Origin of the sequence: Flavobacterium suzhouense, from assembly GCF_042684765.1 — a bacterium.
Lineage (GTDB): Bacteria > Bacteroidota > Bacteroidia > Flavobacteriales > Flavobacteriaceae > Flavobacterium > Flavobacterium suzhouense.
Genome location: NZ_JBHUMD010000006.1, coordinates 1 through 57,671 on the forward strand (window position 1 = coordinate 1; position 57,671 = coordinate 57,671).

The window sequence follows — 57,671 nt, forward strand, 5'->3', positions numbered from 1 at the left end:
CCAAACTCTGCGGCTGCCTGCGTGCTGTGGTAGGTGATCGTAAGACCGCTCTGGCCGTTTAATATCTCTACTCCTGCCGGGGTAAGATCAAAATAAGCATAACCGTCAAAGTTGTCCGCACACTCCTCTAATGGGGTGGCCGGGGAAACTGTTGGGGCACTGTTTATCGTTACTACAAAGTCTGACTCATCTGAACATACCGTAGTAGCATCTCCAGTTACGGCATAGATGTATATCGTCTGGCTTGTCGTAATAAAATCACCCGCATTTAACTGTGTACCTGTTCCTCCTGCACCAGTGTAGTAGTTACCTGTTGTCAGCGCTGTTAGTTCGTAAGCATCACATGCCTGAAGGTCTGCTCTGTCTTCTACTACCGGAGTAGGGTAAATTGTTACGTAGAAGCTACCCTCTGTAAAACAATTATTCGGAGTAGTTGCAGATTCTGCATATACATAAACGGTTTGTGAATTTGTTAGAATTGATGCTTGCGCTAATTGTGTCCCTAAACCTCCTGATTGAGTATAATAATTCCCTACGGAAAGATTAGGAAGAATATAACCTACATCACTACAAGCAAATCCATCTGCAGGCACAACAACCTGAGGTATAGGAGTTACTATTAAATCAAAAGAAGTCACATTAAAACAATCTGCATTATCTACATTAGTAACGCGGGCATATATGGTTGTATCTCCAGAGCTAAAAGCAGTAGGATCAGCGATTGAACTATCCTCAATATCTGCACCACCTGAAGTAGTATGATAAGTTACATTAAAATCAGCAGGATCCTGCCCGTCTAAAATTTGAGCATCATTACTCGTTAAGTCGAAAATTTCAACACTATCATTCCCTGAATCACACACTTGCATATCAGCAGGCTGAGTAACTTCAGGTTGCGCACCAGCTTTAACAACATATTGAAAAAATGTTAAACAATCTGTATCAAAATTTTGAATCCTACCATAAATAGTTTTTTCTTCACCTGCATTTACTTGAAAATTTTGTAGTTGAGCAGTAGTATATGCTCCATATCCTTCCTCCTGTAAAAACTGGCTTTCAAACACACTTAATTCATACAAATTTGGATCTAAACCATTAAGAACATCATCATTAACATCATTTAAATTTATAGTGAAAGGAGCTTCACCACATAAAGTTATATCTTGAACATTCAAAGGAAGATCTTCACCTATATTAACATCAATTTGATCAGTTACAACAACATTAGTACCATCACACATTAAATAACTTGCTCTTGCGGTATAAGTTGTTAAATTATCAGGACAAACATTAATAGTTGGACCTGTACCTATAGCTGTTCCCGATGCAGTGGGACCTTCAAACCAATCGATTGTTACTACACTTGGTCCACTCGGTTTGAAACGCCAACCTTCATTACTTGCGGACCAAGTACCTACATTTCTGGTAGGAGGGAAATAAGCAACTGTACCTGTACTATTCTGAACACCAACTACACCATACCCTCCATTCCATTGCATACAAGGAGTTCTTTGACCTATATATACCTCTATAACATTTGTAGTTTCATATAAAACCATCTGACTAATTTGAGGAGGAAGGTTATTATTACAACTAAATTGATTCAGATTGTATAAATTTAATATAAACATCCTATTAGGAGCAGTTCCCGAAATTCTATAGTTCATAGCCATATCATTAGGCGTACCAGTAGCAAGAGGATTAGTATCCTGAAAAACACCAAAAATAGAATTTAAAAAAGGAGCATTCTGACCACCAGGGTTTACTGGAATCTGAGTACCATTCATTACCCAAGTACTTGGCGTAGCAGGTGAATATAAACCTCCTGGAGTTACGCCTTGAGCGATACTAAATGTAACGACGCCGTTAGTACTTAAAAGTAAATTCTCATATACATTACCAAAAAAACAGAACTTAAATGTTGGAGTTCCTGGTTGTGTAAGGTTAATAATATTAGACCAATAATCATCTTGATTAGCCTGTAAAGGCACGGAACCAGAAATACTATTCGAAAAACTTGCCGGTGGATTGTAGGGAATTGGTATGACATCATAAGAGGTTGTACCACCTGTATCGAAGTAAAGTGTTGAAAGCTCTGTACATTCTCCCGGATTACAAATAGGAATACCAGAAACAGCCGTTACATAAGGAACCGCAGGCCCCTGTTGAGGAAACATGCTTAACCCCAAAAGGCTAAAGATTAGTAATAATAGGTACTTTTTATTCATTAGGCTAATTTTAGAAACGCGAAAATTACACAAATTTGATTCAAAAAAAACAAAAAAGTTTTATTTTTTTAGTATAACAGCCAAACCGACTCTTACCCTACCTTACTGATAAAAAAAAGTTATATTTTTTTATTTTTTTGGATTTTTAAAAAACCGACTTCAATTAATTCCTACAGTTCTTATTTTTAGTATCTTTTCCTTTATTTATTGAAACAATAGAAATTATCCAAATAATTTAAAATCAACTTTTATAGTTATCTTTGCACACTGAAACTATCATATCCCTATTATAAACATAGAATTAATGACTCACAACGAAGATTTTAAAGACGAAATTGGAGATAACCATATTGCAACAAATGCACAAACCCCTTTAAGAGACAATGCTTTTGAACTTAGTGATGATGAAAAAATCGCATCTATAAAAGCTGATGTTGAAAACATACTTCACACCCTAGGCATGGACCTTACGGATGACAGCATCAAAGGAACACCTAATCGTGTTGCTAAAATGTTTGTAAAAGAAATATTCGGAGGACTGAATCCTGCAAAAAAACCTGGTTCATCAACATTTGAAAATAAATACAAGTATGGAGAAATGCTTGTTGAAAAGAATATTACGGTTTATTCAACCTGCGAGCACCACCTCTTACCCATAGTAGGCCGAGCGCATGTAGCATACATTTCCAACGGGACCGTTGTTGGACTTTCAAAAATGAATAGAATTGTCGATTATTTTGCAAAAAGACCACAAGTTCAGGAAAGGCTAACAATTCAAATTGTACAGGAATTAAAAAGAGTACTTAATACCGAGGATGTTGCTTGTGTAATTGACGCAAAACACCTTTGTGTAAATTCTCGTGGAATAAGAGATATTGAAAGCAGTACGGTAACATCTGAATTTGGCGGTAAGTTCAAAGATGAAAATGTGAGACGAGAATTTTTAGATTACATTAAACTGGACACACAGTTTTAATATCTTTAAAAACAAAACCAATTAGGCAAAACTAAAACTATGCAGTTATATCTAAATCAAAAATTAAAATTATACAATTCACTAAGTGGTGAAAAAGAAACATTTACTCCTCTTCACGAAGGATCAGTAGGGATGTATGTATGTGGCCCCACCGTTTACAGCAATGTTCACTTAGGGAATTGTAGAACCTTTATATCATTTGATTTGGTTTTCAGATATCTAAAACACTTGGGATACAAGGTAAGATACGTCCGAAACATAACTGATGTTGGCCATATTGAAGACGATGCTGATGAAGGAGAGGATAAAATCGCAAAAAAAGCACGCCTTGAAAAGTTAGAACCAATGGAAATTGTACAGCAATACTCTGTTGATTTCCACCAAATATTAGAACTCTTCAACAATCAGCCACCAAGCATTGAGCCTACTGCTACAGGACATATTATAGAGCAAATAGAAACCATTAAACAAATTTTAGCTAATGGCTACGCTTATGTATCCAACGGATCAGTTTATTTCGATGTGGTAAAATTTAATGAAACCCATGATTATGGTAAATTAAGTGGCCGAAATCTTGAAGACATGATTTCCAACACTCGAGATTTGAGTGGCCAAGATGAAAAAAGAAATCCTCAGGACTTTGCTCTTTGGAAAAAAGCCGAACCGCAACATATTATGCGATGGCCTTCTCCTTGGGGAGATGGTTTTCCTGGCTGGCATTTAGAATGTACAGCAATGAGCACTAAGTACCTGGGTAATCATTTTGACATACACGGAGGAGGCATGGATCTTAAATTTCCTCATCACGAATGTGAAATTGCTCAAAATGAAGCTTGCACGGGACAATCGCCTGTAAATTATTGGATGCATGCTAATATGCTTACTCTTAACGGTAAAAAAATGTCAAAATCTACTGGAAATAATATTCTTCCTAGAGAAATATTTTCTGGAAATAATGACAAGCTAAGTAAGCCATTCAGCCCTTCTGTTACAAGATTTTTTATGTTACAGGCACATTACAGAAGTGTACTTGATTTTTCAAACGATGCGATTATTGCTGCCGAAAAAGGTTTTAACCGATTAATGGATGCACTAGATAACCTAAAGCAGATTAAACATTCATCAGCTTCAAGTATCGATATTGTTTCATGGAAACAATCTTGCTATGATGCAATGAATGATGATTTCAACAGCCCAATACTTATAGCCCAGTTATTCGAAGCTGTTAAATACATCAATCTTCTAAAGGAAGAAAAGGAAACCATTAATTCACAAGATATTGAATTATTATCTAAAACTTTGAATGCTTTTGTTTTCGACGTCTTGGGGCTTAAAAATGAAGTTGCTGAAGAAACAGGAAATGATAAGCTTGAAGGTGTCGTAAATATGCTCATTACAATGAGAAATGAAGCCAGAGCAAATAAAGACTTTGCTTTGTCAGATCAAATAAGAAACAGGCTTACCGAATTAGGCATTGAACTTAAAGACACTAAAGAAGGTACAACTTTTTCTGTAAACTAATTGCTTTGAAACTAAAAAGCTTACTCACAGCACCTTTTATAGCGCTGGTACGCTTTTATCAGATCGCTATATCTCCGGTACTCCCTGCGGCATGCAGGTACTCTCCGACTTGCTCACAATACACAATTGAAGCATTGCAATTGCATGGTCTTATTAAAGGGAGCTGGCTAAGCATTAAACGAATTTTAAGTTGTAATCCCTGGGGAGGATCAGGTTATGACCCCGTGCCTGAAAAAAAATGCCGCCACAAACATTAATTAACCTATTTACATTTGTAAGACCTACACATTTGTTTAAATTTACGCCAACTAATACAGACAATACATGATACACAGCTTAAGCATTGTATGGAACCAGCCTGAAGGATTTAGCTTAGGCCCAATAACGCTTCGTTATTACAGCCTTGGTTTCGTAATAGCCTTTGGACTAGGATGGTTCTTAATGAAAAAAATATATGACCGTGAAGGTGAATCTGCAGAAAAACTGGACAAGCTCTTCATATACACCTTAATCGCAACACTTTTAGGAGCAAGACTTGGACATGTCTTTTTTTATGACTGGGATTATTTTAGCCAGCATCCTGCAGAAATACTTTTACCATTCAGATTCAGTCCCGAGTTTGAATTTACCGGATTTGCAGGACTTGCAAGCCACGGAGCTGCCATAGCCATCATCCTTGCCATGTATTGGTACAGCAAAAAAATTATTCACCGTCCTCTGTTATGGATGTTAGACAGAGTTGTAATCCCTGTAACCAGCGGTGGAATTTTCGTTAGACTTGGAAACTTCTTCAACAGCGAAATATTAGGCAAACCAACCTCTGCTGACCTGCCAACAGCCATAAGATTTATCAGAGGAGAAGAAACGCTTGGTAAAAATGAAATTATTGCCAAAACAAAAATGTTGGATTATAACGCCGCATATGATGCAGTCGAACGCAACCCTAAGTTTGCAGACATATTAGCTACGATACCCTACAGACATCCGGCACAACTATATGAAGCATTTGGTTATATTTTTGTGTTTGCTATAGTTTATTTCATGTACTGGAAGACAGACGCACGCAAAAAGCACGGTCTTATCTTTGGAGTTTTCCTTATTTTATTATGGACAGTACGCTTCCTTGTAGAGTATGTAAAAGAAAGCCAGGGAGGTTTTGAAAGCGTTCTTCCCGGAGGTCTTCTAACAGGTCAGTGGTTGAGCATACCTTTCATAATTGCAGGAATCTATCTGGTATTTACTGCAAAAAACAGACAAGAAACTTTATAAATAGATACCGCCTTAGGGCGGTTTTTTTATGCTTTTTCGAAGCCCTTTTCGAACAACAAATATGGATAATCCTTGTATAAGTGTTATCTCAGTAAAACCAACCATTTTAGTCTTAAAACAAATAAGCCACGCAGTGCGTGGCTTATTTGTTTTTCTGAATATATTATAATATTAATCTGTCAGCTTAAAATTATAGACTATAGTTCCAACCTGTGTTTCGGGAGCAGAATCACTACTATCAAACTTAGTATCGAAAGCAGCTGATTTTGCCTGCTCAAAAAGACATTGCGCCGCATTAGTCGTTCCCCTGCCCCTTTCAGCCTTAATAACCTTACCGGCTCTGTTTACAGTAATCTGAACAACCACAGTACCTTCTTCATTACATCTGTATTGTGGCTTTGGAGTATTTAAATTTTTACGTCCTGAAAGTCTGTAGTTCCCCACACCTGTTCCACGACCTGCACCGCTTCCTCCTCCACTTCCGCTTCCTGAGCCCGGTCCGGTTCCTGTTCCGTTACCGGAACCATTTCCACCACCGGTACCTCCTCCGCTACCGCCATCACCGTAGTAACTACCTGAGTTTTTATCTCCTCCGAGCTTACCCTTGTTTCCGGCAACACCATCGTCTCCATCTCCCCCTTTATTGTTACCATTAAGGATGTTCGCAAGTGCATCAGAAGTAGTTTTAGAAGGATGTGGTGGCGCTTTAACCGAAACCGGTTTCGTCTCTACCTTTTTAGGATCCTTTTTCTCCACAGGCTTTGTTTTCACTACCGCCGGAGCATCGTCAAGATCACTGGCTACGACTTCTTCTTCATCAGCCTGAACGGGAGTGGGAGCCTGTTTTACCCTCTCTGTAACTTCAAGGACTTCACTTCTAAAGTCAGCACCTGAACCTACATCACTATCACCAAAGTTAACAGTAACACCTCCTCCTCCACCACCACCTTCAAGCTCGGCGAGGTCGATAAGGTCGTCTTTCTGCGTATATTTAAATAGGAATAAAAAAAGAGCCGCCAGCACAAATATTACCGTAGTAATCGCCAGTGATTTCTTTTCCTCTCCTGTCATTGTAAAAGCCATTATACCTCTTTATTTTGTTGTAGCAATAGAAAATTTCAGTTTGTTCTTCTGCCCAATCTGTAATATATCTACCATATCCTGAACCTGAAGATCCTTAGGAAGTCTCACAATAACAACGTTATCCCCACTTCCCGCTATCCTTGACATTAGCGTAGACTCAAGCTCTTCAAAAGGCACCTGTTGCTTATCTATAAAATACTGCTTGTCAGCATTTACAGAAATAGTAATATGTGCTTTATCTGTTGTTTTGTTAGAATCTGCTTTAGGTAACATTAAATCGATAACATTCGGGTTTGCCAAAGTAGATATAATCAGGAAGAACAACAGTAGAAAGAACATGATATCACTGAGCGCAGAAGCTGCGATCTCAGCATGAAAACGTTTATTTCTCCTTACTCTCATTATTTACCTGTTGTAATTACATTAACAAACTGAATAACCTGTTTTTGAACTTTCAGTGCAAATCCATCGATAAGTATATTAAAAAAGTGGTATCCTGAATAAGCGACAACACCCACAATAAGCCCTAAACCAGAACTGATCATTTTTTCATAAAGACCTCCTGATATACTTCCAATACTAATATTCTCAGTAATAGAAATCGTATAGAAAATTTTGATTACACCGGAAATAGTTCCAATGAAACCCAAAATAGGTGCAATACCGGAAACAAGACCTAACCAGCCTAGTTTCTTTTCCATAAGTCCAATTTCAACATTGGTCGTCTTTTCCATCATACCTTCAATTTCACTCAAAGGCCTTCCCACCAGGGCAATCCCACTTTCAAGGATATTTCCATAAGCAGTACCTGCTTTACTGGCAGTAATTTGTGCCGCTTCAATCTTGCCCGAATTAAGCTGAAAACGAACATCATTTATAAGTCCGGCATCTTCCTTACTATGTTTACTGATATATAATGCTCTTTCAATAATAACGTAAAGTGTAAAGAACAATAAAGCCAGAATTGGCCATACCATCACCCCACCTTTCATTAACATCGAAAAGAAATTGATTGATTGATCCTGAGTAGCTGCAGCAGCCGCATCAACAGGAGCATCTTTTGCCACAGCCAGAGTGTCCTGAAGTAAGAAAATTAGATTTGTCATGTTCTGATAAAGGTTTTCTTTGAAAAGGTAATTTGCCTAAAGGCAATAGTATTTATTTATAAATGATAACGAATATATGCTTTTTTACGTATGCACAAAAGCAAAATAAAAAAAACCTGTCCATTTTCACAGACAGGTTTTAGTATAATTTAACAAAGAATATTAAGCCTCTTCGTTATGTTGTTTCACAATCAGGTCTTTATCTTTCTTCGGCATTGAATCAACAAGTACCGGAGTTGCGATAAATAGTGAAGAATATGTACCTACTACGATACCGATAAGCATCGCGAAGATGAAACCTCTTATAGAATCACCTCCAAAGATGAACATGATACCTAATACAAGAACCATTGTTAATGATGTATTGATCGTTCTTGACATAGTAGTATTAACAGAAGCATTTACGATATCTTTAAAGCTACCTTTTTCTTTACCTGTAAGGTATTCCCTTACCCTGTCAAATACAATTACCGTATCATTCATCGAGTAACCGATAACCGTAAGGATAGCAGCGATAAAGTGCTGATCCATTTCCATATGGAAAGGCATGAATTTGTAGCAAAGCGAGTAGATACCCAATACGAAGATAACGTCGTGAGCAACTGCTGCGATAGCACCAAGTGAATACTGCCATTTTCTGAAACTTACCATTAGGTAAATAAATACGATAGCCATAGCACCAAGAACTGCCCATACAGAGTTAGCCTTGATATCGTCAGCAACTACACCACTTACTTTAGAAGCAGAAAGAATACCAACTTGTTTACCCTCATAAGTATTTACGAATTGCTCGTAAGTAATATTAGAATAGTTTTTCTTAAGAGACTCAAAAAGCATTTTGTTTACTTCTGTATCAGCCTCTACTGTATTTTCTTCAACTTTATATTTAGTTGTAATTCTTAGCTGAGAATTATTACCAAATACCTTAACATCAACTCCTTGGTGGAATACATTATCAAGATCAGCTTTAATATCATCTGCAACTACCGGCTTCTCAAACTTCACCTGGAATGTTCTACCTCCAACGAAGTCGATACCCTGATCAAGTCCATTTACATAGAAAGACACACAGCTTACAATCACAACAATTGAAGAGAAGATATAAGTAAACTTCTTAGCTCCAAGGAAATCAAAATGGAAGTTAGTAAACCAGTTTTTAGAAAGACCGGTTACAAATGTAAGTTCACCACCTTTTCTGATACTCCAGTCAAGGAATAATCTTGTAATGAAAAGCGATGTAAATAGTGAAGTGAATATACCTAAAAGTAGTGTTGTAGCGAAACCTTTAACCGGACCTGTACCAAAAATCAATAGCACAAGACCTGTAAGTACGTGCGTTACGTTCGCATCTGTGATAGATGACATAGCACCTCTCCAGCTATAAGAGATCTTAACTGCCTCATCAAGCGATTTACCGTGACGTAGCTCCTCTTTTGCTCGCTCGTATATAATGATGTTAGCATCCACCGCAGTACCAATTGTTAGTACGATACCAGCGATACCAGGTAATGTAAGTACAGCACCTAAGCTTGCAAGCATACCAAATAAGAACAATACGTTTACAACAAGTGCAGCATTAGCAAACCAACCTGCTTTACCATAATAAACAACCATCCAAAGAGATACAAGTAATAAACCTGCAATAGACGAGATAATACCATTATCAATAGCTTCCTGACCAAGTGACGGACCTACAACTTCAGACTGAACGATATCAGCAGAAGCAGGAAGTTTACCAGCTCTAAGGATATTAGCTAAGTCTTTTGTTTCAGTTACGTCAAATGCACCTGAAATTTGAGAATTACCACCTGCAATTGGACCTGAAGTTACACCTGGAGCAGAATAAACAACATTATCAAGAACGATAGCAATAAAACCTTGTTCTCTGTATGCTTTACCTGTCATTTCTTCCCAAACCTGAGCACCACGGTTGTTCATCTGCATTTCTACAGACGGTTTACCCATTTGGTCAAATGCTGCATTAGCACCTGTAATTACGTTACCTGCAAGATCAGGAATACCTTCTCTGTTTGTTTTAAGACAGTAAAGTTCAAGAACACCTTTTGATTTTCTAACATCTTCTTTACCCCATGCAAAACGTGCATAACGCTGGTCAGCAGAAAGAAGTCCACGGATATCTGCTCTTTTTAACCAAGAGTTGATCTTAGCAGTATCTTTCACAGAAGCGATACCGATTATCGGACCACCCTGACCCGGTGTAAGTTTTTCGAATAGTGGGTTAGCACCTTTAACAGGAGCAGCCGCTGAATCTTTTGCTTTATTTGTAAGAAGTGTATCTGTTGGAGAAGCAGTAGCTGTTTCAGCAACTTTCACATCTTTTTCAGTTTTCTTAAGCACTTCATTAGCACCCATAAGGAAGCCCTGAAGATCGTTTACTTTGTAAGCTTCCCAGAACTCAAGCTGAGCAGTACTCTGTAATAGTTTTTTAACACGGTCAATATCTTTAGCACCCGGTAATTCTACCATGATACGTCCTGATTCACCAAGTTTTTGAATGTTTGGCTGAACAACACCAAATTTGTCGATACGCTCAGTTAATACACCGAAAGCACTGTCAATAGACTCGCTTACTTTTTTTCTGATAACAGCCTTAACCTGATCATCAGTCATTTTTGTATTAACAGCCTCACCCATTATTCTGTTAGTGAATAATTCCGGCGAAGCAAGTTTTACAGTACCATTAGACTCTTTATCAAACGCAACGAAGAAAGCGTCAAGATAGTCCTGGTTACCTTGTCTGTTTTTCTTAGCCTCATCAAGAGCTTTGTTGAAAACAGGGTTTTTAGAATTGTTAGCAAGACCTTTAACGATATCTTTTACTGATATCTCAAGCATTACGTTAATTCCACCTTCAAGGTCAAGACCTTTGTTGATTTGTTTGTTTCTTACTTCATCGTATGTATAACCAAGATACACTACTGAATCTTTCATCGATTCAAGATAAGCAACTTCCTTGTCAGAGTCGCCATTGGCATGAGCCTTAGCATCTTTCTCAATTCCATTTGAAACAAATGTAAAGGAAAGCTGATAAATACATACTAACGCAAATACGATTGCGAAAAACTTAATGAGTCCCTTATTCTGCATTATTTGTTAAAATTAATTATGTCCAATTTTTTTAAAACGAGCAAATATATAATTTCAGATAAGATTAACCAATTTATTTACTAATTATATCGCAAAAAAAAGACTACCAATGGTAGTCTCCTTATTTTATTGACGTTTACATTACACAAGTACCGATTTCAAATCAGCATTCATGCTCCTGACAGCGTCTGCACTCTTCGCAAACAATGCTTTTTCAGTATCATTAAGCTTAATATCAACAATTTTTTCAATACCGTTTTTTCCTATAATACACGGAACACCTATACAAATATCGCTCTGCCCATACTCCCCTTCAAGATATACCGAGCACGCAATAATCTTCTTCTGATCATTAAGAATACTATCCACAAGATAAGCCACCGAAGCACCCGGGGCATACCACGCAGAAGTACCCAAAAGCCCTGTTAAAGTAGCTCCACCAACCATCGTATCTGCTGCAACTTTTTCAAGCTGCTCCTGTGAAAGAAAATCAGATACCGGACTTCCATTATATGAAGCAAGCCTGGTAAGCGGAATCATAGTCGTATCGCCGTGCCCTCCAATAACCATACCCTGAACATCATTAGACGGCCTATCCAGTGCTTTAGACAAATAATACTTAAAGCGTGAGCTATCCAACGCTCCACCCATACCAATAATCCTGTTTTTAGGAATACCCGTAGCCTTAAGCGTAAGATAAGTCATTGTATCCATAGGATTTGAAACCACTACTATAATCGCATTAGGCGAATGCTGTAAAACATTCTCAGCAACAGTTTTAACTATACCGGCATTGATACCGATAAGCTCTTCTCTGGTCATACCCGGTTTTCTGGGTATCCCCGATGTAATTACCACCACATCGCTATTAGCCGTTTTTGAATAATCATTTGTACTTCCGGAAACGCGTGTATTAAATCCTGTAGTTGTGGCACACTGCATTATATCCATAGCCTTACCTTCAGCAAAGCCTTCTTTAATATCAAGCAAAACCACTTCGCTGGCAATACCCCTGTAAGAGATAACATCTGCACAGGTAGCGCCTACATTGCCGGCGCCTACTATTGTAACTTTCATAAATTAATGTTTAATTAGGTTAGTTTGTATTGTTTGTAAATCGGTTAAAGAACTTGTTCAAAACACATATCATCAAAAAATTGACAACATCTGTCTTTGATTTACCAATTTACTAAAATATTCCTCCCAAAGCATGTTATCTTTAATTTATTTTTAAAATAATCCAATTCATAAAAAAAGGACATTCATTCGAATGTCCTTTTTAGCGTGTTTGTTTGTATAGAAAAGCCGTTATGCATCAATTTTAGCATAAGCAGCATTCTTTTCAATAAATTCTCTCCTTGGCGGAACCTCATCCCCCATAAGCATTGAGAAGATCCTATCAGCTTCAGCTAGGCTGTCAATGCTAACCTGACGAAGCGTACGGTGCTCCGGATCCAGCGTAGTTTCCCAAAGCTGCTCAGCATTCATCTCTCCAAGACCTTTGTAACGCTGTACAGAAGACCCACCACCCATTCGTTCCGTTATCTGATCGCGTTGGGTATCATTCCATGCATATTCTTTCTTCGTACCTTTTTTAACCATGTATAGAGGCGGTGTAGCAATATATACGTGACCATTCTCTATAAGCTCTTTCATAAAGCGGAAGAAGAATGTAAGGATAAGCGTAGAAATGTGCGAACCGTCAACATCGGCATCACACATGATAACCACTTTATGATAACGAAGTTTTTCAAGGTTAAGCGCCTTACTGTCTTCAGGTGTACCAATAGTCACACCAAGAGCTGTAAATATATTACGAATCTCTTCGTTTTCGAACACTTTATGATGCATTGCCTTCTCCACATTAAGAATCTTACCCCTTAACGGAAGAATAGCCTGAAAAGCCCTGTCGCGTCCTTGTTTCGCAGTACCACCTGCCGAGTCACCCTCAACAAGGAATACTTCACATTTTGCAGGATCCTGCTCAGAACAGTCAGACAATTTACCCGGAAGTCCGCCACCACCCATTACAGTCTTACGCTGTACCATCTCACGTGCTTTTTTAGCCGCATGACGTGCCTGAGCCGCAAGAATAACTTTTTGTACGATTGTACGGGCATCGTTAGGATTTTCCTCAAGGTAATTCTCAAGCATTTCACTTACCGCCTGGCTTACCGGCGCCACAACCTCACGGTTACCAAGCTTAGTCTTAGTCTGACCTTCAAACTGAGGTTCTGCCACTTTTACCGAGATAATAGCTGTAAGTCCTTCACGGAAGTCATCACCCGATATCTCAAACTTCAATTTTTCAAGAAGTCCTGAGTTATCAGCATATTTTTTAAGAGTATTTGTAAGACCTCTTCGGAAACCCGAAAGGTGCGTACCACCCTCATGTGTATTAATGTTGTTTACATAAGAGAAAATATTCTCAGAGTAGCTTGTATTGTAGATAAGCGCAACCTCAACAGGAATTTCTCCCTTATCGGTCTCCATGCTTATTACATGAGCAATTATCGGCTCACGGTTACCATCAAGGAATTTAACGAACTCCTTAAGACCTTCCTGCGAATGGAATGTCTCACTAAGGAATTCACCTTTATCATCTTTTTCCCTTTTATCAGTAAGCGTAATTGAAATACCCTTATTAAGATACGAAAGCTCACGCATACGTGCTGCAAGCGTATCATAAGAATACTCGGTAGTTTGGGTAAAAATAGTAGAATCCGGCTTAAAAGTTACAGTCGTACCTCTTTTCTCCGTCTCCCCAATTTGTTTTACAGGATAGATTGCTTTTCCTCTTTCATATTCCTGCTCATACACTTTACCTTCCCTGAAAACAGTAGCCCTCAGGTGATCAGAAAGTGCATTCACACACGATACACCCACACCGTGAAGACCTCCGGAAACCTTATAAGAATCCTTATCGAACTTACCACCGGCACCAATTTTGGTCATTACAACCTCAAGTGCAGAAACACCTTCTTTTTTATGTATATCTACAGGAATACCACGACCGTTATCTTCAACGGTTATGGAATTATCTTCATTAATAGCAACAATAATAGTATCACAATGTCCGGCAAGAGCCTCATCAATTGAGTTATCTACAACCTCGTAAACAAGGTGGTGTAAACCTCTGGTACCCACATCACCTATATACATGGAAGGACGCATCCTTACGTGCTCCATCCCCTCAAGGGCCTGAATACTGTCAGCCGAATAATTGTTTTTCTTTATTTCCTCACTCATAAAACTATCTGTTAACGAAATTTTAAGTTTAACGAACAAATATATAAAAACAGGAGGGATAAAGCTATCAAAACCCCTCTTTTAGGAGGTAAGTTATCAACAATTTATTAAAATCAACAGCCACTTGGCAAATAGCCAGCAAAGTGTTAAAAACAATGCATAAAAAATGCCCCATTAAGGGGCATTTTCTACAAACAAACAAACTAAAAATTCAAATATAAACTACTAAATTATATTTCTATCTTAACCTGTGCTATACAGGTATCAGCCTGAACGTGCGCTGCATTGGCACGTCCGCTTGGGTCGGTATTTTCCTGCCACTTTGGTATCCATTTACGTACCGTCTGGGCTGCACTTACCTGTGGGAAATGCTTATGGAAAATGGTCCTGTAAAAATAGGCCTCCTTAGTTGCAGGAGTGTTGTACGGAAAACGTTCCTCTGCCGCTTCAAGCTCCGCATCGGTTACCTGCTCGGAACAGTATTCAATCAGCGTATCAATCCAACTATAGCCCACTCCATCACTGAATTGCTCTTTCTGTCTCCACAATACCTCGTTTGGCAAATAAGGCGTCTTAGGTGTATCAAATGCTTTTCTGAGAATATATTTCTCTACGCCATCGTAAGTCTTAGGCTGTTTTTCTTCGGGTTTAATTTTTATCGCTAATTCAAGGAATGCCTTATCTAAGAAAGGAACACGAGCCTCTAGGCCATATGCCATAGTCGACTTATCCGCCCTCAGCAAATCAGCTGTAAACAGCTTCTGTACCCTTTCAATGGTTTCCTTCTGGAAATCGGCAGCTGATGGCGCATTTCTGAAATAAAGGTAACCTCCAAAAATCTCATCCGCTCCTTCTCCCGAAAGCACAACCTTAATTCCTTTATCGGTTATTGCCTTACTTAAAAAATACATGGGTGTACTCGCCCTGATTGAAGTCACATCGTATGTTTCAAGATGCCATATCAGCTTATCGAGTATTTCAATACCCTGCTCTATAGTAAAATGCACCTCGTGGTGTTCTGTACCTAAAAACTCAGCCACAAGACGTGCAGCAACAGCATCGGGAGCATCAGAACTAAGTCCGATTGAAAACGAATGCAGCTTTTGTCCCGAATCTTTCATTAAACGTGCAGCTATAGAAGATGTTAGCGACGAATCCAGTCCTCCGGATAATAATACCCCAATTGGCACATCGCTCATCAACCTTTTCTCTACGGCCTGAGTCAGTGTTTTCCTTATAGCAAAATAATCAACCTCATCAGTAGCCTTTGCAGCATCTTCCCATTCCGGCCTATAATATTTTACAAATCCGGTTTTGGCAGTATAATAATGTCCCGGCGGGAAAGTTGAAAAGTTTTTACACTGGTCCGCAATAGCTTTCATTTCGGAAGAAAAATACATTCTTCCCCTTTCATCAAGACCATAATACAGTGGCTTTACACCAAGTGGATCACGCCCCGCTATATAATCGTCTCCATTAATAACAACGAAAGCAAAAATGCCATCAAGCATATCGCAAAATTCATAACCATATTCCTCGTAGAGGTGTACTATGACTTCCGAATCTGAGGTAGTCCTGAATTCATGATGGCTTAATACAGTATCGCGCAGCTTCTGATGGTTATATATCTCACCATTGTGCACCATCCAGGCTTTTGATGTTCCCTGTATAGGTTGCTTACCTGTAGCAAGATCGATAATGGATAAACGCTCATGACTTAGTACATGGCCATTTTCTGTTACATGAAGATCACTCTCATCCGGACCGCGATGCGACATTCTCTTTGAAAGCTGTTTCACTAATTGCTCGTCTTTTCCTTTACCGATAATTGCTAAAATTCCACACATAAGCTCTACTGTTTTATAATTTTTACTGAAAGCCCTGTTTTAGTTCTTACCAGCAAGACAAAATTGAACTTTTAGTTTAAATTATAAAACACAAAACACAATACAACTTACATATTTAAACTTAAAACATATTTAATACATAAATATATTAGCAAGTAAAGAGTTTTGTTCAGAAAGAAGTTACAAATCATAAAAAAACCGATGCTTTGACATCGGTTTTTTTACTATTGAATTTCTTCTATCAAATATTTTGTTCCGCTTATCTCAAATTCAAATCCTTTTTCCATCCCTATAAGTTTTGCACCTAATGGAGATTGAGGAGATAACGCAATTATATTAACACCCTCAATAGTAATCTTTGGTAATGCCGCACTAACAAAGAGATACATTGCATTAGCTTTTACAAGACTGCCAACTGCTACTTTCGTAGTTTTGGCATCAGGATTTATCTTATCCAGTATTCCTTTCTGAGCAATGAATTCACCCAGCTTGTGATTAAGCTTTTCCTGTTCCAGATGCATCATAGATAAAGCTGTTTCATGCTTATCCCCCGCCGAACCTTTTGCATCATTAGCGGCATCAGAAGTAAGTTCGGCTATCATATCACGAAAAGCATCAATACGGTCTTCCGTTTGTTGTTTATAGTAGTTAAGTACTTTATGTTTAAGAGTTGTCAATTTGATTAAGGATTAAATGAATGAAAGATTTAAAAATTGAGAACACCCAATCTTTAAATCTTTCAATTTTAAGTTTTTATATGATTTTTAGAAGTCAAATTTATAAGATGCCCCTCCAAGAACCTGGAATCCCTGTACCGGATAGTTTACCCATCTTTGGTAATCCTGATTAGCAATGTTATTAAGCTTTATAAAACCTGTAAGGCGTTCACTGTATTTGTACCCCACATGCGCGTTAAGGTCAAAATAGCTTTTCAGTGTTACCACTTCTGTATCATAATCCATTCCCGTATCAGCGAAAGTATTGCCCGGCAATACAAGATCTTTCCTGTCTCCTACAAAAAACAGATTAAGCCCTGCATACCATTTCGCTGTGATATCAACATCAAGGGTTGAACCCACTTTAATTTGTGGAAGGTTCCAGGCTTCAGCCTGTGTATCCATAGAGTAGCTACTAAACGTACCATTAATTCCAAAGTTTACACTTTTAGAGAAATCAGCTTTAAGCTCTCCAAAAAAGCTAATCGTTTGTACCTGGTCATATACTACACTGAATGAGTTCCCGTATTGAAATCCCTGAAGATCAGCTCCCGGACCCGGAAGCACACCCGGGTTGAAATTTAAAAACAATGATTTATCATCTTCATTCATATAAGAACCACGTATGTTATATGAAACCGCATTCGCCAGCTTACCTTTCAATCCAACATAGATATCATATTGCTGGTTTGTTGGCGTAACTATCTGCATTGGTGAGATAAACGGATTCAGGCTCACAAAATCGGCATAAGAATTTTGTTTAAGAGCTCCTTCAGCACCGGCATATGCTACCATAAGATCTCCTACAACTTTATATGATACTTTTGCCTGCGGATAGATATAGAACTTATTTTCTTTATCATCGGCAATCTTACCCATACTATAGAATATTCCGGCACCCAACTGAGCTGAAAAATCATCTTTTTGATATATGATACTTGGCTGTATACCTAAATTAAAATGTGAGTAATCAATTGGGAATTCCGTATCATCAGCAAGCGTACCTCCTACATAGTCGGCAACGAAATCAACTTTAATCTTTTCATCCATCACATCAATATCGAGTGAAGGCTTAACAAAGAAACGATTCTCAGCCGATCCATATGCATCCCAAAAACGCTTGTATTGCATTGATGCATCCCTGAAGAAACTATCTTCAGCAGCTATCCTTCCACCTATATAAAACGAATTATAGGTTTGCTTTGGGTCAATCCCGTTGATATTTAAATCCAAATCATTAAAATTGACATAGTCAGTAGGCAATCCATACCAGTTATACACCTGGTTCTGAAAACCTAAGTCGGTATTCCAGCTAAAATCCTTCTGACGGTTACCATACGTCAGATCCAGTGATGTATTATAATATTTATCATCAACCTTTACCTCTTCTATACCGCCCTGTGAAGACAAATGGCGAAGCATCCCTCCCACATACTCATTACGATTTAGATTTTCAGTAACAAAAAGTTCAGCGTTAATAGTTCCGTAATTACCTACACCTAATGTAGCATAGTTACTGTAGAGTTTCTCTTTCTGAGGCCTGTCTACACCTGCCGCCTTACCTTTAGATGGCGTGAACGTAGAAGCTACCGGAAATGAAAATATATTATACTCAATAGTTTCTTTTTGAGTATTATCCTCATCTTCAATTATAGGTGTTTCCTTTACTTTAAAAGCATCTGATATGGTTGGTGTATATGGCTTAACCACATTCACCACCTCTGTACCTATATTTTCGTCTTTCTTTTGTGCGTATGCCCCGGTTACCGAGACAAATGCTGCTATTATGGCTATATATTGAAATCTGATCTTCATGGCTATAAATTAATTTTGGATAGATGAATTACGTTTAGCTTCTTCGGCTTTAATGACATCAAGTTCTTTTTGCGCTTCTGCCACCACATCGGCATAGGAAGCAAAATTCTTGATAACGCTTTCCAGTATGTATGTTGCCTGGAAGCTATCCTTAAGTCCGTAGAAGTTTTTAGCCATTACAACAAGGCCTTTGGCACCAAAATATTTGTAGCCTGAATAATCTTTAGAAAGCTTTTGCACGGCAGTGTTTGAAGCTTCATATTTTCCGTCTTTGTTTTTAAAGTAAGAATCGTAGTATAATGCTTCGGCAGCAAGCTCTCCTTTAGCTATTGTTTGCAGCTTAGCATAAGCTTCTCTTGCTTTCGGCTCGTTATTAGTTTTTATAGCCGAACGTGCCACTATGATCTGAGCATCGCTCTTAACCCGGTCTTCAGTTTTGTTATTAGCCAATACTTTATCGGCATATACAACTGCATTAGCATAATCCTGCTGATCATAACAACACTTCATCAGATTAGACTGGGCAAAGGTTACGTTCTGAGGAAAATCTGCCTCCGTTTCAAGTCGCTTAAGTACAGGAACCGCTTTAGCACAATCATTCTTCTTCAGATGAATCTGCGACAACCTTGCCAGTGCCTGTTCTGTAAATTCGCTTCTTGACTTAGAGATTACAAATTCATAGTGCGGAATTGAATTCGTTTCAAGACCATCAGCATAATAGGATTGTGCCAAATAGAAGTTAGCTTTAAGGGCAGAAATTCCGTTAGGGAACTTAGCGACATAGCTACTCAGGGTAGAGATCGCTTGTTTAGTATTATTTTGCAAATATTGTTTCTCAGCCGCTTCAAAAGCAGTATTATCCAAATCGGCATCACTCACATCAACAAAGCCAAGCGTTTTAACCCAGGCAGCATATTCGTCAGTACGGCCATTGTCTACATAAATGTTACGCGCTGTTGATACCGCCTCCATAGCCTCAGGCGTATTTGGAAACTCGGCAACTACTTTTTTGAATTTAACCAATGCCTGTTCATCTTTCTCTGCATTATAATAAATAAGCGCCTGACGCATAATCGCTTTCGCAGTATAAGAGCTACCTTTGTATTCGTTTATAAGCCTGTCATAAGCTGCAATTGCTTTTTCGGTCTGTTTTTCTGTAACATAAGTATTTCCTATTTCATACAATGCATCATCTGCATATTTTGATTTAGGGTATGTCGACACGAATTTAGTCAGGTCTTCAATTTTCTTCTCATTCCTTGCTACGAATCCATAACTTATTCCCTTCTGGAAGAAAGCATAATCAGCATCAATACCCTTCATCTCGATGGCTTTGTTATAAGCCTCCATTGCCGGCCAGTATTTAGCCGTTACGAAGTTACTGTCACCTAAACGCAGATACGCATCATTAAGTCTTACAGCATCACCTTTGGCTGCAGCAGAAGAAACATACTCCTGAAAATACTTAGCAGCATTCTCATACTCTTTCAGTTTGAAATAGGTATAAGCAAGGTTGTAACTATAGTTTTTATACTCCGGCGTATTTTTAGCCTTGACACTTCCACCAAATTGCTTGTAGCTTATCAATGCTTCATTAAAACCATCAAGAACATACTCTGTTTCAGCTTTCCAGTAGGTTGCACGGGCAGTAATCTTAGCGTCACGCGGCTCGGCTATCGATTTTTTAAACATTGCCATTGCCTCCTGGTAATTACCATCAGTAAACAGCTCAAGTCCACGATAGAAAGTCACTTTCTGATAAGCGGGCTTGTTAACTGCCGATTTATCCTTTTCAAGTAAAGCAAGTGCCTCCTTGTAGTTTTTAGACGTAATATACGAGTTGATAAGCAGCGTCTGCACCTCCTGTTTAAATGGTGTGGCCGGATATTTTTGCAGGAATGAGCCCAATACTTCAGGTACGCTCTGGTAAGGGTTACCAATCTCATAGCTTAACTTAGCATAATTAAGATATGCATCCTCCTGAATCTTCACGTCATACTCCATTTCAGAAGCATTTTTAAAAGCATTCAGAGCCTGTTGTTTCTTTCCTGTTTTCAGGTAGCTCTCTCCTAAGTGATAATATGCATTTTGGGCCACAAAGTCATTACCTTCAATTATCTTATTGAACTGGGTAATGGCATTTTCATAATCACCTTGTTTATAATAAGCATATCCTAACTGGTAGAAATCGGTATTATTCCACTTGCCTTTTTTGCCGTGGTATTCTTTAAGGTAAGGTATCGCCTTGTCATATTTACCAAGGTTAAAATAACTCTCCCCTATTATCTTGTTAAGTTCAGACTTTTCATTGGCATCCGACTTTGGTAACTGTGGCACACCTAAATCAATCGCTTTTTGGAAGTTACCCAGCTTAAAGTTCATATCCGCCTGGAAATAGGACATCTTTTCTTTGTACTTGTCCTTATCCTCTACCTGCTCAAAAAGCTGATTCGCTTTTTTGTAGTCATCACTTTCGTATGACATAAAACCAAGGTAATACTTAGCCTGAGAACCGTATTCTTTAGAGTTAATAACCTTATTCAGGTATTTATCAGCCTGTTTCTTATCTCCGGCACTAAAATAACTGTAACCTTTTTGGAAGTTATACCTGTCCCTGTCCGTAACACTCATGTTGCTTTCATCCACCTTGTCATACCATTCCAGTGCCTGAGGGTATTTACCCTGGCTGAAATAGTAACCGGCAACCTCAACGTAAGCCTGATTTTGCTTTGTGCTTGTTGGATAATCTTCTACAAAGTTTTCCATTAGCTCATCGGCATTCATCTGATCAAGCCTGATAGCGCAATTAGCAATATAATAAGCACAGTCGGCTTGTACCTCCATTTCCCTGTTCTCAGTTTTTGTTTTTTCGAAAAGAATCTGAGCCGCCTGATACTGCTTGTCATTATAAAGTGTTACAGCCCTGTCAAAATCCCTGAGTTCGTTAGTATAAATTGATGATTGCTGTGCCGAAAGGCTTAAACCCCAAAAGGGTAAAGTATATAGGAATAGCCTGTTTGGTTTATGCATGTGTGTTATGTTTTTTAGGTAAGCCAAATATATCAATTCTTATTTATTTTAACGGATGATATTTTAGTTTTAGTATACAGTCATACTCCTTAAAAAAGACCTCAACAGCATTAAACCTGCTTATTATGAGTATGAATAGCCTGTAATTTTAACCCAACTTTAACCCTTTTTGGCCTCACCCCTAACCCCTCTCCAAGAGAGAGGGAAACTCATTCCGTAAAAGTCAGTGAAAAACTGTATCCACTATCTTTCCTTCTGAAATAAAATTTTGAATAGCCACGTTATCTTATTACTTTTACCAAAACAAACATCAATAACTATGTCTCAGCCCGTATTGTCTTTACAGGACGTTACCATTTACCAAGATAACAATGCCGTTTTAACAGATATAAACCTTGAAGTAAACCATGGCGAATTTCTGTATATAATAGGCAAAACAGGATCAGGAAAAAGTAGCCTTATGAAAACGCTATATGCCGATCTTAAGCTAAAAGATGGTGAAGGATCTTTTGTAGATTATGATTTGAAGACACTTCGCGAAAGGGATATTCCTTACCTGAGAAGGAAGATTGGTGTGGTTTTTCAGGATTTTAAACTGCTACCGGATAGAACTGTTTATGAAAACCTTTTATTCGTGCTGAAAGCAACAGGCTGGAGCGAAAAACAGGAAATGGATGTAAAAATCAACGAGGTTCTTGATAAAGTAGGATTAAAAGCTGCAGCTCACAAAATGCCGCACCAAATATCAGGAGGTGAACAGCAAAGGATCGCTGTAGCACGTGCGCTCTTAAATGACCCTGAAGTTATTCTTGCCGATGAGCCTACCGGAAATCTTGACCCTCAAACCAGTGTGGAAGTAATGCAACTGCTTCGTGAGATCAACCAGAATGGTAAAACTATCATTATGGCTACGCATGATTATGCACTATTGATGAAGTTTCCAAGCAAAACCCTTAAATGCGAAGGCGGAACTTTATTTGAAGTGGTACAAAGGACGGTTTAATTTAGATATATAAAAAGGCACCCAAATAGTGTCTAAACTTTTGGGTGCACTCTACAATGGGAGCCTTTTATTTTTTAATATAAAGAAACTATTCTTTAATCAGTTTTTTCATTTCCATTTCACCATCTTCGGTTGTAACCGTTATAACATAAAGGCCTTTACTATAGCTACTGATATTAAGCTCGTAAGAGTTTGCTTTTATATCTCTCTGAAATAAAGTCAGTCCATTCGTCGATGTAACGCTTATGTTTTGAATAACCTTACCTGAAGTTACTGTTACATTCTCTGTAGCAGGGTTAGGATACAAGGCAAATAGATAGTTATCAGGCTCCATATCTGTTGAAGATACCTCAAAACTCTCTTCTTCTCCGGAAGAAGATCTTAGACCAACAAATTCATTAGAACAGCCTTCAATATACGCTCTGAATACTGAACCATTAGCACTTGAAAAACCATGCTTTAAAACAACATCATAATCTGCATGATAAATACCAATGGCTCCATTGTTTATTTTATTTGAAGCTGTGATGGTATTTGATGCCTGGCGATTATCCTGAGCAGGTGCGAGAACATCAAACACAGTAGATGTTAGTATCAAATCTGAAGGACAGGTTTCCTGCCAATGTACCCATTGGGGCAAACCAAAATTATTTGTAGCACTTAAGCCAATATTAACAGAGTCCAGCTGAAAATCAGGAGAACTATAATTATCGGGTGTATTTATTACTGACATTGTGTTACCTCCAAATTTTGTCATATATATTTTTCCATTTCTAGCGCGTTGCAAGGCACCTGTCATATTAGGCCCACTAATTGATTGTATAGAATAATAATTTGAATTTATATTCATAGCCAACAATTCGCAAGTCGAAGTCTGGTTTGGAAAGGGACTTGTGAAATAAATATTTTGACTATTGGGAGAGAATTCCAGTCCATAAACACGTCTATTATCTATCTTTTGTAAAGGATTTAAAGAAACTTCTCCTGTTGAATTATTAAAAGTACCTGTAACTAAAGCTCCATAAGCATATGTATCAGTATCACTTGAGCGAACCTTGCTTTCATAACCTATAACTATACGTTGATTATTAGGACTTATTTTCACATTACCAATTCCAGGTGAACCGAAACCATTTCCTCTATCAACTAAATCAACGGGTGCAACGGTATAGCTATCAGGCATTGCTCCAACACCGATACCGAATTCGGAAACTTTATAAGAATATACATATCCCTCTATTTGCGTTACTACCCAATAATCTTTTCCATTTTTATGAGTTGTTGAAGTCAGTTTCTCAGATTTATTTCCGTAAGTATTATCGATATACACACCATTATGGTTTTTCATTTTGTTATTTAACGAAACAACCTGTCCTAGTCCATTAGTCATATCTACTATGGAATAATAAAGCCCTTTTTCATTACCAGAATCTCCGTCAATAGTGAATATATAATATTTTTTTTCATAACCCGGCATAGGAACAATAATTGCTCCTTGAGAATTTGATGAATACCCATTTAATGTATTGATACCATTTGGCATTTTTTGGTGATTTTTATTCCAAACCGACATTCCGTCTGTATAAAACAATAAATTCCCGTTTTCATCTGACACAGAGGCTCCCCCTTCATTTATATTCATCGCACTACCAGTGAGATATGAAGGAGATGTTGTTGAAAAATTTACCCAAGCATTTGCACCAAAAAGCCAATTAGCATTTTGCAAATCCTGCCCAAAGCCACTAAAGCCTATGAGCAGAAACACCATATATAAATATACGTTTTTCATAATTTTTAAAATTTAGATTAAACATATAATTATTGTTTAGCGGCTAAAGCTTTTACTGCGGCTTTTAGTTCATCAATTTCTTTTTGCTGCTGCTCTAATTGTGATTTCTGAGCTTCGATCTGTTTGTTTTGCTGGATAGCATACAATGTAAGCTCCTCTATTTTTTCCTGTTGTATGTTAGCCATCTGCCCAAGTTCTATACCATTTTCTTTCACTTCTTTTGCAGATGGAACATTTGGCAGATGGCCATTATCTGCAATATATTTTTCAACATCCTTCAGCGCAGGTAGTTTGTAACTATCAGCAAAAACATAATCTGCCCAACCGTTCGCAAGATGAACCCTTACTTCTTCTGTAAGAATACCTCCCTTTACAAATAGTTTATATGTTCCAACAGGTATAGTCCCAGCATTCGCAGGAAAACTATTCATTCCTCCTATGCCCACTTTACCAGTAGAAAAATCTCCGTAAATAAGTGGGGCAGCTGTAGATGAATTAGCCAGATAAAGTTTATTACTACCTAATTCATCCTTTCCTGCTTCATAGCCTATAAATATATTTCCAGACCCAACATTACTAAACCCAGCACGGTCTCCTAGCATAACGTTCATACTACCGGTAGTATTAGTAAATCCAGAATTTAAGCCCATATATATGTTTCCTGCTCCTTGTACGTTAGAATATCCGGCATTTCTACCTACAAATGTATTCTCTGCACCTGTGTCATTCATATACCCCGAGTGAGAGCCTAAAAAAACATTCATATTTCCTGTTGTATTATTTCTACCGCTGCTGTAGCCATAAAATGTATTATAATCTGATGAATTTTTATATCCTGAATAAAAACCTACAAATGTATTGGCGCCATTGGAAGTATTTAAATAACCCGCATTATAGCCTACAAAGACATTATTATTTCCACCTGTATTAGAGTATCCTGAATTTACGCCAAAAAAAACATTATTTAATCCTGTATTATTGTAACCCGACTGATAACCATAAAAACTATTATAGCTACCTGTACTTAAATATCCCGATCTGTACCCTGAAAAAGTATTCTGATATCCATTAATATTAGTATAGCCTGATTGATAACCATAAAAACTATTTGAATTTGTTTTACAATTATATCCCGCCTGATACCCTGTAAACGTACAGTTGCTGCTACTAATATTACTAAAACCAGCTTGGTATCCTAAAAACACATTATATTCTCCATTTGTATTACTATATCCTGACTGTGCTCCTAAGAACATGTTTTTGTCAGCATTGTAGTTATTAAGACCAGACTGGAAACCTAAAAAAGTATTATTAGAACCGTTATAATTCGCTTTACCAGCCTGAAATCCAACAAACGAATTATTTGATGGAATCCCAATCACTGCGCCTGCAGGATTGGGAGTTTCAGAACTAGACATACCTGCCTGATATCCAACATGAACATTAGGACCTTCCATTTGACCTGTTTCCAAACCAACAGTAGTTTTAAAATTTGTTGTAGTGCCAGTTGGTGTTTGTGCATTGATTTGGGAGACAGCAAATAACAGCATCCCGGAAATAAAAAATTTTGCTTTCATAATTAATTAATTGATTTAAAATTGAAATAAAAATAGAAATCTATTTAACATTTTTTAACAATTAATTAATAATATTTTGTTAAAGTTTAAGTCAGAAAATAAATACAAATAATTAGATTCTTACTAATCATCTACAAACTAATTAACACATCTAACAAATGAATAAAATGAGTTTAATTACTTTCAATATCATTACCTTTGTATAAACCTTTTTTATGCTTTCTATTCTCATCCCAACATACAATTACAATGTTAATGCGCTTGTAAAGGATTTGCATGATATGGCTGTACTTGAAAACATAGCCTTTGAGATAATTGTTCTGGATGATGCCTCTGCAAATGTTTTTTCTTCTGAAACCACATTAGAAAATGTAACCTACCTCAGGAATGAGAAAAACCTCGGGCGCACTCTTACCCGAAAAAAACTTGCAGAGACAGCCGTATATGAAAACATCTTATTTCTGGATGCCGATGTAATACCTGTAAGTAATGATTTTATCGCTAAGCACGTTTTAGAAATGAAAAAAGATTTTCAGGTTGTTCTGGGAGGGTATGCCTACGAAAAAACTAAACCTGAAAGAAAAAACATCTTACGCTACAAATATGGGAAAGAAAGGGAAGAAAGGTCTGCTTCCATTCGCAATCTTAATCCTTATGGTTTTATATTTTCCGGAAACATACTTATTAAAAAACGTATTTTCCTGGAAAACAACTATTCCGACGCTCTAAATTTGTATGGCATGGATATATTCTTTGCCTATAAATTGTACACCAACAATGTAAAGGTTAATCATATTGATAACCCTATCTACCACTTAGGGCTTGAAGCCAATGAAGTTTTCTTTAAAAAGTGTCTTGAATCTGTTATAAGCAGAAAACAATTTCTTGAGAATGAAGAGGGAATAGAAAAGGTTAATGGTTTACTGAGGCATTACAAAAAACTAAAAAAATACAGGCTAACAGGTTTAGTGAGCATAGGCTTTAAAATAACAGGACCTTTTCTGAAAAAAATGATCTTTAAAAAAGACCCTAGTCTTTTTTGCCTTGATATCTACCGGCTTGGTTATATTTGTGCTATCAAATAATCGCTATGCCATTTTTCTCTGTAGTCATACCTCTTTACAACAAGCAAAATTATATCACTGCTACACTGCAAAGTGTACTATCGCAAACTTTTACCGATTTTGAAGTTGTAATAATCAATGATGTTTCTACTGATGAAAGCCTTAAAGTTGCAACAACTGTTAAGGACAGCAGAATCCGTATTATAAACCATGAAAAGAATAGTGGCCTTTCTGCCTCACGTAATACCGGCATTAAAAATGCACATGCCGAATATGTTGCCTTTCTTGATGCCGACGATATATGGAAACCCGATTTTTTAAAAGAAATACACAATCTGATAGTAAATTATCCTGAAGCAGATTTATTTGCTACAAAATATGAAGAAATCTACCCTTCTAATATTGCCGTTATTCCATCCTTTTCAATCGGGTCCGGCATAATAGATAATTTTTTTCTTCGCAATTTAAATAAGACTATTTATTGCCCTTCAGGTTTATGCGTCAAAAAAAGTACTTTTGACACAATAGGCTTATATGATGAAAAAATTAGCATGGGGGAAGATGTAGATTTCAACATCAGAGCCCATCTGAAGTATCGTATGGCATATTGCAATAAACCATTGATAGAATATACCATGTATTCAGAAAATCAAATCATGCACTCATCCCTTTCCGGAAAAACCATAGTAGATCATGATTATTACGAAAAAGCTAATCCCGGAAACAAAGAACTAAAACAATACCTCGATTTCCATAGATATACTATGGCCAAAAGGTATAAACTTGCCGGCGACATGGCCAACTATAAAAAAATGGTTAAAGCCATTCATCTGGATAATCTTAATTACAAGCAACAGATTTTATTATATGCACCTGTATTTGCTCTCAAACTAATAAAAATGATAAAATCGAAATTAATAAAGAAAGGTATAAATCCTACTACTTATTAGATTTCACATAAGATAAAAATTCACGGTAATTCCTTATATAGTCATCTTCATCATAAACGCCGGATGCAATTACCATACATACTGCTCCTGATGAAAAATTATTTAATTCTCTCCAGATATTATTATTAATAAGGAGTCCCTTATCCGGCTTATTTAAAGTTATAGTAGTTTCTTCCTTGCCGTCTTTAAGAGTTACATCAAAACTACCCGACAATGGGACTAATAACTGCTGCAGATTTTTATGGGCGTGACCACCCCTTTTTGCAGAACTTGGCACATCATATAAATAATACACTCGTTTGATATCAAAAGGTATAACATCTTTTTCTATAACGCCAATATTACCTTGTGCATTTACTATTTTAGGTATCTCAACCAGTTGTATTTCCATGGAGTTTATTTCTCTTCAATTTTAAGGAATTCAAGCCAATTATGTCCTATACTTTCAATAGAAAATTTATAAATACTGGCTAATGCATTTTTTCTACATGAAATGTACAATTCTTCATCTTCCACCATAGTATTCATCCCTTTACGTAATTCATCAAAATCCTGATTTTTGATTAAAAGCCCATTAACTCTATGCTGTATAATTTCGGAAGGTCCAGTCACACAATCAAAAGAAATTACCGGTGTACCACAGGCAAGTGATTCAATAAGCACCATAGGCAATCCTTCATTCCTACTACTTAGTATAAAAAAAAGCGCGTGCTTCATAAACACAAAAGGATTTGACTTAAATCCGGGAAAAATAATCATATCATCCAGCTTCATTTCATTTACCTGCTCAACATAACTACTTTTTAATTTCCCTTCACCTAAAATAACCAGTTTTATTCCTTTAGCCGGCAGATCAGAAAGAGCATAAGTATTTATAAGCTTATCAAATTGTTTAGTAGGGTTAATCATGCCTCCTGCAGCCAGAACATACTTATATTCAGGTGCGCTATCATCATCCATCTTTAATCTTATCCGATCAATTATTACCGGATTATAAATACATTCCAGATTATCCGATAATCCAAGACCAGCCACTTTTTGCTTGATCTTGTCAGATACCGTTACTATACCATAAGCCTTTCTAAAAAGCAGTTTCGCAAAGATATTGTTTTCAGGGATGTAATATTTTAAAATTGAACTATGAACTGTGAATATAATCTTCTTGTTATCATAAATCAGTTCATTAGTAATCAATTCCTGAAGATAATGATTCTTAAATCTGAAGTCAATCACATAATCAAAATCATGTTTTGCTAAATAATTTTTAAGCCTTAAAAGACGGTCTATTTTATTAATTACACCTCTCTTTTTATATAAACCCAGATTCAGCAACTCGCCGGAGTATGAATATGTAATTTTATCCTGAACAATAACAACATGAATTTCAATACCTTTAGAAAAGAAGTAATTTGAAAGATCGGCCATAACACGTTCTGCACCTCCAACTGATAATGAATCTCCTACAAGGCAGATTTTTTTTTTCGACATTTGCTGCATGAACTATATTTGTTACTTTCGTCAAATATAAATAATTCTTATGAAAATATTGCTTTTAGGGGAATACAGCAGGTTCCATAATTCCCTCAAAGAGGGATTAGTCAAATTGGGCCATGAAGTTACTTTAGTAAGCGACAATGACTTCAAAAATTATCCTGCCGATATTTTCCTTTATTCAACTATTTTCAAAGACAATTATATTCTGAATAAAATCCGTCAGGGTATTTTCAGTATTTCAAAACTGGACATTGCTCACCTGGAAATAGCATTCCGTTTTTATCGGAAACGAAAGCAATTTAAAGGTTTTGATGTTGTACAGCTTATAAACGAATATCCCCTGCCCAGCACATTGTATCTTGAAGCTAAGATTCTGAAATACATTTTCAAAAATAATAAAAAGACGTTTCTGTCATCCTCGGGAGATGATTATATCTGTGTAAACTATATGCTTGAAGGGAAGTTCAGGTATTCGGTACTAACTCCATGTGAGACCTACCCGGATGCCAGGCACTGTCAATACACTTTATTTTATGCAACAAAATCATTTAAAAAACTACATGACTTTGTCTTTCAGAATATTCAGGCCGTAATAGCCGGTGATATGGACTATTCAATACCTTTAGAGGGCCATCCTAAATTTGCAGGACTTATTCCCTATCCGATAAACACCGAAAAACTTCAGGTAATTGATGTGCCTTCACCCGTAACATCGAAAATTGTAATTTTTCATGGAATCAACAATGTAAACTACTACAAAAAAGGCAATTATCTTTTTGAAAAAGCACTGGAGGTCATTTCAGAAAAGTACAAAGACAGAGTAGAAATAATCACGACCCGATCTGTACCTTATAGCACATATGTAACATTATACAATAAGTGCCATATCCTGCTCGATCAGGCGTTTTCATACGATCAGGGATATAATGCACTCGAAGCCATGGCACAGGGTAAAGTAGTATTTACCGGTGCTGAAAAAGAATTCATGCAACATTATAACCTAACCGAAAGGGTAGCTATTAATGCATTGCCTGACGTAAATGCTCTTGTAAATGATCTATCCTATCTTATTGAAAACCCTGAGGAGATTATTGCCATAGGCAAACGGGCAAGAGCTTTTATTGAAAAGGAACACGAGCACATTAAGGTAGCTCAAAAGTATTTAGAGCAATGGAATTCATGATTTTTAAATCAATTCCTTCCTGAAGTATACCGCTAATACAATCCAATAGATAAAGTATGTAAATGCATGCCCCATCACGGCTCCTTTTGCTCCATACACTGCCATTAAAAAAATACTAGATGATAGTAAGATTACTGAAGAAACAACTTCTGTTATTACAAATGCTTTCGTAAGCTTTTTAGCAAAGAACTGATATCCTAATATTAATGAACCCACTTTAAAAAAATCACCCAGGAGTTGCCAGAAGAACAGTTCTGTCATGGGTAGAAATTCTTCCTTAAAAATAAAGAGCACAACAAATTCCCTTAAAAAATAGAGTACCGATAAACCGATAGCAAACAATGGCAGTATGCTTTTGTAGTAACTGCTAAAAACCTGTTTAGTTTCACTAATATCGGTAGCAACAGATAATTTCGGCAAGAAATAAACTGTTAGCATGGTATTGGCAAACATCATGTAAAAACCAGACAATCTGTTCATTGCCGACCACTGCCCTGCAGTTTCAAAACTAAAATTATCAATAAGTTTGTTGTTGATAGAGATAATAACTATCGGTAACAAAATTGCCGAAAACAAACTCATAAAACTATACGACAACAAACCTTTTAAAATTGTCCTATCAAAATATTTGAAGCTTAAAAAAGGAAATCCGTTAAAACGCTGCCATATAGTATAAAATGTAAAAATAAAATAAACCGCCTGAAACAGGATAAGTCCTAACAATGCGCCATCTGTCTGAAACTTCCACATCAAAAAGATAGAAAGTATTACGCCAATTATGTTACCACTGATATTTAGACGTATAACTTTCTTATAATCGCCAAAACCATTTAATATGGCTAGAAATATGAGGCTTCCTGCATACCAGGGTAAAGAGAAGGCCAACACCTTAAATACCCACGCATATTGATCCGAATTTCTAAAAATCCACTCGCTGCAATAACCCGAAAATACAAGTAAAAGAGCTGTAAAAAGCAAAACTATTCCAAAAATGCTCAGAAAAACAGTGGATAGTACCGAATAAAGTTTCTTTTCATCTTTTTCATTTTCGGCAACATATTTAATAATACCATTTTGCATTCCCAACGTGGCAAATGACTCTACTGGAGTCAAGAACTTACGCATATTCTCAACTACAGCAAGCCCGGCAGCACCCACATAGGCCGCAATTGCTTTTGCGACAAATAAACCTCCAAGAATGCGCACTACAACGCTAACTGCATTTAGCGATGAGACTTTTACAATGGGCTTTTTTAATATTTCAGAAAGATTTTTCAAATAATAGCTATTACATAAGAGCTGAATCCAGTAAACTGAAGTTAGCAGTTTCTACCTCATAAAAATCCTGAACAGTTGTACGCGCCCCAAATCCTTCTTTCCAGAACATTAGTCCGCTATTAAGTTTTCTCCCCTGCTCCTCATTCGATATACCAAAATCAAAAAAACGCTTTTCAGCAAAAACATCATTAATAAGGTGATCATATAAAAAGTCAAGAGCCCCGGAGTCGTTATACTCACTAATGCCCGAAATATACTGCATGTGCGCAACTGTATCGGTTACAAAAACAGTAGTTCCTGCCACAACCTCATCATTGTGATATACATTAAATTGTTTGATATTATGAGGAAACTTTTGCTGAAGCAGCTTTATTTCCTTTGCAGTATGAACCGGTTCAGCATCATGTTTCTTTTTTAGATTAGGAATAAGTACTTTATCCCAAAAACTTTCGAAATCAGTTTCTTCTTTAATACTATATCCGTTCTTCTTACCCTTATTAACCGTACGCTTCCTTAACTTGGAAAACGGCAACCTTTGTTGCATATCAATTACAGCAAGGCTATCCCTACGTATAAGACTGGCTTTTGCCAGAAAAAGGACATAACTTAATTCGTCAGAAGGATATTTATGATAGATAGAAGGCGTTAACTTAATAAGAAGCTTCTCAAAGCCGTTCTGGTTTAAAAACTCAAGTATAGTCTTAAATGACATGATTACCTCAGAAAGTTTGAGTTTTTCAGAAAAGACTAATCCTCCATAGGTCAATCCGCCATGAGAATAAACAGTATTATTTTTTTTATTAGCTGGGAGCACTGCAATAAGTTCATTTTCATCAAAGACAAGCAGCGAAAAATCTTCAAACCTATCGCAATGATATTCCATAAAATCTCGATGGAATAGAAATGTTCCATTCTTTGACTTAGAAATAAAGTCATACCATAGATTTAAATAAAACTTTTCATATACCGTGACCTTATATTCAGCCATATAGTTCCTAATTTACAAAACAAAGATAATTAATTGATTACTTTACGTTATTTCAGTGTAAGGATATATTGATTTAATAGTTCAGAACATTTTTTTGCTCCCTGAACGTTGAGATGATCTACATCATAAAAATCATCATTATTAAACACTTTACTGCGAAAAAGATCAATATAATCTATATTATTTTCAAGGGCAATCATTTCACAGGTATTGACAATTTTTTGTCTTTTTTGAGGAATTACATTATCCGCATAGTAACTTGTAACAGGCATATTAACTAACAGAACCTTTATACCCTTCTTTTTACACTTTATTATAATATCATTAATCCTTGTCAGGTTTTTGTCAAAAGAAAGGGAACCGTCTTCATGTTGCTTCATTTTAACTACTGCAGCAGGAGGATTATTATACTCAGAAAGAACTCCATAATTAGCAGCAAACCCTAATGAATCAGTTTGTGCAATCGATCCTCGATTAAAAAAAGTTTTTATCGATACTTTATTGATAGTCGGCGGAGGCACTAAAGCTAAACTATATTTCTTTAAATCAAAACAAGAAATTTCAGGTATGTTTAATCCCATCTGAGCTTCATAAAAATATTTTCGCCATTGCATCTCCGGGTTGTTATCAGAGTGACTTAAGGTAGTATATTCGATAGCCAATATAACATATTTCAGTTTCTGAAAATGACCCAAATGTTTATCTAACAAGAGCTTATCAAAACATAATGTCTGGCTCACATTCGAAAGATTAAAAGTATTATATGTAAAAAAAACAGGATTTAACCCAAAAAAAGGATGTGAGTTTCCTAAAATCAAGACTTCACAATCATTATATCTTTTCATTACATTTTCATTTTTCATAGTATAGTTATTAGGAACTAGCCTGTATAAAGCTTCATTCATGCCCCACACAATACCTATAACTATTAAAAAAAAGCTACATTTTAGAAAAAACCTTTTCATTTTAAAATTTGAAATATATAAATGAATCTGACTCACCTGAAAAATAAAACACACATAACATCATAAATAAATAGATGCAATAACGAATCACCTTATATTTTATAAACGAAATATCAAGAATATGTTTTCTGTTTCTTTGAAGATATTCTATTCCTAAAAATAAAAACAGGCATAATAACATACCACGAGACATATCTGGCTTTACAAATAAAGATGTATTAAAAATACGTTTTAGGTAATGTATTGCATCACTAACCGATGAAGATTTAAAAAACACCCTTGCCAGTGTGAGATAAACAAACGTAAAACAGAATGCCATAAAACTTTTTATGTTTCCAAACAACATGGACCCATCCGTCTGTTTTTCTTTAGCAACCCATTTCTTGTAATAAATGTAACATATGTATAAAAATGCATGAGAAAAACCATAAATCACAAATGTCCACTTTGCTCCATGCCATATACCACTCACTACAAAAACGATTATGAGATTACGTATCTGTATAAAGTTGCCTTTTCTACTTCCTCCCAAAGGGAAATAAATATAATCTCTTAACCATGATGAAAAAGACATATGCCATCTCCTCCAAAACTCAGCTATGTTTTTAGCCAGATAAGGATACCTAAAGTTATCTTTTAATCTAATACCTAACAAAGCCGCACAACCAATTGCCATATGAGAATATCCTGAAAAATCACCATAAATCTGAAAGCTATATAATATCGTCGCTGCAAATAAAGAGCTTCCCGTTTGAATTTCATAAGAATCATATATTCGGGCTACAATGGGAGCACAATTGTCTGCTATTACCATTTTCTCAAACAACCCAAGCAATATCATTCTCATTCCATTAACCGCTAAAGGATAATCAAACAGCCTCTTTTTTTGTATTTGGGGCATAAGATGATTTTTACGCTCAATGGGGCCGGATATAAGTTGAGGAAAGAAAGCTACAAAAAGTAAAAAGGAATGTATATCATCTGACGCTTCAGTTTGACCACGATAGACATCAGTAATGTAACTTATGCACTGAAATGTGTAGAAACTAATCCCTACAGGTAAAAGAACCGTATAAAGGGAAAGCTCAAAATTGTAACCAAAAAAACTATATGTTCCTTTAAAGCTATCTATAAAAAAATTAAAATATTTAAACCAGCCTAATACCAATAAGTTTACTATTATTCCCGAAACAAGAACCAGTTTCTTTTTAGATGGAATTACATTTTTTATGCCTTTCCCCAAATAAAAGTTAAACAATGTAACCCCAAGAAGTAATAAAACAAACCTCCAATCCCAGCAGGCATAAAAAAAATAGCTTGCCGCTAAGAGAAATGAATTTTGAAGTTTTACTGTTTTACTGAATAATAACCAATAACCAATAAATAGTAAAGGGAAAAAAATCGCAAAGTCCAGAGAGTTAAATAGCATATTTAATAGCCAGAATATCTACTTTATTATAAGGGTTATCTTAATTATGAATTAGTATATGCTGTAAAAATAAACATTTATTTGGCAAATGCCTTTTCGACCTTTAGTAAACGTTAATTTTCAAAAATGTTGTTTTAGCTTAAAAAATTGAGAGTTAGCAAATAATTGTTATTTTTAAAAAAAATTAACGCTGTGAAAATAAGACTACTATTATTTTTTACATTTTTCGCTATAACTTCAGGATTCAGCCAGGTTGATATAACTCTTTATGAGCAATTCAACGGGAGGTATGACTTTACCTTTGTAGGAAACACACTTAACACTGCAGAGAATAATTTAACGGCAGTTGGAGACTGCTCAATAAATACATCCTCATCTGCGATTCTTAATCTGCAGCCGGATGACATAATTACGGCGGCTTATTTATACTGGGCCGGCTCAGGATCAGGTGATTTTGATATTAAATTAAACGGTACCGATTTTACCGCTGAACGCATATTTCCGCTGACGGCAATAACACTTGATGAGATACCACGACCCTATTTTGGTGCTTTTGCTGATGTAACAACCTTAGTTCAAACAACCGGAAACGGAACCTATACCTTATCTGAACTTGACCTTACACAGGTAGTAATCGACAATTTATATTGCGGAAATAAAACCAACTTTGGAGGCTGGGCCATTATTGTTGTTTACGAAAATGCTGTACTACCCTTAAACCAGCTTAATGTTTATGATGGGATGCAGTATGTCCCTAATTCCATTTCAATTACGCTTCCAAGCCTAAACGTAATTGATAATAACAATGCAAAAATAGGCTTTCTGGCATGGGAAGGTGATGCTAACCTTGCTATTAGCGAAACCCTTACTATTAACAATTCTGTTCTTAGTAATACTCTTAACCCTGCAACCAATGCCTTTAATAGCACTAACAGTGTTACTGGCTCATCTGACCTGTACAACATGGATCTTGATATTTATAACATTGAAGATTATATTGCTCCCGGAGATGAAACTGCTGAAATAGAATTATCATCAGGTCGTGACTTTGTAATGGTCAACGCTATTGTTACCAAACTAAACAGTGAATTACCTGACGCAACAGTGACCATAGATGATGAATTTAAAGACTGTGCTGCACAAACCTTACAGGTAACCTATACCGTTCATAACGATAACAGTACTGCTCCGCTGCCCGCCGGAACCATGGTAGCTGTTTACCTTAATGGCAACCTTATAACAACATTTGCTACTCAAAATGAATTACCTATTAACGGTAGCGAAAGCGGCACATTATTATTGCCACTTCCTACCGGCTTAACGGGCGAAGTTCAAATCATCTTTATTGTAGATGATAACGGAACCGGAGTGGGTAGTGTTACTGAAATAAACGAACAGAATAATTCGTACATACACACCACAACACTTTGGGCATTAGAACCCATAAATCCTGCAGATATAACCGTTTGCGAAACTGCCAGTAATACTAATGTGGGTATTTTTGATTTCTCGGGATACGAAGAGTCACTTAAAACAGACCCAGCGCAAACTGTTGCATTTTATCACACTCAAATTGGCGCTCAGTCTCAGGACACCAATGATGAGATAAACAATAGCGACAGCTATCTTTCTACTCAAAACCCTGAAACCATATATGTAAGGCTTGATGATCCGAATGGATGTTCTACCATAGCCTCGTTTGATCTAATTGCCATTGACTGTACATTCCCCGATGCAACAGTGGTGATTGATACTATTGTTACATCATGTGATTCAAAAGAACTACAGGTAACCTATACCGTAAACAATTTTAACAGTTCTGATATATTACCGGTAAATACGCCAATAGCTATTTACGCCAACGGAATATTGATCACAACAACAGTAACAGCCTCGGATATAGCTATAGATGGTAGCCTTACGGCAACGATAACCATAACCATCCCTGCTTCAATTCCTCAAAACTTCAATCTTACTTTTGTAGTTGATGATACCGGCAACGGAACAGGTATTGTCATTGAAACCGATGAGACCAATAATGGTTTTACACTGCCGTTTACGCTTTGGGTATCTCCTGTGCTGACACAGCCTCAGGATATAGAAGGCTGTGAAACGTTTAACGGTTCAGGCATTGGAGAATTTGATTTCTCAGCATACGCCGAGTCGCTTAAAAACAACCCTACAGATGTGGTTACCTTCCATTTGTCACAAGCTGATGCCGACAACAATACTAATGCAATTAATCCTCTTAATTATAATACTGTAACCAACACAGAAATTTATGTTAGGCTTACAGATGCTAATGGTTGTTATGATACCGCATCCTTTACGCTTATCATTATTGATTGTTATTTCCCTGATGCAACGGTGGTTATAGACGATGTATACAAACAATGCAATTCGCGTGTACTGCATATCCATTACACAGTAGCCAACTTTAACGGAACTGACGTACTACCGGCAAATACACCTGTAGCTATTTATGCCAACAGTCAGCTACTTACTATTGTAAATACCATTAACACGTTGGAAATTGGTGAAAGTGAACCCGGTTTTATAGAAGTAACAGTACCTTTAGGAATACCTTTGGACTTTGAATTAAAACTTACTGCCGACGATACCGGAAATGGTGTAGGCATTGTAATTGAAACGGACGAAACCAATAATGAATTTGCACAACCTGAAAACCTGCCGCTTTCTCCGGTACTGATACAGCCTGATGATATAGAAGTATGCGATACAGGTTTTGGAAATGCAACATTTGATTTTTCAGGTTATGCCGAATCACTGAAAAACTATCCAAATGAGGAAGTAACTTTCTATCTTTCTCAGCCTAATGCCGATCAGGATTTTGACCGTATATACAATACTTCAGATTATAAAACTGAAGAAAACCCAACACGCATATATGTACGCCTTTTTAATGGTACATGTCACACAACAGCTTCTTTCCTGCTGAAAACCAAAAAATGCAAACCTATTACACACAATTACCTGACACCTAATGGAGATGGGCTTAACGACACCTTTTTTGTCGAAGGCTTGCGCAACGTATTCCTGAACTTTAAGATGAGCATATATAACCGTTGGGGAACATTGATCTGGACAGGAAACCACAATACAGCCGATTGGGATGGTATAGCTGATGTTTCAAAAATTGGCTCAGAAGGCACCGAAGTACCTGTAGGCACCTACTATTTCGTACTGGAACTAAATGACCCCGATTTCCCTGAACCGATAGTTGACTGGGTATATGTAACGAAATAGATTGTTGCTTTGGATTTCTTTAAACTATGGAAATAAAAGACCTGAACATTCCTGAAATAGCGAAACTTTTTGATTACACTCAAAATGAAGACACGAAATCGTGCCTTAATAAAATGCTCTTTACACCCCTCTCCTCTTTACAAGATGCTATAGAGCGACAGGATATCCTTAAAGGTTTTATAGCCAATATTAGTCTTTTTGAAAACTATTCCTATTCACGAATAGATTTTAGGGAGACAGATTACTTTATAGAAAAATTTAGCGATGAATATTACCTGCCAAAAAATATAAAACTTAAGCTAAATCTTTACAAAACAATTTATCACGAATATCGTAGCAAATTTGTTCAGGTTGTGCTATTACTTAATCGACTTCATTCCTATGTAAAGAGCCTGCCGACGAAAGCATTCCCTGAAAACTATAAAAAGGAACTGCTTTCAATGGATGATTATCTCAGTAGCTACAGACTTAATTATTATGAGAACCTGATCCGTGAAAATAAACTAAGGATAAAACACATTATTGAATTCTTTGGATTAATTGCTGAAAAGAAAAGTAAAAAACTCGAAATAGCTTTTAAAGATGCTTACACTAGGTTTGAAACCTATATTTCTATCGCCAAGGGTATAAAAGCACATCAATTCTTTTTTCCGGAAATAGGGCATGCAAACCTTTCTGTTAACGATTTTTATCATCCGCTTTTAAAGTTACCTGTAAAGAATTCGCTGGAAACAAACTGTAATATTATATTACTTACAGGACCTAATATGTCCGGAAAATCTACATTACTGAAAGCTTTAGGTATATGTGTATACCTTGCTAATATTGGCTTAGCCATCCCTGCTTCTACAGCAAAAATTCCGTTTTATAACAATATTGATATTTTTATAAATCTTAATGATGATTTGCAGAGTGGTTACAGCCACTTTATGAATGAGATACAAAATCTTAAAAAAGTAATTACAAAAGCAGGAAGTGGCAAACCTGGGTTTACTGTTTTTGATGAATTATTCCGAGGTACAAATATAGATGATGCTTTGGAGATAAGCCGTTCCACACTAAAAGGCATGCTCAATTTCCCTAACTCCTTGTTCTTTGTTTCAAGCCATTTGCACCAGCTTACCCAAATAGAAGAAATAGCAGCAGGTAAAATATGCTGTATGCACCTTGATTGTAACCTGAAGAATGAAACACCTGAATTTACCTATCAGCTTAAAGGAGGAAGCAGTGACATAAAAATAGGTCGTATTCTTTTCGAGAAAGAGAACATGAAAGAATTACTAAAGCTGTTATAAAAGCTTATTTTCTATCTAAAGCCGGTAATGACCACTTATAGTTTACAGCCATTAGTCTTATTGCGATAATAACAGCGGAAACTACAGGATAAAGCACGTCTTCAGGTACATTTAACTTACGTAACAGGAAGAAAACACAGCCTCCTATAATACATATAGTAGCATAAATTTCTTTTCTAAAGATAACGGGTATCTCATTGCATAATATATCACGGATAACACCTCCAAAACAGGCTGTCATTGTACCAAGGGCAATGCAAATTACAGGATGGAGGCCACTTGCAATACCTTTTTCAAGACCGATAAGCGTAAACACCCCAAGCCCAATGGTATCGAAAAGGAAAAGAGAAACCCTTAACTTGTCAAGTTTCTTTCTGAAAATAAGTGTTACCACAAAACCTGCTATGATTACATACACAGAATCCAGATTACGCATCCAGCCTACGGGTGTATGACCAATTAGCACATCGCGAAGTGTACCCCCTCCTACGGCAGTTACAAATGCAATAACAAATACCCCAAACGGATCCATTTTTTTATTAATAGCAGTAAGGGCTCCAGATATGGCAAAGGCCATGGTTCCCAATATATCAAGAAGGTCAAACATTACATGTTTCGGGTATAGTAGTTATAATCGTGAAGTACTGTATCTACAAATGCCATAGCATTCTGAGAAACTGATTTTATGCCTGTAACTTTTTCTATCTTATCCTGTAATTTGTCTATCATTACAAAATCGGCATTCTTCACACTGGCTTCATACGTTTCTTTAATGATCCTGACATCATTATCAGTAAGTTTGATAACCAAAGGATAAACAGGAACATAATTATCCCTTACCTCTTTAAGTATTGTATGATTAATATTAATGCTGTTTTTAAGGGTAATTACAGCAGTTCCGGCAGCCATATCGCCAAGCCTCTGATTTTTATTGTTCACGATCATGCTGATAAGCCCGATAAAACTAAACGGAGGAGTTACTTCTACTATCCTCAAAATCCATCGGATAAGATAATCTCCAAAACCAGCCTGATAACCATCTATTTTAATAACCTTAATCTTCATTATCCTCTTTCCTATCGTCTGTCCTTCCATGAGAGCTTCCTGCCAGAGTGCATAAAACAGTACGGGCAACGATATCAATCCATGAACGGCACGCTCAGACCACGGATCGTTGGGTATCAGATCACCCAATCCAACAAGTTCTACCAAAACATAATATATAAGAACATAATAAGCTATAATAACAAGTAAATCAATTATATATGCCAGCATACGTTCTCCAACCGAAGCCGTATTAAAATTAATATTAACATTTTGCGTAGTAGTTATGGATAATTCTGACATATTTTATATTTTAGCTTTGTATGAGAGAAGTTGCATTTATAAAACAAAATAAAGAAAAATGGCTTGAATTTGAACAGGCTATTTTTGGTAAAGCTAAAAAAAATCCTGATGAATTAGCAAGCCTTTACATACATCTTATTAACGACCTATCGTTTGCACAAACCTATTATCCTAAAAGTAAAACGGTTGTATACCTTAACCATCTTGCTTCTATAACCTACCAAAAGATATACAAGACCAAACGCGAAGAAACCAATCGTATCGTTCGCTTCTTTAAGACCGAAGTACCTCTTATTGTTTACCAAAACAGGCGTTATATGCTTTATGCTTTTGCCCTGTTCTTCGTTTTTACATTTATTGGTGTGATTTCAGCATCTAAGGACGAAACATTTACAAGACTGATCGTTGGAGATGCTTATGTAAACATGACGCTTGAAAACATAGAGAAAGGCAATCCGGTAGCTGTGTATAAAAGCGGCAGCAACTGGGGAAGTGCCATCGGTATTACGCTTAATAATCTAAGGGTTGGAGCGACTTCTTTTGTTTTGGGAGTTTTTGGAGGTGTGGGTACGGTTTATATCCTTTTTAAGAATTCCGTAATGCTGGGCTCTTTTCAATACTTTTTTTACGAGCATGGTGTGCTTTGGAAAAGTGTAAGAGGTATCTGGATACATGGTTGTATGGAAATATTTGCCATAGTTGTAGAAGCCGGTGCCGGACTGATGTTTGGCGCATCATTGTTATTCCCCAAAACCTTTTCACGAATGGCCTCACTTAAAAACGGTTTTAAGAACGGCCTTAAAGTATGGTTTAGTACTATACCGTTTACTATTGCCGCAGGATTGCTCGAGGGGTTTGTTACCCGATACTCACCCGATATGCCTTTGTGGCTTAACCTGCTTATCATATTGGGCACACTTGCTGCCATATCCTATTATTATCTTGTATATCCATTTATTCTAAACCATAAAATCAAAAAATATGTTCCAACTGTATAAAGTCAGGAATTTTAATGCAATCATAAACGATACTTTTACCTTTTTTAAAGTTGCCGGTAAAAATTACTTCAGGAATTATTTCATCATAAACGGTCCGCTAATACTAATACTTATAGTAATTGGCTTCGTTTTCTTTAAAATATTCTTTGAGAACATCTTTTCAGGTGTAATCTCAACGGGTTCAACTGCGGCTGCAGACAACTTATTTTCAGATAATTTCGGATTGATGGTTACCCTTGGTATACTTACAGGAGTACTGGGACTTATAGCTGCTATTATCAACTACAGCTACCCGGTAATTTACCTGATGCTGATGGAGAAAAACGAAAAACCTGATACCAGAGAAATTATAAATGCCCTTAAAAAACGAATAGGTAAGGCTATAATTTTTGGGCTGCTCTCACTGGTTACATTTTTGCCTTTACTGGCACTGATATGCATCGTATCTTTTTTCCTTGCGATAATAATCATTGGCTTCCCGGTAGCCGTTATACTTATTGCAGCATTTACTTGCTGGATGTATCAGTCCTTCTACGAATACATAAGTACCGATAATAGCTTTTTCGGTTCTATGGAAGCAGGACACACTTCGGTTACACGAAGCTTTTGGGCTACTTCAGGCAGCACAGCTATTTTTTATATCATACTTTATGTAGTACAAATGATATTAGGATTTGCCGGTATGATCATAAATATGCTGTTTGGACTTGTAAGTGCCGGTCCTGATCTGGAAAATGCTGACCCAAATAATCTAATGGCTGCCATGAGTGTTACTATGATCGTTGCTTTTGTGATCCAGACCATTGCAAGCTTCGTGATGGGTAATTTTATATTCATAAACCAGGGTATGATCTACTACAGCTCAAAAGAGCAGGAAGACAATAAAACGCTTTATAATGATATTGACCTTATAGGACGTGAAGCTGAATAAATACATATTATATTTCCTTTTTACTACTGCGGTAGCCTTTGCACAGGATATTCAGAATGATTCGGTAGCCACCGAAATCACTGAAGAATTCATTGAAGATGAAACTGTTGCCGACACTACCGCTGCAGAGTATATTCCTGTAGAGCATACTTATGTAAACAGGTCATTTTCGCCTGGATTTGACGAAAAGTATAAAGCCGAATCTGAGTTTGATTACGAAGTGAAAATAAGGACTAAAACACTGTGGGACCGTTTTTGGCAAGCCATAGGTAATTTCCTTGATCGTCTCTTCTCTTCCGGCAATAACGCTACAGGAACTTCTGCTTTTGAAATTTTCATGCGAATTCTGGCTTTTCTTCTTATAGGCTTTGTGATATACATGATTGTGCGAGCCATACTGAATAAAGAAGGGATGTGGATTTTTGGACGTTCAGCCAAAAAAATCGAAAGCAGTGATGTTACTATAGAAAACATCCATGAACTTGATTTTAGCAAACTAACAGAAGAAACCAAAAAAGAAGGCAATTACCGACTTGCCCTGCGCTACTATTACCTCTGGGTCCTTAAAAAAATGTCCAGCAGGGAAATCATAGACTGGCACTGGGATAAAACTAACAGTGATTACCTGTATGAAATTAAAGACAATACATTAAGAAAAGATTTTGAGTATCTGTCTTACCTATATGACTATAGCTGGTATGGAGAATTCCAAATTGACAGCGATGCTTTTCACAAAGCTGAAAAAGCATTCCTGAAAACATTAAACACGATCTAGGATGAGCAGGAAATTGATAATATACTTTGTATTGGTGTCCCTGGTAATAGGACTGCTCATTTATGTGGATGCATCAAGGCCAAAACCTATAAACTGGAAGCCTACTTATGCCGCTAAAGACAAAATACCATTTGGGCTATATGTTTTTGATAAAGAAGCACCTCAGCTTTTTAAAGATGATTCTATAAAAAAACTACGCGAAACACCCTATGAATATTTTGACAAGCTATATAACTATACCACTAAGCAATATCGTTCTCCGGGAACATTTATCAGTATTGATGAAGCCAGTGATATCGATACCGAATCTGCTAAAGAACTTATTTATTTCGCCGAACACGGCAATACGGTATTTATAAGTTCAAAAATGCTACCGAAGTTTTTATTGGATACTCTTGAAGTAAAGGTAAAGGGTGATTTCTCTCTAAAGGACACCTTAAAACTGAACCTGACAAACAAAGGAACAGAGTATAACTATTCGCGTGGTGCCGGATTGATATACTTTGACAGCATAAAGAATAAAAAAGCAGAAATACTGGGTTACCAGCAGTATGGCAAAGACAAAAAGCCTAACTTTATAAAAATCCCTTTTGGAGAAGGTCAGTTCTTACTGCATACTCAGCCTGCCGTATTCAGCAATTACTATCTTTTACGCGATGGCAATTTTAAATATACCGAAGGACTGGCATCTTACATTCCTAAAGGGAATATATACTGGTACTCGCCATGGTTCGTGAAGAGAAATTTCGAATCGGACAATTCACTTCGCTATATACTGAGCCAGCCTGCACTTAAATGGGCTATGTGGCTGGGTTTACTCGCCATTATTGCTTTCGTACTCTTTAATGCCAAAAGGAGACAGCGCGTAATTCCGGAGATACACCCTTTAAGAAACACCACGGTAGATTTTGCAAAAACCATTGGCAACCTTTACTATATGGAGCGCGACCATCATACGATCATTGAGAAGAAAATAATTTATTTCCTGGAGCATATACGAACAGTATATCTTATAGACACATATAAACTGGATGAAGACTTTATAGAAAAGCTTCACTTAAAAACAGGAAAACCTGTTGAAGACATTAAAAAGACTGTCCGTTTGATACAGAAGCACAGACATGAGTTTACAAGTACCGAAGCTGATGTACTTGCAATAAATAAAGCAATTGAAAATTTAAGATAAATAACCAATCTATAAAATTATATATGGATACTTTTAATAACGAAGACCTGACGCCACAAAACGACACCAATGAAATTCAGAATTCAGGTGGTATCAATATAGAAAATACACCCGCCCAATCTGACAGTGAAACCATCAGCTTTCAGGCAAGGCTTGATCTTTCTGAACTTCAGGCCGGAATAGCAGCTATTAAAGCTGAAATCAATTCGGTTATAGTAGGACAGCATAAAATGATAGACCAGCTTTTGGTAGCCATCCTTTCTAACGGACACGTACTATTAGAAGGTGTTCCGGGTGTGGCTAAAACCATAACTGCAAAACTATTATCAAAAACATTATCGCTTCACTTCAGCAGGATACAGTTTACGCCCGATCTTATGCCTTCGGATATATTAGGAACATCAGTATTTGACTTGTCAAAATCGGTATTTAATTTCAAAAAAGGACCAATTTTCTCAAACTTTGTACTGATTGACGAGATTAACAGGGCTCCGGCTAAAACCCAGGCTGCATTGTTTGAGGTTATGGAAGAGCGTCAGATTACCGTCGAAGGTGTAACACACGCTATGGAAGCTCCTTTCCTGGTAATTGCAACGCAAAACCCTATCGAACAGGAAGGTACTTACAGATTGCCTGAAGCCCAGCTTGACCGTTTCCTTTTCAAGATAAATATCGATTATCCTAACCTTAGTGAAGAGATTGCCATCCTTCAGAGGGAAAACGCACTTCAGAACAAACAAAAGCTTGATAATATCAAACAGATATTATCTCAGGTTGACATCATAAAATACCAGTCTATTGTAAAACAAATAACAATAGAACCACAGCTGTTGGAATACATTGCCAAAATTGTAACCAACACCCGTGAAAATGCATTCCTGTACTTAGGGGCATCACCACGAGCATCTATTGCGATACTTAATGCTGCGAAAGGATTTGCTGCACTAAGAGGCAGGGATTTTGTAACTCCGGAAGATATTAAAGATTCTGCGGTTCCTGTATTGCAACACCGCGTAATGGTAGCTCCTGAGCGTGAAATGGAAGGCCTGACAGGTGAACAAATCATAAAACAAATAATTGACACCGTAGAAATACCGCGCTAATGAAGTGGTTCCGAAAAATATACCTTAATAATTTCCTGTTCTATGTGATAATGGGAATAATAGTATGCTTTGTAACGGCACAGTTTATCCCTTCGCTTTACAAGGCCTGCTGGTTATTGCTTTATATTACCCTTGGTTTTATCGTAGTGGATTTCCTGTTGCTTTTTGCGAGTAACCAACGATTTACAGCCCACAGAAAAACCCCGGAAAAGTTTTCTAACGGTGATGAGAATCCTGTTGTTATTGAAATGGAAAGCGGGTATTCATTTCCGGTAAGCATTAAGGTTATTGATGAAATTCCCCAACAATTTCAGGTTAGGAATTTTGAGATAAAGAGAAAAGTACCAGCCGGGACAAAAGACAGCTTCGAATACTTTTTGCGTCCGGTTGAACGTGGAGAATATTACTTCGGCAGCCTGAATGTATATGTATCCTCACCGCTTAATCTGGTATGCCGAAGATTCATTTTTGATAACGGAGCCATGGTACCTACCTATCCTTCTTTTATTCAGCTAAAAAAATATGACCTGATGGCTTTCTCTAATAAGCTATTTCAGTACGGCCTGAAAAAAATCCGCCGTATTGGTCATACCATGGAGTTTGAACAGATAAAGGATTATGTTTCGGGAGATGACCTGCGCACCATAAACTGGAAAGCTACTGCCAAGAAAAATCAGCTGATGGTAAACCAGTTTCAGGATGAACGTTCGCAAAACGTTTATATGGTTATCGATAAGGGACGTGTAATGAAAATGCCTTTTAACGGTCTTAGTCTGCTTGATTACGCAATCAATTCTACACTGGTACTGTCTAATATCATTCTGAAAAAACAGGATAAAGCAGGTATGTTTACCTTTTCTAAAAAAGTAGAGAACCGTGTGGCAGCCGAAAGACGTTCGAGTCAGATGCAGCGCATTCTTGAAACACTTTACAACGTTAAAACGAACTTTTTTGAGAGTGATTTTGGCCGACTGTATGGCGACATAAAGAAAAACGTTAACCAAAGAAGCCTTATATTACTGTATACTAATTTTGAGACTGTAGACAGCCTTAAACGCCAGTTACCCTATCTTAAAGGTATTGCACATAACCATTTGCTTGTTGTGGTTTTCTTTGAGAACAGCGAGCTGGATCAGTTGATCAATGGTAAAGTAAAAAATGTTCAGGAAGTGTACGATCAGGTTATCGCAGAAAAGCTTGCCTTTGAAAAAAGGCTCATCGTAAATGAGCTAAAAAAATACGGAATCCATTCGGTACTTACAAAACCTGAAAACCTCACTATTGAGAGTATCAATAAATACCTTGAGATAAAAGCAAGAGGTATTTTATAAATAATGATAAAAAGACCATGAGTGCAAAAAAAATAAATATAGATGCTATAAATATAGGCTTAATGTTTCTTGCACTCATACCTGCAATGCTTCTGCCATTTGAGCTTTTCCTGTTTGTATATGCTTTTTTGGGTCCGCTACATTACCTTACCGAGATTAACTGGCTACATAAAAAGAACTATTTTACTACTCAAAAGTACGACTATATGTTACTTTTAGTTCTAATAGCAATAATAAGCCTGCTAGTATTTACCCATACGACTTATAAGAATTATATAAGTTTCTTTTACTTTTTTGCTTTTGCAGCGGCCTTTAGTATGGTTATTTATAACAATTACATAAAAAAAATACTTCTTACGCTGGTCCTGCTCGCTGTAGGAAGTGTATTTTTCTATTTTTTTAATGACAGTTTTAAAACTGCATTTACTATTCTATTGCCGTCCTTAATACATGTATTTATTTTTACAGGTGCTTTTATAATTTTAGGTTCGTTAAAATCTAAAAGTAAGCTGGGTATAGTATCAACAGTTGTATTTGTGATATGTGCCTTAATAACACTTTTTGCATCACCCCGCACCGGACTCACTCATGTAGATGCAGAAGTATATAATATGTACGGAATTTTTAGGCCTATAAATGAAGTACTTGTTCGTTTATTCAGTTTTATGCAGGTAGATAATGCCAAAATTGCCATTTGGGCACCTGCAGGAATAAGCGAAAGAGATATGGAGATATTTTTTTCGGGTACCGGCATTAAAGTAATGCGCTTTATTGCTTTCGCATATACCTACCATTACTTCAACTGGTTCTCAAAAACATCTGTCATACAATGGCATAATACTAAAAGGATTAACATGATACTTATAGTACTAATCTGGATTATCTCAATAGTATTATATGCAAAAGATTATATGCTAGGGCTTAAATGGCTTTTTGTATTGAGCCTTGCCCATGTAATTCTAGAATTTCCTCTTAACAACCGAAGTTTTCTGGAAATAAAACAACAATTAACAGCAAAGTTTTCTAAGTAATCATTGTTAATTACCTTTGCTCTCTGCAACACTTACTTATGAAACAAATTACAAGCGCTCAGAATCCCTTTATAAAATCATTGGTTCAACTACAGGAAAAAGCAAAGGCACGTCGTCAAAGCGGTACTTTTTTGATTGAAGGCCAACGTGAGATCCAACTTGCCCGAAAAGGCGGTTACGAAATAGAGACTGTTTTGTTTCTACCGGATATGCTTACTGACAGTGTTGTTGCGTCTCTTGCCGGCAGGCATGTGGAAATGATTGAAATAAGTCGTGAAGTCTATCAGAAACTTGCCTACCGCGACACCACTGAGGGAATTATAGCTATAGCTAAAAGCAAGAGCCTTGAACTATCTGATTTAAAACTGGGAGATAATCCGCTGGTACTTGTTGCTGAGGCTCCGGAAAAACCGGGTAATCTTGGCGCATTGCTTCGTACTGCTGATGCCGCTAATCTTGATGCGGTAATTGTTGCTAATCCAAAAAGCGATATGTATAACCCAAATGTAGTACGTTCCAGTGTAGGCTGCTTGTTTACTAACCAGATCGCTATAGGTACCACTGACGAAGTAATCGCTTACCTTAAATCTAAAAACATCAATATCTTCTGTGCTACATTACAGGACTCTACCCAATACCACACACAGGATTATACGACTCCTACTGCACTCGTTGTTGGTACTGAGGCCACCGGACTTACGCAGGAATGGCGTGATGCCTCCACCAAAAATATTATTATCCCAATGCAGGGCGAAATCGATTCAATGAATGTATCTGTCGCTGCTGCCATACTTATTTTTGAAGCCAAAAGACAAAGAGGATTTTAACCAGCCAACAATGAAAAATATAGCCATCTCAGCCGATTTTAGAAAAAACACCATTAAAGCAGTCCTGTCAATAGGACTTTTTATTATCACTTACCTGGCACTTATCGCTGCTACCATAGGCCTTACAATTGGTTTATGCTACCTGGGCATAGGTTTAGTAAGCCTTAAAGCTTCAGGTATAACTTTTATGCTGGCCCTTGCTTTGGCGAGCATCGGATTTCTGATCATGTTTTTCCTTGTAAAGTTTATATTCTCACAAAAAAAGACAGATTGGTCGCATCTAACCGAAATTAAACGAAGCGATGAACCAAGATTATTTGATCTTATTCAGGAAGTCGTAAACGAAACCGGTACACAATTCCCTAAAAAAGTATATGTATCTACAGAAGTAAATGCATCGGTATTTTATAACTCCAGTTTCTGGAGTATGTTCTTTCCCGTAAAAAAGAATCTCCACATAGGTGTGGGACTGATGAATGCTGTTACGGTAGATGAGTTTAAAGGTATACTGGCACATGAATTTGGACACTTTTCACAGCGAAGTATGAAAGTAGGTAGTTATGTACATAATGTAAACCAGATAATACACGATATGCTGTACGATAACCAATCGTATGAATCGATGATAACAAGCTGGGCCAACATTAGCGGGTATTTTTCCTTTGCTACAGCTATAGGTATAAAAATCATAAGCGGTATACAGTTGATATTGAAACAGGTTTATAATGTTGTAAACATCAATTACATGGCCTTATCAAGGGAAATGGAATTTCATGCCGATGAGATCGCTGCCAATGTTGCAGGACCTCAATCACTGGTTACCTCGTTAGTAAGAATGGATCTTGCAGCTCATTCCTACAATGGTACACTAGACTTTTATGGCGGTAAGATTAGGGATTTAAAAAAACCTTCAGACATATTTCCTCAAATGCGCCATATCATGTTTTTTTGGGCATCAGAATATAAGCTGGATATAATTAATGGCTTGCCTAATGCCACACTTGCCAACAGAACTAGGTTCAATAAATCAAAAATAAGCTTTAGCGATCAATGGTCATCACACCCTAGCGATAAAGATCGTATAAACCGATTGAATTCATTAGGGATTACTAAACCGGATTCAGATGTAAGTCTTGCAACCATATTACTAACTGATCAGAAAAGCCTACAGGAACGCCTAACTGCAAAACTATTCCAAAACGTTCCTTATGAGGGCGAAACAAGCGAACATACACTTGTTGAGTTTACAGAGGAATATGAAAACTCCATCAGTAAAAATTCTTTCCCGAAAAAGTTCAATAACTTTTTCGATGATATTGACATCAGTGGTATAGACTATGAAAACGCGGCGCTTCCTGAACTATCTGAAGAACAACTATTCAGCAGAGAATCCGTTGACACCATATACCATTCCCTTGGAATGAAACAGGATATTACTACATTAAACAATATTGCTGCCGGACTCTATAAGATAAAATCTTTTGATTATGATGGCGAAAGACATACCATAGCATCCGCAAGCAATCTTCTTCAAAAAATTGAACTTGAACTTGCTGAAACGGATAAACAAATTGGAAACAATACAGCTTCTGTTCTTGGGTATTATTATAACATTGCCAAAAACAAAGGCCTTTCGGAAGAATTCAATTCTAAATACAGCCTTTACACTTCTTCATTCACCAAATTTGACGAAGATACAGCTGTGCTGAGGGAAATGTATGAACTGGCATCTTTTATCCATGAAACCACTCCGCTAGACGTCATAAAAAGGAAAATGGAAAAGGTGTATCACAAAGAAAGAGAATTCAGGGAACAGGTTCGCACCATACTGCAATCAGAAGGCAATGCTATCGATGAAGAAACAAAAGAAGTTCTCACTAAATATCTTGATAACACTGCTCCCTATTTTCATTCTGAAGCTTACAACGATTATGCTATCAGCTTATTATTTGGCTGCATGAACGCTTATAACACAGTATTGAACCGCATTATTTTTAATAATAAAAAACACTTCATAGATTTTCTGGCAACACTTACCGAAACGGGTAAGATAACCGAGACTACTATATAAAGTTCATTACCTTTTATTTACAATATCTGCAAACCAAAACTCACTATATAAGAAAGGCCGCTCATAAATGAGCGGCCTTTCTTTCAAAAATATAGTTATTAAACCTAAAAACTATTCCTGTCTGTTGATATAAATCCATCCGGTTTTACTTTCTCCCTGTTCTAATTCTATCATGTAGAAATAAGTACCTGTAGTAAGTTCATTACCGTTAGAATCCTGTCCTTTCCATTCGTTGGTATAATTTGTTTTGTTGTATACCTCTTTACCGTAACGGTTAAAGATGACAAGCTTTTTCACACCAAATGAAGTAAGGTCCAGTACATCATTAAATCCATCATTATTTGGCGATATACCTTTTGGTATCTCACATATAGTAGCTGTAACTATAAATTCAGCTTCGCCTGTACAACCCTCTGCAGTAGTAACAGTAACATCGTATATTCCCGGCATAGGAGCTACGAATCTGCGCTCAGCAGAAGTAAAGTTTTCCGGTCCTGTCCAAGCATAAGACGCAGTATCGGGGTTAAATGAACCTTCGTCATCTGTAGCCTCTATCCAGTAAACATTGTTTTCGCACCCATCAAGAACCAGAACATCAATTACTGTAGCATCCTGTTCAACAACAGCAGTTGCTGAATTATCACAACCATTTGCTGTAACTGTAACCGCATAAGTACCAAAAACTGTCGCCGTGATACTACTAGTGGTTTCTGAGATAGTGTTTCCATCCAGAGTCCAGGCAAATACAGCATCCTCAACATCAAAATTGTCCGGATTTACAGTTATGGTAATATCTTCTGCTCTACATGCAGTAAAATCACCCTCAAGCGTAAATTGCGGTGTAAGATCCTGAGCTCTTACCGTAAATGTTTTCACTGCAAAACAGTCGGTTACATTATCAGCAATCTTAACATAAATAATCTGTTCATTCTGAACCGTATTTGTGTATGGGCTTGCTAATGCATCCGTATCAGCTTCGGCAGCTTCAGCCGTTTCATGATAGGTAACTGTATAATCGGCAGTATTAAGTCCTTCCAGAATTACAGCAGTATTCGATTCAATATCAAATTCAGCAAAGCCGTCAACATCACATACAATAATATCTGCCGGATTTGCCGTAAGATCTGCGACTGACGGATAGAATTCAACAATCACGCTATCTTCCCTTAAACAGCTATAACCTGTAACATTAGCCGATAGAGTATACTCACCCGGTTCGCTTACTACCAGAGTAGCCGATGTTTCATTTGGTATTACAATACCATCGCGTTTCCACGTAAAATCGAATGTTCCATCATCAAGACCCGATTCAATTGTTGCTGTCTGCCCTACGCAAACCGCAGTGTTGGTAGACACAAGTAAATCTGCTCCAAGATCAACAGTTCCGGCGCCAACCTCAACACCTGCTTTGATAAACACACCTGAATCAAGGTTGTTATCTGTCTCAGCAATAGCAATTTTAATATGATAAGGCTGATTTACCTCAACATTAGCCGTAGCTGTCATCACAACAGTTTGCCCTGCAAATGATGTTTGTGAAAGATCCTGATTACCAAAAACATTGTACTGTCCAAACCATTCCAGATTGTAACCTGGACAAATATTAGGGTAACCTGCTCCACTGATGTTAAATACCGAAATTGGAATTGATGTTCCCGGAATCACAGCAATATTCTGTGTGTTTCCGTTAGCATCTGTCAGCAGGATAGCAAATGTATCATAGCTGTAACACTGTATAAAATCGCCATACTCTTCTGATGCAAACATAAAGTCAAGACTAAATGTTGGAAGTGACGGTACAAAGTCAAATTCGATTACAGAAGCGTTTGTAGACGGCTGGAATGGCGGCGCACCAAGGAAACCTTCCATAACAGCATCAATATCCGTATCACCTAACCAAACAGAAGACCCCTGCTCCATTGCCCTGTAGTCAGGTCCCGGAACCTTAGTAACATCTCCTGTTGTTAACACCAAACCTTCTTCAAAAGGAAAACCTGAACCATTTTTATTAAAGTAAGCAATACCATTAGGATTATCGCCGAATACATTGTCAGGATCCGGGTAATTTGTACCTGTTGACCATGTTATGTTGCTAATCTGGGCACAGCTTCCCTCAAAAAGGACATCTGTCACTAACTGTTCAACGGTATACTGCGTAGTGCTTACTGCTATTGGGGTAACAGGTACTTTTACACATATTTTAAATGTAGTTTCAACAGGCTCAAAATCAGTATTAAAAATCCTGATCTTGTATTTCCCTCCCACGGTAAGGTTTTCAAGTAATTCAGTAGAATTATATTCAGCTGATGCCGTATTACAATAGCTGATTGTTGTTAGATTACCACAGTCATCTCCCTGGTATACTATATAAGTAAATTGAGGTCCAACAATATCGATGAATGATACCGTATGTGTAGCTGATGTCGCTGTAAATTCGAACCATACATCCTCGTTTACGCTTACCCATTCACCACAAGGACTATCCTGAGGTGTTGATGTTGTAGCGCCTTTAAGCGTACCGGAAGCATATACATCACAAATAACACCAGTGTTAACCGGAACTGTAACCGGTGCAGAGCATTCATCATTTGTTATAAGTGTAACAAACTGAGCCTTGTCTGACATTACGCTCGATTCAGTACCACTACATACTGCTTTTACTGCAAGATTATAAAGTGTACCCGATGTAAGCGGAATACCGTCAGGTAAAGCCGTAAGTGTATAAGGAAGAGCATTAACAACAATACCTGTTGCAGGAACATCTTCTCCCTGTACATTTACAAAAAGTTCCCATTGGGTTTCATTATTACCCGGTGTCCATGTTATCTCTGCCGATGTAGCAGTAATATTGCTTACCTCTATTAATTGTGGTTCCGGACAAGTAGGCATAGGCTCTACTATCACATTATCAATCATAAGATCAGAACCAAACTCTACTGTTGAAGGTATATGCCATGCAATATATACCGGACCTGTATAAGTTGTAAGAGAAACAGTTTTTACCAGATAATTTTCATTCGTATATATTGTTTCAGGAACAAGCACTTCCGTAAAATCAGCAAGATCTGTACTGCCCGTTGAAAGCATTACCCTAAATCCTGTACTTCCTTCATCAGCGCTACCTATCCTGTAATGATATTTAAGTCTTTCATTTCCTGTAAGCGTTATTGCAGGAGATATTAGCCAGTCATTGTTTTGGGCTGTACCCGTATATATTTTTGCAGCTTCATCACCTTCATAAGCCGGCATATCTGAGGTTGCCCAAATTGACCAGTCACCGTTTCCGTTTACTATAGTCCAGCAAGATTCTGTAGCAGAATCGCTGTTGAATCCTTCACTGAAAGGTATCGCAAAAGCTGTACATTTTGTCTGGAAATAGTAGGGCCCTTCCCAAACACTCTTATTGTTTGTACCGCAAACGGCGCGTACATATACTGCTTGTTGTGTATCAGGAAGAAGCGATGTCGCATCAAAATATGGATTGCTTACCGGAGTTCCTGTAACTGTATTAGAAGGAGTTCCAATTACTGAAGCTGTTCCAACAAGGATTTCCCATGCTGTTTCGTTGTTACCTGCAGTCCATGCTACATGGGCTTCTGTATCTGAAACTGAATTTACTACAATATCTGATGGTTCAGCACATGCCGGCATTTCCTCAACAATTACATTGTCGATCATAAGTTCATAACCTCCATTAAAGCCTGAAGGCACATACCATGCAAAGTAAACAGACCCTGCCGGAATAGTAGCAACATTAATGACTTTCTCAGTCCACGCACTGGTTGCATAGCTTGTTAGCGGTGAAAGTTCTATTGTAAAATCTTCAGGATTTTTCCCTGTAACCGAAGCCATTACTTTAAAAGCAGCCGCTCCGCTATCCTGGGTTTTATAATGGAATTTAAGTCTTTCATTACCTGTAAGTAATATAGCAGGCGAAATCAGCATATCATCATTGGTCATCGAATAGCTAACGTCAAATTTAGCCGACTGGTCACCCTGATAATTATCCATAGTAAAATCTAAATCCCATACTATAGTATCGCCATTATTATCAAGAACCGACCAGCAGAATTGAGATCCGGAACCAGAATCGAAACCTTCTGAATAAGGAACTATAAATGCATCACATTGCGTATTGAATACTAATGGTCCTGCCCAACTACTAAATGTACCATCATTACAGTCTGCACGAACATAAAATTCGTATTGTGTAGACGGGTTAAGGTAGCTTGGCGTAATTGGATTATTTACAATAGTTTGTCCTGCTCCCATAGGCAATCCCTGTCCCACAGGTTGTATAACATATTGCCATGATGTAGCCGCCGAATCCCATGCCAGCGTAATACTATTGCTGGTAGGCGCAGTAGCGGTAAGGTTTTCCGGTTTATCACAGTATTCCTGCTGTATACTAAGCGTAAAAGCTGTAGTTTGAGCAAACCAGGTTGAAACTACTATATAATAGGTAGTACCGGCAGTAACGCTCATAGAAGTAATATTAAGATCCGGAGCAGGCGTTACATAGCCATTAACAGCCCCAGCATAACAAGCGGTACCAACATTAGCACATGAGGTATAAACAAACACTCCTGTATAAGCTTCTGTAATACCCGACAAATTAATGCTTATTGCACCCGTTTCCGTAGCAGTATATGCATAAAACACATCATTCCCATTAAGGTATTTCTGGCTTGTAGGTGCACAGCCTCCTGAAGCGCCATTTATCAAATCAAAATAAAGAGCCGTATCATCGGCACCCGCATAAGGAAGTGAAGTTATGTTTTTAGGATTCTGACAGTTATCACCCGGTTTAAAGGTCAAAAAAGTCACCGGAATTGTCCATTCGCTATGTCCTCCATCCGGACATATTGCTTTAATATAGAATTTGTATTTAGTTCCCGGTGCAAGGTTTTGAACTACATAAGGTTGTACATCATTATAAGGCACACCTACACCTGTAGGCGCCAGAGCGTCTTCAACAATCTCAATCTCAAAATCATTAGCTCCTCCCGGATTATCCCATGTTATTTCTGCTGATGTTTGTGTAACATTATTTACAACAATATTTTCAGGCATAACACATTCCGAAACTACCTGAACATCATCAATTAGCCAGCGGTCACCATTATCACTTAGTATTACAAAAGCAACACGAATATCCGTATTCTCATAAATAGCAGGTATTTCTACTACTACTTTATTGTATTGCTGCTGCACAGTATTAATTTCAAGCTCTGTCCACGACTGCAGCTCAACATAGCTGGCAAGGTTATCGGCATCTGCCCCTTCAGGAAGAATCTTAACCTTATATACAGACCCCTGATCCAAAGCCATTGTTAGCCTTGAATAGAACTCAATACGTCCATTTACCGGTGAATTGAATAGAGGTGTAACAAGATAATCTTCAGGTATACCTGTAGCAACGTTCTCCGGGTTCAGATACGCCGCATACAATCCCGTATAAGGCGGAGTATTTGTATTAGCGGCATTGGTTTGCGCCCATTGCGTATTTGTTCCGATGTTGTTTTGAAGAATTTTCCAGTTTGGAGGTCCCTGGCCGGGCACCCAACTCTCAAAACTCTCAAGAGCCAGCTGTGCATTGCTACTTAATGAAAATAGCAGTACGAATAAAAAAAATGAAATCTTTTTCATACACATTTCCCTTTTTTTGATTGTTAGTTTAATTAGTAGTTTATTAATGTAGGCAAGTTTATGAACCGATTACTAACAGAAAATAATCTGATTAAAGCTTCAATAATTTGAGCTATTAATCATTCCCTGAAGAATCACACCACAACATTAACAAAAAATTCACGCATTATTTAAAATGCGCATAACAATCGG

At 37.2% G+C, this 57,671-nt stretch carries 41 protein-coding genes; 19 read left to right on the plus strand and 22 right to left on the minus strand.

Annotation, left to right across the window (positions count from 1 at the left end):
* Positions 1-2,228: hypothetical protein (locus tag ACFSR3_RS04830; RefSeq protein WP_379819957.1), on the minus strand; the 2,228-nt coding region annotated here is incomplete at its 3' end.
* Positions 2,229-2,532: 304 nt separating this feature from the next.
* On the opposite strand from ACFSR3_RS04830, the gene folE reads away from it, so the two are divergent.
* The 4 genes from folE to lgt all read left to right on the plus strand — a co-directional run bounded on the left by folE (position 2,533) and on the right by lgt (position 5,994).
* Positions 2,533-3,204, plus strand: coding sequence for a GTP cyclohydrolase I FolE (folE, locus tag ACFSR3_RS04835; protein WP_114759180.1), 672 nt, complete (start codon positions 2,533-2,535; stop codon positions 3,202-3,204).
* Between the two features lie 39 nt (positions 3,205-3,243).
* The gene (cysS, locus tag ACFSR3_RS04840) at positions 3,244-4,725 is read left to right on the plus strand and encodes a cysteine--tRNA ligase (RefSeq protein WP_379819958.1); all 1,482 of its coding nucleotides are present in this window, start codon (positions 3,244-3,246) and stop codon (positions 4,723-4,725) included.
* Between the two features lie 5 nt (positions 4,726-4,730).
* A complete protein-coding gene (yidD, locus tag ACFSR3_RS04845; RefSeq protein WP_379819959.1) occupies positions 4,731-4,982 on the plus strand; it encodes a membrane protein insertion efficiency factor YidD in 252 nt (83 codons plus the stop codon).
* Between the two features lie 67 nt (positions 4,983-5,049).
* Positions 5,050-5,994: a prolipoprotein diacylglyceryl transferase gene (gene lgt / locus ACFSR3_RS04850; RefSeq protein WP_379819960.1), complete on the plus strand. Its 945-nt coding sequence runs from the start codon at positions 5,050-5,052 to the stop codon at positions 5,992-5,994.
* Positions 5,995-6,165: 171 nt separating this feature from the next.
* On the opposite strand, the gene ACFSR3_RS04855 is transcribed toward lgt, so the two are convergent.
* The 10 genes from ACFSR3_RS04855 to ACFSR3_RS04900 all read right to left on the minus strand — a co-directional run bounded on the left by ACFSR3_RS04855 (position 6,166) and on the right by ACFSR3_RS04900 (position 21,948).
* Positions 6,166-7,077, minus strand: coding sequence for an energy transducer TonB (locus tag ACFSR3_RS04855; protein ID WP_114759176.1), 912 nt, complete (start codon positions 7,075-7,077; stop codon positions 6,166-6,168).
* A 9-nt stretch (positions 7,078-7,086) separates the two neighbouring features.
* Complete coding sequence (locus ACFSR3_RS04860; RefSeq protein ID WP_169522137.1) at positions 7,087-7,479, minus strand: ExbD/TolR family protein; 393 nt, start codon at positions 7,477-7,479, stop codon at positions 7,087-7,089.
* Entirely contained in the window at positions 7,479-8,183 is a 705-nt protein-coding gene (locus ACFSR3_RS04865) for a MotA/TolQ/ExbB proton channel family protein (RefSeq protein WP_379819961.1), read from the minus strand. The genes ACFSR3_RS04860 and ACFSR3_RS04865 overlap by 1 nt, the downstream gene beginning before the upstream one ends.
* Before the next feature lie 162 nt (positions 8,184-8,345).
* Positions 8,346-11,291 carry a protein translocase subunit SecDF gene (gene secDF, locus ACFSR3_RS04870; protein ID WP_379819962.1) on the minus strand — a complete coding sequence of 982 codons (2,946 nt, stop codon included), beginning with the start codon at positions 11,289-11,291 and terminating at the stop codon, positions 8,346-8,348.
* A 141-nt stretch (positions 11,292-11,432) separates the two neighbouring features.
* Complete coding sequence (gene mdh / locus ACFSR3_RS04875) at positions 11,433-12,368, minus strand: malate dehydrogenase (protein ID WP_379819963.1); 936 nt, start codon at positions 12,366-12,368, stop codon at positions 11,433-11,435.
* A gap of 231 nt (positions 12,369-12,599) precedes the next feature.
* Positions 12,600-14,540: a DNA topoisomerase (ATP-hydrolyzing) subunit B gene (gene gyrB, locus ACFSR3_RS04880; protein WP_379819964.1), complete on the minus strand. Its 1,941-nt coding sequence runs from the start codon at positions 14,538-14,540 to the stop codon at positions 12,600-12,602.
* A gap of 230 nt (positions 14,541-14,770) precedes the next feature.
* The gene (gene asnB / locus ACFSR3_RS04885; protein WP_379819965.1) at positions 14,771-16,387 is read right to left on the minus strand and encodes an asparagine synthase B; all 1,617 of its coding nucleotides are present in this window, start codon (positions 16,385-16,387) and stop codon (positions 14,771-14,773) included.
* Between the two features lie 224 nt (positions 16,388-16,611).
* Positions 16,612-17,064: a hypothetical protein gene (locus tag ACFSR3_RS04890; protein WP_379819966.1), complete on the minus strand. Its 453-nt coding sequence runs from the start codon at positions 17,062-17,064 to the stop codon at positions 16,612-16,614.
* Positions 17,065-17,151: 87 nt separating this feature from the next.
* The gene (locus ACFSR3_RS04895; protein WP_379819967.1) at positions 17,152-18,918 is read right to left on the minus strand and encodes a TonB-dependent receptor; all 1,767 of its coding nucleotides are present in this window, start codon (positions 18,916-18,918) and stop codon (positions 17,152-17,154) included.
* A gap of 9 nt (positions 18,919-18,927) precedes the next feature.
* On the minus strand, positions 18,928-21,948 hold the full coding sequence (locus tag ACFSR3_RS04900; protein WP_379819968.1) for a tetratricopeptide repeat protein: 3,021 nt from the start codon (positions 21,946-21,948) through the stop codon (positions 18,928-18,930).
* 319 nt (positions 21,949-22,267) lie between these two features.
* Here ACFSR3_RS04900 and ACFSR3_RS04905 point away from each other — a divergent pair, with 319 nt between their 5' ends.
* Positions 22,268-22,951 (plus strand): cell division ATP-binding protein FtsE, encoded by a 684-nt coding sequence (locus ACFSR3_RS04905; RefSeq protein ID WP_379819969.1) that lies wholly within the window; start codon positions 22,268-22,270, stop codon positions 22,949-22,951.
* Positions 22,952-23,039: 88 nt separating this feature from the next.
* Here the strand turns inward: ACFSR3_RS04905 and ACFSR3_RS04910 are convergent, their stop codons facing one another.
* Positions 23,040-24,740: a 3-coathanger stack domain-containing protein gene (locus tag ACFSR3_RS04910; protein WP_379819970.1), complete on the minus strand. Its 1,701-nt coding sequence runs from the start codon at positions 24,738-24,740 to the stop codon at positions 23,040-23,042.
* A gap of 29 nt (positions 24,741-24,769) precedes the next feature.
* On the minus strand, positions 24,770-26,317 hold the full coding sequence (locus ACFSR3_RS04915) for a hypothetical protein (protein ID WP_379819971.1): 1,548 nt from the start codon (positions 26,315-26,317) through the stop codon (positions 24,770-24,772).
* A 215-nt stretch (positions 26,318-26,532) separates the two neighbouring features.
* On the opposite strand from ACFSR3_RS04915, the gene ACFSR3_RS04920 reads away from it, so the two are divergent.
* Both ACFSR3_RS04920 and ACFSR3_RS04925 read left to right on the plus strand, forming a co-directional pair.
* Positions 26,533-27,402 (plus strand): glycosyltransferase family 2 protein, encoded by an 870-nt coding sequence (locus tag ACFSR3_RS04920; protein ID WP_379819972.1) that lies wholly within the window; start codon positions 26,533-26,535, stop codon positions 27,400-27,402.
* Positions 27,403-27,407: 5 nt separating this feature from the next.
* A complete protein-coding gene (locus ACFSR3_RS04925) occupies positions 27,408-28,331 on the plus strand; it encodes a glycosyltransferase family 2 protein (RefSeq protein WP_379819973.1) in 924 nt (307 codons plus the stop codon).
* On the opposite strand, the gene ACFSR3_RS04930 is transcribed toward ACFSR3_RS04925, so the two are convergent.
* Entirely contained in the window at positions 28,321-28,722 is a 402-nt protein-coding gene (locus ACFSR3_RS04930) for a sugar 3,4-ketoisomerase (RefSeq protein WP_379819974.1), read from the minus strand. The two genes, ACFSR3_RS04925 and ACFSR3_RS04930, sit on opposite strands and share 11 nt — an antisense overlap.
* A gap of 5 nt (positions 28,723-28,727) precedes the next feature.
* Positions 28,728-29,819 (minus strand): glycosyltransferase, encoded by a 1,092-nt coding sequence (locus tag ACFSR3_RS04935; protein WP_379819975.1) that lies wholly within the window; start codon positions 29,817-29,819, stop codon positions 28,728-28,730.
* A gap of 49 nt (positions 29,820-29,868) precedes the next feature.
* Between ACFSR3_RS04935 and ACFSR3_RS04940 the strand changes: the two genes are divergently transcribed.
* Entirely contained in the window at positions 29,869-31,008 is a 1,140-nt protein-coding gene (locus tag ACFSR3_RS04940; RefSeq protein WP_379819976.1) for a glycosyltransferase family protein, read from the plus strand.
* A 3-nt stretch (positions 31,009-31,011) separates the two neighbouring features.
* Here the strand turns inward: ACFSR3_RS04940 and ACFSR3_RS04945 are convergent, their stop codons facing one another.
* The 4 genes from ACFSR3_RS04945 to ACFSR3_RS04960 all read right to left on the minus strand — a co-directional run bounded on the left by ACFSR3_RS04945 (position 31,012) and on the right by ACFSR3_RS04960 (position 35,668).
* Positions 31,012-32,286, minus strand: a complete 1,275-nt coding sequence (locus ACFSR3_RS04945; protein ID WP_379819977.1) for an O-antigen translocase — start codon at positions 32,284-32,286, stop codon at positions 31,012-31,014.
* Positions 32,287-32,296: 10 nt separating this feature from the next.
* On the minus strand, positions 32,297-33,274 hold the full coding sequence (locus ACFSR3_RS04950; protein WP_379819978.1) for a GNAT family N-acetyltransferase: 978 nt from the start codon (positions 33,272-33,274) through the stop codon (positions 32,297-32,299).
* 47 nt (positions 33,275-33,321) lie between these two features.
* Positions 33,322-34,137 (minus strand): hypothetical protein, encoded by an 816-nt coding sequence (locus ACFSR3_RS04955; RefSeq protein ID WP_379819979.1) that lies wholly within the window; start codon positions 34,135-34,137, stop codon positions 33,322-33,324.
* A 103-nt stretch (positions 34,138-34,240) separates the two neighbouring features.
* Entirely contained in the window at positions 34,241-35,668 is a 1,428-nt protein-coding gene (locus tag ACFSR3_RS04960) for an MBOAT family O-acyltransferase (protein WP_379819980.1), read from the minus strand.
* 192 nt (positions 35,669-35,860) lie between these two features.
* On the opposite strand from ACFSR3_RS04960, the gene ACFSR3_RS04965 reads away from it, so the two are divergent.
* Both ACFSR3_RS04965 and ACFSR3_RS04970 read left to right on the plus strand, forming a co-directional pair.
* On the plus strand, positions 35,861-38,935 hold the full coding sequence (locus tag ACFSR3_RS04965) for a T9SS type B sorting domain-containing protein (RefSeq protein WP_379819981.1): 3,075 nt from the start codon (positions 35,861-35,863) through the stop codon (positions 38,933-38,935).
* A gap of 26 nt (positions 38,936-38,961) precedes the next feature.
* Positions 38,962-40,230 carry a MutS-related protein gene (locus ACFSR3_RS04970; RefSeq protein ID WP_379819982.1) on the plus strand — a complete coding sequence of 423 codons (1,269 nt, stop codon included), beginning with the start codon at positions 38,962-38,964 and terminating at the stop codon, positions 40,228-40,230.
* 4 nt (positions 40,231-40,234) lie between these two features.
* Here ACFSR3_RS04970 and ACFSR3_RS04975 read toward each other — a convergent pair whose 3' ends face one another.
* Both ACFSR3_RS04975 and ACFSR3_RS04980 read right to left on the minus strand, forming a co-directional pair.
* Positions 40,235-40,837, minus strand: a complete 603-nt coding sequence (locus tag ACFSR3_RS04975; protein ID WP_379819983.1) for a trimeric intracellular cation channel family protein — start codon at positions 40,835-40,837, stop codon at positions 40,235-40,237.
* On the minus strand, positions 40,837-41,577 hold the full coding sequence (locus ACFSR3_RS04980; protein ID WP_379819984.1) for an RDD family protein: 741 nt from the start codon (positions 41,575-41,577) through the stop codon (positions 40,837-40,839). Before ACFSR3_RS04980 ends, ACFSR3_RS04975 begins: the two co-directional genes overlap by 1 nt.
* A gap of 20 nt (positions 41,578-41,597) precedes the next feature.
* Between ACFSR3_RS04980 and ACFSR3_RS04985 the strand changes: the two genes are divergently transcribed.
* From ACFSR3_RS04985 to ACFSR3_RS05025, 9 genes are read left to right on the plus strand one after another with little or no spacing between them, the layout of a single operon-like run.
* Positions 41,598-42,575 (plus strand): stage II sporulation protein M, encoded by a 978-nt coding sequence (locus ACFSR3_RS04985; protein WP_379819986.1) that lies wholly within the window; start codon positions 41,598-41,600, stop codon positions 42,573-42,575.
* Complete coding sequence (locus tag ACFSR3_RS04990; RefSeq protein WP_379819987.1) at positions 42,559-43,506, plus strand: hypothetical protein; 948 nt, start codon at positions 42,559-42,561, stop codon at positions 43,504-43,506. The genes ACFSR3_RS04985 and ACFSR3_RS04990 overlap by 17 nt, the downstream gene beginning before the upstream one ends.
* Positions 43,493-44,281, plus strand: coding sequence for a DUF4129 domain-containing protein (locus ACFSR3_RS04995; protein ID WP_379819988.1), 789 nt, complete (start codon positions 43,493-43,495; stop codon positions 44,279-44,281). The genes ACFSR3_RS04990 and ACFSR3_RS04995 overlap by 14 nt, the downstream gene beginning before the upstream one ends.
* Before the next feature lies 1 nt (position 44,282).
* Positions 44,283-45,467 (plus strand): DUF4350 domain-containing protein, encoded by a 1,185-nt coding sequence (locus tag ACFSR3_RS05000; RefSeq protein ID WP_379819989.1) that lies wholly within the window; start codon positions 44,283-44,285, stop codon positions 45,465-45,467.
* Positions 45,468-45,490: 23 nt separating this feature from the next.
* Positions 45,491-46,570: an AAA family ATPase gene (locus ACFSR3_RS05005; protein ID WP_379819990.1), complete on the plus strand. Its 1,080-nt coding sequence runs from the start codon at positions 45,491-45,493 to the stop codon at positions 46,568-46,570.
* Positions 46,570-47,901, plus strand: a complete 1,332-nt coding sequence (locus ACFSR3_RS05010; RefSeq protein ID WP_379819991.1) for a DUF58 domain-containing protein — start codon at positions 46,570-46,572, stop codon at positions 47,899-47,901. Before ACFSR3_RS05005 ends, ACFSR3_RS05010 begins: the two co-directional genes overlap by 1 nt.
* A gap of 17 nt (positions 47,902-47,918) precedes the next feature.
* Positions 47,919-48,932, plus strand: coding sequence for a hypothetical protein (locus ACFSR3_RS05015; RefSeq protein WP_379819992.1), 1,014 nt, complete (start codon positions 47,919-47,921; stop codon positions 48,930-48,932).
* A gap of 38 nt (positions 48,933-48,970) precedes the next feature.
* A complete protein-coding gene (locus ACFSR3_RS05020) occupies positions 48,971-49,759 on the plus strand; it encodes a TrmH family RNA methyltransferase (protein ID WP_379819993.1) in 789 nt (262 codons plus the stop codon).
* Positions 49,760-49,769: 10 nt separating this feature from the next.
* Positions 49,770-51,830, plus strand: a complete 2,061-nt coding sequence (locus ACFSR3_RS05025) for a M48 family metalloprotease (protein ID WP_379819994.1) — start codon at positions 49,770-49,772, stop codon at positions 51,828-51,830.
* Between the two features lie 111 nt (positions 51,831-51,941).
* Here ACFSR3_RS05025 and ACFSR3_RS05030 read toward each other — a convergent pair whose 3' ends face one another.
* Entirely contained in the window at positions 51,942-57,479 is a 5,538-nt protein-coding gene (locus ACFSR3_RS05030) for a choice-of-anchor J domain-containing protein (protein ID WP_379819995.1), read from the minus strand.
* Between the last annotated feature and the right edge of the window lie 192 nt (positions 57,480-57,671).

What these genes read in the sequence shown, in the direction of transcription:
- folE (WP_114759180.1), top strand. Translation starts at nt 2,533, where the DNA reads ATGACTCACAACGAAGATTTTAAAGACGAAATTGGAGATAACCATATT.
- cysS (WP_379819958.1), top strand. Translation starts at nt 3,244, where the DNA reads ATGCAGTTATATCTAAATCAAAAATTAAAATTATACAATTCACTAAGT.
- lgt (WP_379819960.1), top strand. Translation starts at nt 5,050, where the DNA reads ATGATACACAGCTTAAGCATTGTATGGAACCAGCCTGAAGGATTTAGC.
- ACFSR3_RS04855 (WP_114759176.1), bottom strand. Translation starts at nt 7,077, where the DNA reads ATGGCTTTTACAATGACAGGAGAGGAAAAGAAATCACTGGCGATTACT.
- ACFSR3_RS04860 (WP_169522137.1), bottom strand. Translation starts at nt 7,479, where the DNA reads ATGAGAGTAAGGAGAAATAAACGTTTTCATGCTGAGATCGCAGCTTCT.
- ACFSR3_RS04865 (WP_379819961.1), bottom strand. Translation starts at nt 8,183, where the DNA reads ATGACAAATCTAATTTTCTTACTTCAGGACACTCTGGCTGTGGCAAAA.
- secDF (WP_379819962.1), bottom strand. Translation starts at nt 11,291, where the DNA reads ATGCAGAATAAGGGACTCATTAAGTTTTTCGCAATCGTATTTGCGTTA.
- mdh (WP_379819963.1), bottom strand. Translation starts at nt 12,368, where the DNA reads ATGAAAGTTACAATAGTAGGCGCCGGCAATGTAGGCGCTACCTGTGCA.
- gyrB (WP_379819964.1), bottom strand. Translation starts at nt 14,540, where the DNA reads ATGAGTGAGGAAATAAAGAAAAACAATTATTCGGCTGACAGTATTCAG.
- asnB (WP_379819965.1), bottom strand. Translation starts at nt 16,387, where the DNA reads ATGTGTGGAATTTTAGCAATTATCGGTAAAGGAAAAGACGAGCAATTA.
- ACFSR3_RS04895 (WP_379819967.1), bottom strand. Translation starts at nt 18,918, where the DNA reads ATGAAGATCAGATTTCAATATATAGCCATAATAGCAGCATTTGTCTCG.
- ACFSR3_RS04900 (WP_379819968.1), bottom strand. Translation starts at nt 21,948, where the DNA reads ATGCATAAACCAAACAGGCTATTCCTATATACTTTACCCTTTTGGGGT.
- ACFSR3_RS04905 (WP_379819969.1), top strand. Translation starts at nt 22,268, where the DNA reads ATGTCTCAGCCCGTATTGTCTTTACAGGACGTTACCATTTACCAAGAT.
- ACFSR3_RS04910 (WP_379819970.1), bottom strand. Translation starts at nt 24,740, where the DNA reads ATGAAAAACGTATATTTATATATGGTGTTTCTGCTCATAGGCTTTAGT.
- ACFSR3_RS04915 (WP_379819971.1), bottom strand. Translation starts at nt 26,317, where the DNA reads ATGAAAGCAAAATTTTTTATTTCCGGGATGCTGTTATTTGCTGTCTCC.
- ACFSR3_RS04920 (WP_379819972.1), top strand. Translation starts at nt 26,533, where the DNA reads ATGCTTTCTATTCTCATCCCAACATACAATTACAATGTTAATGCGCTT.
- ACFSR3_RS04925 (WP_379819973.1), top strand. Translation starts at nt 27,408, where the DNA reads ATGCCATTTTTCTCTGTAGTCATACCTCTTTACAACAAGCAAAATTAT.
- ACFSR3_RS04930 (WP_379819974.1), bottom strand. Translation starts at nt 28,722, where the DNA reads ATGGAAATACAACTGGTTGAGATACCTAAAATAGTAAATGCACAAGGT.
- ACFSR3_RS04935 (WP_379819975.1), bottom strand. Translation starts at nt 29,819, where the DNA reads ATGTCGAAAAAAAAAATCTGCCTTGTAGGAGATTCATTATCAGTTGGA.
- ACFSR3_RS04940 (WP_379819976.1), top strand. Translation starts at nt 29,869, where the DNA reads ATGAAAATATTGCTTTTAGGGGAATACAGCAGGTTCCATAATTCCCTC.
- ACFSR3_RS04950 (WP_379819978.1), bottom strand. Translation starts at nt 33,274, where the DNA reads ATGGCTGAATATAAGGTCACGGTATATGAAAAGTTTTATTTAAATCTA.
- ACFSR3_RS04955 (WP_379819979.1), bottom strand. Translation starts at nt 34,137, where the DNA reads ATGAAAAATGAAAATGTAATGAAAAGATATAATGATTGTGAAGTCTTG.
- ACFSR3_RS04960 (WP_379819980.1), bottom strand. Translation starts at nt 35,668, where the DNA reads ATGCTATTTAACTCTCTGGACTTTGCGATTTTTTTCCCTTTACTATTT.
- ACFSR3_RS04970 (WP_379819982.1), top strand. Translation starts at nt 38,962, where the DNA reads ATGGAAATAAAAGACCTGAACATTCCTGAAATAGCGAAACTTTTTGAT.
- ACFSR3_RS04975 (WP_379819983.1), bottom strand. Translation starts at nt 40,837, where the DNA reads ATGTTTGACCTTCTTGATATATTGGGAACCATGGCCTTTGCCATATCT.
- ACFSR3_RS04980 (WP_379819984.1), bottom strand. Translation starts at nt 41,577, where the DNA reads ATGTCAGAATTATCCATAACTACTACGCAAAATGTTAATATTAATTTT.
- ACFSR3_RS04985 (WP_379819986.1), top strand. Translation starts at nt 41,598, where the DNA reads ATGAGAGAAGTTGCATTTATAAAACAAAATAAAGAAAAATGGCTTGAA.
- ACFSR3_RS04990 (WP_379819987.1), top strand. Translation starts at nt 42,559, where the DNA reads ATGTTCCAACTGTATAAAGTCAGGAATTTTAATGCAATCATAAACGAT.
- ACFSR3_RS05000 (WP_379819989.1), top strand. Translation starts at nt 44,283, where the DNA reads ATGAGCAGGAAATTGATAATATACTTTGTATTGGTGTCCCTGGTAATA.
- ACFSR3_RS05005 (WP_379819990.1), top strand. Translation starts at nt 45,491, where the DNA reads ATGGATACTTTTAATAACGAAGACCTGACGCCACAAAACGACACCAAT.
- ACFSR3_RS05010 (WP_379819991.1), top strand. Translation starts at nt 46,570, where the DNA reads ATGAAGTGGTTCCGAAAAATATACCTTAATAATTTCCTGTTCTATGTG.
- ACFSR3_RS05015 (WP_379819992.1), top strand. Translation starts at nt 47,919, where the DNA reads ATGAGTGCAAAAAAAATAAATATAGATGCTATAAATATAGGCTTAATG.
- ACFSR3_RS05020 (WP_379819993.1), top strand. Translation starts at nt 48,971, where the DNA reads ATGAAACAAATTACAAGCGCTCAGAATCCCTTTATAAAATCATTGGTT.
- ACFSR3_RS05025 (WP_379819994.1), top strand. Translation starts at nt 49,770, where the DNA reads ATGAAAAATATAGCCATCTCAGCCGATTTTAGAAAAAACACCATTAAA.
- ACFSR3_RS05030 (WP_379819995.1), bottom strand. Translation starts at nt 57,479, where the DNA reads ATGAAAAAGATTTCATTTTTTTTATTCGTACTGCTATTTTCATTAAGT.